Annotated in this window: 45 protein-coding genes and 1 other RNA gene (2 of these 46 only partly in view); 22 read left to right on the top strand and 24 right to left on the bottom strand. The window is 72.6% G+C overall.

Annotated features, from left to right (window positions below; genetic code table 11):
- Positions 1–862, top strand: the 3' portion of a protein-coding gene (locus WMF27_RS38455; protein ID WP_437763930.1) for a serine/threonine protein kinase. 452 nt of this gene lie to the left of the window's left edge; only the last 862 of its 1,314 coding nucleotides appear in the window; its start codon lies beyond the left edge, outside the window; its stop codon occupies positions 860–862.
- A 605-nt stretch (positions 863–1,467) separates the two neighbouring features.
- Here the strand turns inward: WMF27_RS38455 and orn are convergent.
- Positions 1,468–2,031: an oligoribonuclease gene (gene orn, locus WMF27_RS38450; protein ID WP_012240261.1), complete on the bottom strand. Its 564-nt coding sequence runs from the start codon at positions 2,029–2,031 to the stop codon at positions 1,468–1,470.
- 120 nt (positions 2,032–2,151) lie between these two features.
- Here orn and WMF27_RS38445 point away from each other — a divergent pair, with 120 nt between their 5' ends.
- Both WMF27_RS38445 and WMF27_RS38440 read left to right on the top strand, forming a co-directional pair.
- Positions 2,152–3,384: an acetyl-CoA C-acetyltransferase gene (locus WMF27_RS38445; protein ID WP_437763931.1), complete on the top strand. Its 1,233-nt coding sequence runs from the start codon at positions 2,152–2,154 to the stop codon at positions 3,382–3,384.
- Positions 3,381–4,493: a cation diffusion facilitator family transporter gene (locus WMF27_RS38440; RefSeq protein ID WP_437763932.1), complete on the top strand. Its 1,113-nt coding sequence runs from the start codon at positions 3,381–3,383 to the stop codon at positions 4,491–4,493. Before WMF27_RS38445 ends, WMF27_RS38440 begins: the two co-directional genes overlap by 4 nt.
- Positions 4,494–4,525: 32 nt before the next feature.
- Here WMF27_RS38440 and WMF27_RS38435 read toward each other — a convergent pair whose 3' ends face one another.
- The 4 genes from WMF27_RS38435 to WMF27_RS38420 form a co-directional block, all read right to left on the bottom strand.
- Entirely contained in the window at positions 4,526–6,073 is a 1,548-nt protein-coding gene (locus tag WMF27_RS38435) for a hypothetical protein (RefSeq protein WP_437763933.1), read from the bottom strand.
- Positions 6,070–6,453: a hypothetical protein gene (locus WMF27_RS38430; protein ID WP_437763934.1), complete on the bottom strand. Its 384-nt coding sequence runs from the start codon at positions 6,451–6,453 to the stop codon at positions 6,070–6,072. The genes WMF27_RS38435 and WMF27_RS38430 overlap by 4 nt, the downstream gene beginning before the upstream one ends.
- Entirely contained in the window at positions 6,453–8,918 is a 2,466-nt protein-coding gene (locus WMF27_RS38425; RefSeq protein WP_437763935.1) for an Hsp70 family protein, read from the bottom strand. Before WMF27_RS38425 ends, WMF27_RS38430 begins: the two co-directional genes overlap by 1 nt.
- A gap of 191 nt (positions 8,919–9,109) precedes the next feature.
- Positions 9,110–10,267, bottom strand: a complete 1,158-nt coding sequence (locus WMF27_RS38420) for a CAP domain-containing protein (RefSeq protein WP_437763936.1) — start codon at positions 10,265–10,267, stop codon at positions 9,110–9,112.
- A gap of 105 nt (positions 10,268–10,372) precedes the next feature.
- Here WMF27_RS38420 and WMF27_RS38415 point away from each other — a divergent pair, with 105 nt between their 5' ends.
- From WMF27_RS38415 to WMF27_RS38405, 3 genes are all read left to right on the top strand, one after another.
- Entirely contained in the window at positions 10,373–11,845 is a 1,473-nt protein-coding gene (locus tag WMF27_RS38415) for an MlaD family protein (protein ID WP_437763937.1), read from the top strand.
- Positions 11,846–11,955: 110 nt separating this feature from the next.
- Positions 11,956–13,581 carry a multiheme c-type cytochrome gene (locus WMF27_RS38410; RefSeq protein ID WP_437763938.1) on the top strand — a complete coding sequence of 542 codons (1,626 nt, stop codon included), beginning with the start codon at positions 11,956–11,958 and terminating at the stop codon, positions 13,579–13,581.
- A gap of 106 nt (positions 13,582–13,687) precedes the next feature.
- Positions 13,688–14,605, top strand: a complete 918-nt coding sequence (locus WMF27_RS38405; protein WP_437763939.1) for an alpha/beta fold hydrolase — start codon at positions 13,688–13,690, stop codon at positions 14,603–14,605.
- Between the two features lie 188 nt (positions 14,606–14,793).
- Here the strand turns inward: WMF27_RS38405 and WMF27_RS38400 are convergent, their stop codons facing one another.
- From WMF27_RS38400 to WMF27_RS38390, 3 genes are all read right to left on the bottom strand, one after another.
- A complete protein-coding gene (locus tag WMF27_RS38400; RefSeq protein WP_437763940.1) occupies positions 14,794–16,842 on the bottom strand; it encodes a hypothetical protein in 2,049 nt (682 codons plus the stop codon).
- A 143-nt stretch (positions 16,843–16,985) separates the two neighbouring features.
- Positions 16,986–17,591, bottom strand: a complete 606-nt coding sequence (locus tag WMF27_RS38395; protein ID WP_437763941.1) for a hypothetical protein — start codon at positions 17,589–17,591, stop codon at positions 16,986–16,988.
- Positions 17,592–17,700: 109 nt separating this feature from the next.
- A complete protein-coding gene (locus WMF27_RS38390) occupies positions 17,701–19,314 on the bottom strand; it encodes an AMP-binding protein (RefSeq protein WP_437763942.1) in 1,614 nt (537 codons plus the stop codon).
- A 62-nt stretch (positions 19,315–19,376) separates the two neighbouring features.
- Here WMF27_RS38390 and WMF27_RS38385 point away from each other — a divergent pair, with 62 nt between their 5' ends.
- On the top strand, positions 19,377–20,156 hold the full coding sequence (locus WMF27_RS38385) for an ExbD/TolR family protein (protein WP_437763943.1): 780 nt from the start codon (positions 19,377–19,379) through the stop codon (positions 20,154–20,156).
- Between the two features lie 639 nt (positions 20,157–20,795).
- On the top strand, positions 20,796–21,965 hold the full coding sequence (locus WMF27_RS38380; protein WP_437763944.1) for a hypothetical protein: 1,170 nt from the start codon (positions 20,796–20,798) through the stop codon (positions 21,963–21,965).
- A gap of 3 nt (positions 21,966–21,968) precedes the next feature.
- Here the strand turns inward: WMF27_RS38380 and WMF27_RS38375 are convergent, their stop codons facing one another.
- From WMF27_RS38375 to WMF27_RS38330, 10 genes are all read right to left on the bottom strand, one after another.
- A complete protein-coding gene (locus WMF27_RS38375; protein ID WP_437763945.1) occupies positions 21,969–22,508 on the bottom strand; it encodes a DUF2085 domain-containing protein in 540 nt (179 codons plus the stop codon).
- Position 22,509: 1 nt separating this feature from the next.
- Complete coding sequence (locus tag WMF27_RS38370) at positions 22,510–23,613, bottom strand: uracil-DNA glycosylase family protein (RefSeq protein ID WP_437763946.1); 1,104 nt, start codon at positions 23,611–23,613, stop codon at positions 22,510–22,512.
- Between the two features lie 10 nt (positions 23,614–23,623).
- Entirely contained in the window at positions 23,624–24,583 is a 960-nt protein-coding gene (gene trxB, locus WMF27_RS38365; protein WP_437763947.1) for a thioredoxin-disulfide reductase, read from the bottom strand.
- 206 nt (positions 24,584–24,789) lie between these two features.
- On the bottom strand, positions 24,790–26,361 hold the full coding sequence (locus tag WMF27_RS38360; protein WP_437763948.1) for an OmpP1/FadL family transporter: 1,572 nt from the start codon (positions 26,359–26,361) through the stop codon (positions 24,790–24,792).
- 42 nt (positions 26,362–26,403) lie between these two features.
- Entirely contained in the window at positions 26,404–28,167 is a 1,764-nt protein-coding gene (locus WMF27_RS38355; RefSeq protein ID WP_437763949.1) for an MXAN_5187 family protein, read from the bottom strand.
- A gap of 3 nt (positions 28,168–28,170) precedes the next feature.
- Positions 28,171–29,013 carry a hypothetical protein gene (locus tag WMF27_RS38350; protein WP_437763950.1) on the bottom strand — a complete coding sequence of 281 codons (843 nt, stop codon included), beginning with the start codon at positions 29,011–29,013 and terminating at the stop codon, positions 28,171–28,173.
- 266 nt (positions 29,014–29,279) lie between these two features.
- Positions 29,280–29,472, bottom strand: a non-coding RNA gene (ssrS, locus tag WMF27_RS38345) — 6S RNA.
- A gap of 297 nt (positions 29,473–29,769) precedes the next feature.
- Positions 29,770–30,630 carry an inositol monophosphatase family protein gene (locus WMF27_RS38340; protein ID WP_437763951.1) on the bottom strand — a complete coding sequence of 287 codons (861 nt, stop codon included), beginning with the start codon at positions 30,628–30,630 and terminating at the stop codon, positions 29,770–29,772.
- Complete coding sequence (locus WMF27_RS38335) at positions 30,627–32,114, bottom strand: UDP-N-acetylmuramate--L-alanine ligase (protein ID WP_437763952.1); 1,488 nt, start codon at positions 32,112–32,114, stop codon at positions 30,627–30,629. Before WMF27_RS38335 ends, WMF27_RS38340 begins: the two co-directional genes overlap by 4 nt.
- A gap of 263 nt (positions 32,115–32,377) precedes the next feature.
- Positions 32,378–32,998 (bottom strand): helix-hairpin-helix domain-containing protein, encoded by a 621-nt coding sequence (locus WMF27_RS38330; RefSeq protein ID WP_437763953.1) that lies wholly within the window; start codon positions 32,996–32,998, stop codon positions 32,378–32,380.
- 331 nt (positions 32,999–33,329) lie between these two features.
- Between WMF27_RS38330 and WMF27_RS38325 the strand changes: the two genes are divergently transcribed.
- Positions 33,330–34,430, top strand: a complete 1,101-nt coding sequence (locus WMF27_RS38325; protein ID WP_437763954.1) for a DUF362 domain-containing protein — start codon at positions 33,330–33,332, stop codon at positions 34,428–34,430.
- A 51-nt stretch (positions 34,431–34,481) separates the two neighbouring features.
- Complete coding sequence (locus tag WMF27_RS38320; protein WP_437763955.1) at positions 34,482–35,237, top strand: hypothetical protein; 756 nt, start codon at positions 34,482–34,484, stop codon at positions 35,235–35,237.
- Between the two features lie 69 nt (positions 35,238–35,306).
- Here WMF27_RS38320 and WMF27_RS38315 read toward each other — a convergent pair whose 3' ends face one another.
- The 3 genes from WMF27_RS38315 to WMF27_RS38305 all read right to left on the bottom strand — a co-directional run bounded on the left by WMF27_RS38315 (position 35,307) and on the right by WMF27_RS38305 (position 40,518).
- Complete coding sequence (locus WMF27_RS38315) at positions 35,307–36,518, bottom strand: serine/threonine-protein kinase (RefSeq protein WP_437763956.1); 1,212 nt, start codon at positions 36,516–36,518, stop codon at positions 35,307–35,309.
- 290 nt (positions 36,519–36,808) lie between these two features.
- Positions 36,809–38,536 carry an acyl-CoA dehydrogenase family protein gene (locus WMF27_RS38310; RefSeq protein ID WP_437763957.1) on the bottom strand — a complete coding sequence of 576 codons (1,728 nt, stop codon included), beginning with the start codon at positions 38,534–38,536 and terminating at the stop codon, positions 36,809–36,811.
- Positions 38,537–38,601: 65 nt separating this feature from the next.
- Entirely contained in the window at positions 38,602–40,518 is a 1,917-nt protein-coding gene (locus tag WMF27_RS38305; protein WP_437763958.1) for an HDIG domain-containing metalloprotein, read from the bottom strand.
- 509 nt (positions 40,519–41,027) lie between these two features.
- On the opposite strand from WMF27_RS38305, the gene folP reads away from it, so the two are divergent.
- From folP to WMF27_RS38290, 3 genes are read left to right on the top strand one after another with little or no spacing between them, the layout of a single operon-like run.
- Positions 41,028–41,966, top strand: a complete 939-nt coding sequence (gene folP / locus WMF27_RS38300; RefSeq protein WP_437763959.1) for a dihydropteroate synthase — start codon at positions 41,028–41,030, stop codon at positions 41,964–41,966.
- Positions 41,959–43,266 (top strand): diadenylate cyclase CdaA, encoded by a 1,308-nt coding sequence (cdaA, locus tag WMF27_RS38295; protein ID WP_437763960.1) that lies wholly within the window; start codon positions 41,959–41,961, stop codon positions 43,264–43,266. The genes folP and cdaA overlap by 8 nt, the downstream gene beginning before the upstream one ends.
- A complete protein-coding gene (locus tag WMF27_RS38290; RefSeq protein ID WP_437763961.1) occupies positions 43,263–44,201 on the top strand; it encodes a CdaR family protein in 939 nt (312 codons plus the stop codon). The genes cdaA and WMF27_RS38290 overlap by 4 nt, the downstream gene beginning before the upstream one ends.
- A gap of 119 nt (positions 44,202–44,320) precedes the next feature.
- Here WMF27_RS38290 and WMF27_RS38285 read toward each other — a convergent pair whose 3' ends face one another.
- Positions 44,321–44,806 carry a nitrate reductase associated protein gene (locus tag WMF27_RS38285; RefSeq protein ID WP_437763962.1) on the bottom strand — a complete coding sequence of 162 codons (486 nt, stop codon included), beginning with the start codon at positions 44,804–44,806 and terminating at the stop codon, positions 44,321–44,323.
- Positions 44,807–44,906: 100 nt separating this feature from the next.
- Here WMF27_RS38285 and WMF27_RS38280 point away from each other — a divergent pair, with 100 nt between their 5' ends.
- Together WMF27_RS38280 and WMF27_RS38275 are read left to right on the top strand one after the other, a co-directional pair.
- Positions 44,907–45,608, top strand: coding sequence for a hypothetical protein (locus WMF27_RS38280; RefSeq protein ID WP_437763963.1), 702 nt, complete (start codon positions 44,907–44,909; stop codon positions 45,606–45,608).
- A gap of 1,153 nt (positions 45,609–46,761) precedes the next feature.
- Positions 46,762–48,243, top strand: a complete 1,482-nt coding sequence (locus tag WMF27_RS38275; protein ID WP_437943416.1) for a carbohydrate porin — start codon at positions 46,762–46,764, stop codon at positions 48,241–48,243.
- A 96-nt stretch (positions 48,244–48,339) separates the two neighbouring features.
- Here WMF27_RS38275 and WMF27_RS38270 read toward each other — a convergent pair whose 3' ends face one another.
- Positions 48,340–49,125, bottom strand: a complete 786-nt coding sequence (locus tag WMF27_RS38270) for a UPF0158 family protein (protein ID WP_437943415.1) — start codon at positions 49,123–49,125, stop codon at positions 48,340–48,342.
- A 276-nt stretch (positions 49,126–49,401) separates the two neighbouring features.
- The gene (glpK, locus tag WMF27_RS38265) at positions 49,402–50,946 is read right to left on the bottom strand and encodes a glycerol kinase GlpK (RefSeq protein WP_437943414.1); all 1,545 of its coding nucleotides are present in this window, start codon (positions 50,944–50,946) and stop codon (positions 49,402–49,404) included.
- A 236-nt stretch (positions 50,947–51,182) separates the two neighbouring features.
- Between glpK and WMF27_RS38260 the strand changes: the two genes are divergently transcribed.
- The 7 genes from WMF27_RS38260 to WMF27_RS38230 all read left to right on the top strand — a co-directional run.
- Entirely contained in the window at positions 51,183–53,066 is a 1,884-nt protein-coding gene (locus tag WMF27_RS38260; RefSeq protein ID WP_437943413.1) for an adenylate/guanylate cyclase domain-containing protein, read from the top strand.
- A gap of 114 nt (positions 53,067–53,180) precedes the next feature.
- Entirely contained in the window at positions 53,181–54,134 is a 954-nt protein-coding gene (locus WMF27_RS38255) for an acetyl-CoA carboxylase carboxyltransferase subunit alpha (RefSeq protein ID WP_437325460.1), read from the top strand.
- Positions 54,135–54,189: 55 nt separating this feature from the next.
- Positions 54,190–54,591: a hypothetical protein gene (locus tag WMF27_RS38250; RefSeq protein ID WP_437763967.1), complete on the top strand. Its 402-nt coding sequence runs from the start codon at positions 54,190–54,192 to the stop codon at positions 54,589–54,591.
- A complete protein-coding gene (locus WMF27_RS38245) occupies positions 54,588–55,607 on the top strand; it encodes a Gfo/Idh/MocA family protein (protein WP_437763968.1) in 1,020 nt (339 codons plus the stop codon). Before WMF27_RS38250 ends, WMF27_RS38245 begins: the two co-directional genes overlap by 4 nt.
- A gap of 254 nt (positions 55,608–55,861) precedes the next feature.
- Positions 55,862–56,200 (top strand): gamma-butyrobetaine hydroxylase-like domain-containing protein, encoded by a 339-nt coding sequence (locus WMF27_RS38240; RefSeq protein WP_437763969.1) that lies wholly within the window; start codon positions 55,862–55,864, stop codon positions 56,198–56,200.
- On the top strand, positions 56,197–56,964 hold the full coding sequence (yihA, locus tag WMF27_RS38235; protein ID WP_437763970.1) for a ribosome biogenesis GTP-binding protein YihA/YsxC: 768 nt from the start codon (positions 56,197–56,199) through the stop codon (positions 56,962–56,964). The genes WMF27_RS38240 and yihA overlap by 4 nt, the downstream gene beginning before the upstream one ends.
- Positions 56,965–57,171: 207 nt before the next feature.
- A protein-coding gene (locus tag WMF27_RS38230) for an NADH-quinone oxidoreductase subunit L (protein ID WP_437763971.1) crosses the window boundary here: on the top strand, positions 57,172–57,671 show its 5' portion. It continues 2,092 nt past the right edge of the window; 500 of the gene's 2,592 nt are visible here — the first part of the coding sequence; the start codon lies at positions 57,172–57,174; the stop codon falls past the right edge of the window.

Here is a 57,671-nt window from a genome sequence, read left to right as displayed (position 1 = left end):
GTTCGGGGCGCCCGGGGACGCCATGGCGGATGCGGCGCGGTACCGGGCGCCGGAGGTCTTCAACGATCCGCATGCTCGCGCGATGGATGAACGAACCGACGTCTACGGGCTCGGGATGCTGCTGTATTGCCTCCTCGGGGGTCAGCGCCCGTTCGACGGCCGCGACGATCTGGACGTGTGCGCGCTCGACGAGGTGCCGCGGCCGCTCGAGGGGGTGTCGGCCCAGGTGAACGAGGCGCTGGCCCGGGCGCTCGCGAAGGACCCTGACGCGCGGTTCCAGACGGTCCACGAGCTCATGGCCGCCGTGCGGCCGCTGCTCATGGGCGCGGCGCCGCTCGCGGGGGGCGCTCCGCCGCCGAGGGGATCGCGCCCGCGAGCGGCGGCCGCTCCGCCGCTGCAGGAGCCGGCGCCGGATACGGAGCGGAGCGCGCCCGCTCCGGCGTCCCGCAACACGCTGCCCACCGGGACCCTCCCTCCGGAGGCCATGCGGCACCCCGTCGTCGAGATCGCCGCACCGCGCTCGCGCAGCAACGTCCTGCTGGCCGGTGGAGCGCTGCTGCTCGTCGCGCTGACGAGCGCCGCCGTCGCGGTGCCGTTGAGCTCGTACATCGCCCAACGTGGGATACCGCCCCCACCCGCCGGGCCACCGGCTCACGTGAGTGACTTGCATCACAATGAGCCGACAGCCTCACCGGTGCAGTGCGACCCCGGCGCCTCCGAGGCGGTGGGTCCTGCCGTCGAGGCGCCGGCGAGGAAGTCCAGGGCGACGCGCCGCGCCGAGCACGCCCCGCTGGTCGCGACCCCCGCCGTGGAAGCCAAGGGTAGCCCCGGGCAACCGTGGTACGGCGACCAGCTGTTCTAAGGCAATCCCGCGAGCCCGTTAGCAAACGACACCCCGGCGGATTGGGGCCGCCGGGGTGTCTACGCCGCAGACCTCGTGCCGGAGGCCTGGACGCATGGCTAGCCTACTCAATGCATTGCATCGATCGATCAAATTTTCTCACATTGCAGACAAATTTTTGTTCGATTGCCAGCAGAGCCGGGTTTTCGGCCGGATTTGGGGGGGGCGGACGGCAGGCAGGGCGAGAGGCTGGGCGGGTGGGTGAACCGACCGAGGTTGAAGCAGGGCGCCGGGGCGGGTGGGTGAACCGACCGAGGTTGAGGGCGGACGCGGACCGGGGCGCCGACCGAGGTTGAGGTTGAGGATGCCGGCCGACCGAGGTTGAGGATGCCGGCCGACCGAGGTTGAGGGTGAGGCGGGGCGCCGACCGAGGTTGAGGATGCCGGCCGACCGAGGTTGGGGATGCCGGCGCTGCCGGCCGACCGAGGTTGAGGGTGAGGCGGGGCGCCGACCGAGGTTGAGGATGCCGGCCGACCGAGGTTGGGGATGCCGGTGGCTTGGCGGTTCCCTTCCCCGGCCGACTTCCCGCAGTCGTGCCGGGGCGCCCCTCGGCTCACCGCGATCGCTCAGCGGAGCTCGTTCCCCGGGAGCGGCTGGAACACGTTTGCCCGGTACCACCTGAGCTCCTCGATCGACTCGCGGATGTCGTCGAGCGCGCGGTGGATCTCGCGCTTCTTGGGCGCTGCGCGCAGCGGATACCAGCGGCGCACCAGCTCCTTGAGCGTCGAGACATCCACGATGCGGTAGTGCAGGAAGGAGAGGAGCTCCGGCATGTAGCGCTGCAGGAAGGCGCGGTCCTTCCACACGGAGTTGCCGCACAGCACGGCCGTCCCCTTGTCGCAGTGCGCCTCGAGGAACGCGCGCGTCTCGGACTCCGCGTCGCCGACCGAGAGCGTGGACGCGCGGATGCGCTCGAGGAGCCCCGAGCGCTCGTGGAGATCGCGGACGAAGTCGCTCATTCCCGCGAGGACGCTCTCCGGCTGGTGGATGACGAGGCACGGCCCCTCGGCGACCACGGTCAGGTCGGGCTCCGTGACGATGGTCGCGATTTCCACGATCGCACACGAGCTCTCGTCGAGCCCCGTCATCTCGAGATCGACCCACACCATGCGCTGCGACCGGTCCGTCATCGGCGGCGAGCATAGCCGATCCGCGCCGGCTCCGGTCCACAGAGACCCGGCGCGACCCGGCTGCCCCGGGAACGGGCGGTGTGCTAAGCACGGGCCGGACACCGGGCTCGGAGGCCTGTCATGCGAGACGTCTTCATCGTGGATGCCGTTCGCACGCCGCGCGGGCGCGGCAAGGCGGGCAAGGGAGCGCTCTCGGGCGTGCACCCTCAAGAGCTCCTCGCGCAAACGCTCAATCGCCTCGCCGAGAAGACGGGGATCTGCAAGCAGGACGTCGAGGATGTGGTCGTCGGGTGCGTGACCCAGGCGGGCGAGCAGGGCGCGTGCATCGCGCGCACCGCCATCCTCGCGGCCGGCTGGCCGGACGACGTGACCGGCGTGACCGTCAACCGCTTCTGCGGCTCGGGCGCGCAGGCGGTGAACTTCGCGGCGATGGGGGTCATGTCCGGCCAGCAGGAGGTCGCCATCGGCGGCGGCGTCGAGAGCATGTCGCGCGTGCCGATGGGCTCGGACGGCGCGCCCCTCGACGGGAACAACCTCGCCCTCCGCAAGAAGCTCGCGATGGTGCCGCAGGGCATCTCGGCGGACCTCATCGCCACGATCGAGGGCTTCTCGCGCGAGGACGTCGACCGCTTCGCGCTGGAGAGCCAGCGCAAGGCCGAGCGGGCCGCGGGCGAGGGGCGCTTCGCGAAGAGCCTCTTCACGGTCGTCGATCTCGACGGCAAGCCGCTGCTCGACAGGGACGAGCACCCGCGGGCCGGGGCGACGATGGAGGCCCTCGCGAAGCTCGAGCCGGCGTTCGGAAGCCTCGGGTCGACGCCGATGGGCCCCGCCGGCGAGACCGTGGATGCGCTGGCGCTGGCGCGCTATCCGCAGGTGGCGTCGATCCGGCACGTCCACACGGCGGGCAACTCGAGCGGCATCGTGGACGGGGCGGCCGTCGTGCTGCTCGCGTCCGGCGACTACGTGAAGGCGCACGGGCTCGCCCCGCGCGCGAGGATCCGCGCCACGGCGACGGCCGGCGCCGAGCCGGTGATCATGCTGACGGCCCCCGCGCCCGCGTCGGAGCGCGCCCTCAAGAAGGCGGGCATGCAGGCGCGCGACGTCGATCTCTGGGAGATCAACGAGGCGTTCGCGGCGGTGCCGCTGCAGACGGCGCGCAAGCTCGACATCGACCTCGACCGCGTCAACGTGAACGGCGGCGCGATCGCGCTCGGTCACCCGCTCGGCGCGACCGGGGCCTGCCTGATCGGGACGGCGCTCGACGAGCTCGAGCGCGCCGGCAAGGCGACCGCGCTGATCACGCTGTGCATCGGCGGAGGGATGGGCGTGGCGACCATCCTCGAGCGGGTGTGAGCCGCTCCGGCGCGGCGATGGAGGTGCGCGGCGATCACGGGAGCGCCTCTGACGAGCACCGGCACGGGCGCGGCGGCCGGCGCGGCGATGGACACGATCACGGGCATCACCATGCCCCAGGGCACGACCACGATCACGGCCATGGCCACGACCACGGCGACCCGCAGCACCACGACCACGGCCACGATCTCCGGCGCGCGCCGCTCCGCCGGCTGCTCACGGCGTTCGCGCTCACGACGTCGTTCCTGGTCGTCGAGGCGGCGGTCGGGTGGTGGTCGAAGAGCCTCGCCCTGCTGGCCGACGCGGGCCACATGCTCGCGGACGCCGCGGCGCTCGGCATCGCCATCATCGCCCAGCGCATCGCGGCGCAGGCGCGGACGCGCGAGCGGACGTACGGCTTCCGGCGCGCGGAGGTGCTCGCGGCCTTCGCCAACGGCGTCGCGCTGGCGCTGACGGCGATCTGGATCTTCATCGAGGCGGCCCACCGCTGGCGCGCGCCCCAGGCGGTGCACGCCGAGGCGCTGGCGATCACCGCGGCGCTGGGGCTGCTCGTGAACGTGGTCGCGGCGCTGCTGCTCTCGGCCGGCGAGCACGGGCACAACATCAACACGCGGGCCGCGCTGGCGCACGTGCTGTCGGACGCGCTCGGCTCGGTCGGCGCCATCGCCGCGGGCGTGCTCATCCTCGCCTTCGGCTGGACGCGGGCCGATCCGGTGATCAGCGCGGCCATCGGCGCCCTCGTGCTCTGGGGCGGCTGGCGGCTCGTGCGCGACACGTCCCGCGTGCTCATGGAGGGCAGCCCGATCGAGATCGATCTCGCCCACGTCGAGGACACCATCCGGAGCGTGTCCGGCGTCGTCGACATCCACGATCTGCACGTCTGGTCGATCTCCGACGGCTTCAACGTGCTCACCGTGCACGTGGTCCTCGCCAAGGGGCACCACGGCACGAACGTGGCCGCCGCGGTGGCCCGGCGGCTGCGCGAGAAGCACGCGCTCACCCACTGCACGATCCAGCCGGAGCCGCTCCAGGAAGAGCTCCTGGTGACGCTCAGGCGGCCGGGCGTCGGGGCGCCGGGAGGGGACGGGGGCGGGCCCGCGGGCGGCTGAGCGCCGCTCTAGATCCGGCTCTCCGCCCCGCGTCAGACCCCGCACTCGACGTTGCCGCGCTGGAGCGCCGTGAGGCGCGAGTCCTCGAGCGCCTCGGCCTCGGCGAGGAGCCACCGGAACATCGCGTTCGCGATCGCCCGCTCCTTGCGCGTGTTGAACAGCCAGACGGCCGCGTGGCACACGTCGGCGTGCAGCTTGGGGAACGCGAGGCGGCGGAACTCCACGCCGACGAGCACCGCCGCGGCCTCGTACTGCGCGCGCAGCGACGTCCACTCGCGCCACTCGGAGAGCGCCGGCAGCTCGCGCCGCTCGTCGACGCGGCGGCGCAGGGCGTCGCACGCGATCTCCACCTCGGACAGGAGCTCGTCGCGGAGGCGCCGGCGCGTGCGGCCGATGGTCGCGCCGAGGTCGTCCCACGCCGCGCGCGGCACGCGCGCCGCGCGCAGCGTCGCCGCGAGGTCCTCCTCGACCGCGCGCGCCAGCGGGCCGAGCGCCGCCTGCGCCCCCGAGGCGCCGAGCGACGCCGCCCGCTCGCGGAGCTCGGCCTGCGCGCGCTCGTCGTCGAGCGCCGCGTCCCACGCGCCGCCGAGCCGCCTGAGGTCGTCGCCCGAGACCTGGCCCCGGGGCCGGAGCAGCAGCGCGGCGTGGAGCAGCACCGCCCGGCTCCACAGATCGCCCTCGGCGACCCTCGCGGCGCAGGGCTCGGGCGCCTCCGGCTCCGGGCGCGGCGCGCCCGCGCCCGCTTCCAGGGCCCGGCGCACGATCGGGAGCGTGGCGCGGCGGCGGGGCGCGACGAGCCATCGCAGCCAGAGCCCGAGCGCCCCCGGCGCGGGCTCCTCGCCGACCAGCCGCGCCGCGACGGCGCCGAGCAACCACATCGCCCGGCCGCCGCTCACACACGCGTATCCGCTCACGGCCCCCCAGTCGCCGCGGGAGGCCGCCTCGGCTGCGAGCCAGCTCGCGGCGACGCGGCGGGCCGCGTCGGGGCAGGCGCGCTCGTCCAGGCCGGCGACGCTGTCGAAGAGCGCCCGCGCGCCCTCCACGTCGCCGCGGTGCGCCGCGAGCATCGCGCCCGCGGCGATCCCCGCGCCGCGCAGCGGAGCGGCGCTCGCCGAGGACGGCGCGGGCGCCCCGCCGGCGTGCTCGCCGCCGCGCTCGATCCGCTCGCTGACCCAGGCCTCCACCGCGGCGTCCGGCTTCCGCGCGCGGCAGAGCGCCCACGCGGCCGCGAGCGCCGCGCCGCCGCGCCGGTCGACGCGAAAGGCCCCGTCCGACAGCGACGCGACGAAGTACGCGGCGCGCGGCAGCCCGAGCGGGATGAGCGCGTGGCGAGCGAAGGACCAGGGCACCATGAGCAGCGCGAGCGGCGCGAGCGGCACCGCGCACCAGAGCTGGCCCCCGGCGAGCGCGAGCGCGAGGAGGATCGCGATCGGCACGAAGACGAACAGCGCCACGACGTTCCAGAGGCCCACGCCGAGCATCCGGGGGCGCGGCGCAGCCCCGGGCGAGGCCTTCCGTGCGGCCACCTCGATGATCACCCGCACGACGACGGCGAGCACCAGGAGGCCGCCCCAGCTCATCTCGCCCTCCAGCCGAGCGCGGACAGCGCCTCGGGCCACGGCGCGCGCGGATCCTCCCCGGGCGGCTCCGGCGGCGGCAGCTCGCCGAGGTCGTCGTCGAGATCGTCCTTCGGCGGCGGCCTCGGGTCGAGCCGCGCCCAGACCTCGTGCGCCAGGCGGCGCTCCGGGTCCCGCAGCGCCGCCATCGCCTGCCGCACCTTGTCGGCCGTCCGCGCGCCGGGGCCGACCGGCGTCGGGTACGTCGCGGCGCTCGCCAGCTTGAGCTCGAGCATCCCGAGCAGCTTCTGCCCCTCGCGCTCGATCTCCGCGCGGCTCGCGCTCGGGCGCAGGCCGAGCACGTAGAACGGGTTGTCGCGGATGCGGCCGAGCGCGCCGTCCATCACCGCACCCCCGACTCGTGGCCGAGCCTGCGCTTCTGCGCGTCGACCGGCAAGAGGCGCCAGAGCTCCTCGGTGATCGTCCTGAGCGCCGCCGTGTCGCCGCGCTCCGCCGCGCCGCGCCCGTCGCGCACGAGCCGCTGCGCGCGGACCAGATCCGAGGCCTGGTGCGCCTCCGAGGCGGCGTCCTCGAACATCCACACCCACGCCTTCGGGTGGCGCTGGAACGCCGCGCTGCTCAGGTTGCGGACCAGGCGGAGCTGCCGCTGCAGCTCGACCTGGTTCTTCTCGGCGCGCGCCCGCGCCACGCCCTGCGCGGCCTCCTCGAGGAGCGCCTTCTCCGTGCTCGATCCGAGCTGCGAGATCCACGTCGACGCGCTCGCGACGGCGGCCTGCGCCTCGGCGTCGAGCTCCGGCCAGCGCTTGTCGGCCTCGGCCTGCTCGAGCAGGACGTCGAGCTCGAGCAGCGCGCGCCGCGCCTTCTGCCCCGCGTCGGCGTCGCCGCCGCGCGCCGCGGCGGCGTCGCGCTCCACCTCGGCGAGCGCGCACTCGACGTACGTGACCTTGCCGAGCGCGTGCGGCGCGTCCCTGCGCAGGGCGGCCTCGCGCACCGCGGCGAGCCGCTCGCGCATGGCGGCGAGCGAGGCGTCGAGCACCTCCGGCGCCGCCTCGGGGACGAGGAGGTGCGCGACGCGCTCGAACACGAGCCCCTGCGACGGGATCAGCGCGCGCGCCGAGAGGTGCCCGCCCCGATCGAGCTCGAGCGTCAGCTCGATCGCCGAGCCCGCGGGCAGGGTCGCCGTGAGCCCGCTCCCGTCGATCTCGAGCGTCCCGACCACGCGGCAGAGGTGGGCGACGTCGAGCTCGCCCTGCACGACGGGGATCTTCAGCACGCACGCGCTGGAGCCCTTCGGGACGCTCTCCACGCTGTGGTGCACGAACGTCCGCCGGGCCGGCAGCGGCGCGCCCCGCTCGAAGTAGACGCGCACCGAGTTGTCCGCGAGCGCGACCCCGATCGTGCGCGACAGCGGCGGATCGCCGATCGTGAGCCCCTGGACGATCGTGATCGCCTGCGGGTGCACCGGCACCCGCGCGCCGCCGGCCGCGCTCGCCTCGATGTTGAACACGTTCGGCCGGCGCGGCAGCAGGTCGACGGTCACCACGAACGCCCCCTCGGCGTCGAGCGGGGCCTCGGCGCTCGTCCACCCGTCGCCTTCCCGCGTGAGCCGGATCCGCTCGGGCGCGGCCCCCGGCCCCTCCATGACGCGGCCGACCACGTGGGGCGTGAGATCGCTCGACATGGCCGGGTACTGGAGCCACAGCCGGCGACCCTCCTCCTTGGCCCGCGCGCCCGAGGAGGCGGCCCGCGCGTCGAGCCCCGCCGTCGCCGCGTAGATCGCGGCCCCCTGCGCGACGAGCGTCATCGGGTCGAGCCCCTCGCCGAAGGGCGCGCCGAGCGCGCCCCGGACGCGCTCGCGCAGCGCCGGCATCACCGTCGGCCCGCCCACGAGCACGACGCGCGCGAGCTGCGACGCGTCGAGCCCGTGCGCCGCGAGCAGCCGGCGGCAGACCTCGATCGAGCGGTCGATGATCGGCGCGCAGAGCGCGTCGAGCGTGGACCTCTGCAGGACCAGGTCGACGTCGACGGGCGCGCCGTCCACCTCGAACGCCGCGGGCACCGCGAGCGCCGCCTCGTCGGCGCGGGTGAGCTCGATCTTGATCTCCTCGACCGCGAGCTTGAGCTTGCGGAGCGCGGCGGCGTGCCGCGGGTCGGCGCGGCTCACGGTGACGCCCTGGGTGCGCCCGATCTCGGCGAGCGCCCAGTCGACGATCGCCCAGTCGAAATCGCGCCCGCCGAGGAAGTTGTCGCCGTCGTGCCCGACGACGCGCAGCAGCCCGTCGCGCGTCTCGAGCAGGGAGACGTCGAACGTCCCGCCGCCGAGGTCGTAGACGAGCCAGCTGCCCGTGGACTCCTCGACCGTCCAGCCGGCGGCCAGCGCCGAGGCCACCGGCTCCTGGATCAGCTCGACGCGCTCGAACCCCGCGCGCCGCGCCGCCTCCGACGTCGCCGCGCTCTGGGGCAGCTCGAAGAGCGCGGGCACCGAGATCACCGCCGAGGCCGGCAGGACCCCGAGGTGCTCCGCGACGTCGGCGCGCAGGGAGCGCAGCACCTCGGCGGCGAGCTCCTCGGGCTTCTTCGCGACCTTCGCCGCCGCGAACTCGATCGGCTGGGCCGTGCCCATCAGCCGCTTGAACTCCGCGCGGGTGTTCTGCGGATCGCCCTCGAGGAACCGGCGCGCGCGCGCGCCGACCGTGACCGTCCCGCGCGCGTCGATCCGCACCACGCTCGGGGTGAGCGTCGCGCCCTGGGAGTTCCTGACGAGGGTGACCTTCTCGCCGTCGAAGGCGGCCGCGGTCGAGTTCGTGGTGCCGAGGTCGATGCCGACGTAAAGCGGGCGTGCAGCCATCACTCGCAAGGATACACGCGCGGCACGGCGGCCGCCCGGCGAGGCATGGAACACGCACGGCGAAGCCGCTGGCGCGCGGCTGGCGCGCGGCTGGCGCGCGGCTGGCGCCCGCCCGCCCGCCCGCCGCGAGGCGCGTCCGCCCTCGGGGTACGGGAACAGCGTACGTCAGCGCAGCGCCGCGGCGCCCGCGGTCACCCTGCGAACAGCTGCGTCACCCAGACCCGGCCGGTCGGGTCGCGCACGACCGCCACGCCGGTCCTCCCGTAGCGCCGGTCGAGCAGGTTGCCCCGGTGCGACGGGCTCGCCCAGATCGCGCGGTGCGCTCCCTCGGTCGTGCCCGAGCTGGCCACGTTCTCCCCCGCGATCGTCGCCTCGTACCCGGCCGCCCCGAGGCGCGCCGCCGGATCGCCCGAGCCCACGTCGTGGCCCACCATCTTCGCCTTGATCATCTCCTCGGAGTGCGCCCGCGCCAGCGCGGCGAGCGCCGCGTCGCGCGCGAGCGCGGGCAGGCGCTCCGACGCCCGTGCGGCGTTCATCATCCGCAGCATCGCGTCCTCGTCGCCCTGCGCCCCCTTCGCGGCCTCCTCGCCCGGCGCCGCCGCGCGGACGAACCGGCCCGGCGGAGCGCTCCCCGCGAAGATCATCGCCTCCAGCACGGGCCTCGGCCCGGTCGACACCGTGGCCAGCACCTGCACGAGCCAGCTCCCCGGCTGGTCGACCGCGAAGCTCGAGCGGAGCCGCGCGCCCGACAGGGAGCTCAGCACCGTCTTGGGCGCGCCCCGCGGCCCCAGCAGCACCACCTTCGCCGCGGTCGCCGGGACCCGCATCGTCCCTTCGAGGGTCACCCATTGCCCTACCCGCGCGGTCGTCGGCAGCGGCGAGAGATCCGCGAGCGCGTCCACCCCGATCGCGGACACGATCACCGTCCCGTCCGGCTTCTTCGCCTGGGCCACCCCACATCGCCGCACCCCGAGGGTGGTCCACCCCGAGAGCCACCCGTCGATCCGCGCCCCGATCTCCGCCGGCCCGAGCCCTCGGCCGGAGATCGACCATCCCCTCGGCCACGCGTGCGGCGCGCCGGCAGCGCGCAGCGTGAACGAAAGCTCGTCGGGCGGCATGATCTCCCCGCCCTGGAGCTGCCGCTCGACGTTGCGCTGGGCGACGGCGGCGAGCGCCGTGTCCGCGCTGCCGCAGCGGGCCGCGAGCGCGGCGATCTCCGGCGAGACCGCCTTGGGGGGCTGCGGCGAGCGCGTCGTCGCCTCCCACGTGAGCGCCGGCGGCTCCGCTGCCGCCGCGCCCGCGGAGGCGAGCGCCGCGCCGAGCACCCCGCTGGCCCACCATGACCGCATTCGACTCGGCTAGCAGGTTTCCCGCCCCGGCGCTCGTTCACCTGCGTCGCCGCGAAAGCCGCGCGGTCCCGCGGGCGGCTCGTGCTACCGTGGCCGTCGCGCAGGATGGCTGAGGTCTCCAAGGCCGCGAAGGTCGGCGTGATGACGATCGTGCTCGCGGGCGCGGCCTACGGCGGGTACCGCTTCGTCTCGCGCGACATCGGCGGCGGGAACGGCTACCGCGTCTGGGCCACGCTGCCCGACGCGATCGGCGTGTCGCCGCAGTCGCGGGTGATGATCTCGGGCATCCAGGTCGGCGTCGTCGACAAGATCTCGCTCTACAACGGGCAGGCGCGCATCGACATCAAGATGAGCCCCGACGTCCCGCTCTACGAGGACGCGGCCATCGGCAAGCGCGCGACGAGCCTCATCGGCGAGTCGTTCGTCGTGCTCTCGCCCGGCACCGAGGGCAAGCCGCGCATCCCCGACGAGGGGAGGGTCCTCTATTACATCGACGAGCCGACGATCCAGTCGATGCAGGGGCAGGTCGCCGAGATCCTGAAGGACGTCAAGACCGTCACCGAGACGCTGAGGAACACCGTCGGCTCCGAGGGCGGGCAGGAGCGGCTCGCGCAGATCCTCGAGAACCTCGCCGAGGTCACCGAGCAGATGAACGCGACCGTGCGCGAGAACCGCGCGGGCGTCACCGAGACCATCAACAACATCAATCAGATCACGGGCGACTCGGGCCCGCGCCTGCGGGAGATCCTGCGCAACGTCGAGCAGGTGAGCCGCGACATCCGCATGATGACGGCCGCGGCCGAGGTGCCCGGCCGGAACGGGCAGCCCGGGGAGCTCCGGAGCGCCGCAGAGCGCGTGGGCCGCGCGACCGAGAGCCTCGAGTCGGCGCTGAAGCACGTCGACAGCGTCGCCGCGCGCGTCGACCGCGGGGAGGGGACGCTCGGCCGCATCACCCGGGACGAGACGCTGATCAACGAGGTCGAGACGGTCGTCGAGAACGTCGGCGAGCTCGTCGGCGGGCTCAGCCGGTTCCAGACCGTGGTCGGGCTGCGCACCGACTACAACTTCCTCGCGAACACCATCAAGAGCTACGTCGAGCTCAGGCTCCAGCCGACGGAGGACAAGTACTACGTCGTCGAGCTGGTGAACGACCCGCGCGGCAAGACGGACTTCCAGCAGATCGACGTCGACACGACCAACCCGAACGAGCCCGCGCACTACCGCGAGGTCCGCACGATCACGACGAACGCCTTCCGGTTCTCGTTCCAGTTCGCGAAGCGGCTCGGCCCCTTCACGGGCCGGTTCGGCATCAAGGAGTCGACGGGCGGCCTCGGCCTCGATCTCCACCTGCTCGACGATCGGTTCGAGCTCCGCCAGGACCTGTTCGGCTTCGGCGAGGAGCTGTCGCCGCGCTGGCGCGTCGCGCTCGCGTACGAGTTCATCCGGAAGCTGTGGCTGCTCGGCGGGATGGACGACATCCTGAACGGCGATCGCCGGGATTACTTCATCGGCCTGCAGCTCCGGTTCAACGACGCGGACCTGAAGACGGTCCTGCCCTTCGCGCCGTCGAGCTTCTGATCGCGCCCCCGCCCTCTCGGCGCGGCCCCGGCGGTGCGCCCGGGCCCCTGTGCTATAGCGCGAGCATGAAGCGCTCGCTTCTTCGCGGAGTACGTCGCGGATACGCGCTCTTGATCCCCCTCGCCGCGATCTCCGCGGCGGCCTTCGCTTCGGCCTGTCAGGGGTGCAAGCTCCCCGCGACGGCCGCCGTGAGCGCGGACGCGGACGTGGACGCGAACGCGAACAAGCCGACGGTGCGGCTCTACGTGCTCAGCACCGTGGCCGGCGCGCTGGAGCCGTGCGGCTGCACGAAGGATCAGCTGGGAGGCATCGACCACCTCGCCGCCTTGGTCGAGGCCCAGCGCGGCGAGGCCCCGGATCGGCTCGTGGTCGGCGCGGGGCCGCTGCTCTTCACGGACCCCGAGGTGAAGCCGGAGCGCTCCTCGCAGGACGCGTGGAAGGCCGAGGCGATGGCGCTGGCGGCGAAGGAGATCGGGCTGACGGCGTGGGCGCCTGGCGAGAACGATTGGGCGCTCGGCGCGGAGGCGCTCGGCAAGTACCAGGCGCAGTCCGGGGCGGCGCTGCTCGGCAAGAACCTCGAGGGCGCGAAGGGCGTCCAGGGCGTCGTCGTGCGCGACGTCTCCGGCGTGAAGGTGGGCCTCATCGGCGTGAGCGACCCGAAGGGCCGCGCCGGCGCCTACCCCGAGGGCGTCAAGGCCGGCCCGGCGATCGACGCGATGAAGGCGGGCGTCGAGGAGGCGAAGAAGCAGGGCGCGAGCGTCTTCGTGGGGCTCGCGGCGCTGCCCAGGGGCGAGGCGCTGCGGCTCGCGGACAACGTGCCGGAGCTGCACGTGCTGGTGCTCGGCAAGCCGAGCGAGCGCGGCGACGGCAACGACGGCCCGAAGCCGCCGGAGATCATCGGGTCGACGCTGGTCGTGGAGACGCCGAACCACCTCCAGTCGGTGGCGGTCGTGGATCTCTTCGTTCGAGGCGGCGGCGGCGGCCCGCTCGTGTTCGCCGACGCGGGCGGCGTCGCGAAGGCCGGGGAGCTCATCAGCCTGTCGGAGCGCATCCGGGAGCTCGAGATCCGCCTCAACGGCTGGGAGGGCGACGAGCGGGTAGCGGCGAAGGACGTCGAGGCGCGGAAGGCGGATCTCGAGAAGCTCCGGGCCGAGAAGGCGCAGCTCGAGGCGGCGGAGACGAAGGTGACCGGCAGCTTCTTCCGCTACAGCTCGGTCGAGGTGCGCGAGAAGCTCGGGGCCGACAAGGACGTCGCCGGGGAGCTCCTCGCCTATTACAAGCGGGTCAACGACCACAACAAGCAGGCCTTCGCGGATCGCGTCCCCGAGAAGCCGGCGAAGGGCGAGGCCAGCTACATCGGCATCGACGCCTGCACGAACTGCCACGACGAGGAGCGCAAGGTCTTCGACGGCACCGCGCACGCGCGGGCCTACGCCACGCTGCAGCAGGATTTCAAGGAGTTCAACCTGGACTGCGTGAGCTGTCACGTGACCGGGTACGGCAAGCCGGGCGGCTCCACCGTGACGCACAACGCGTCGCTGCAGAACGTGCAGTGCGAGGAGTGCCACGGCCCCGGCTCGCTGCACGCGAAGGATCCCGAGAAGAAGGGGCTCATCGTGCTCTCGCCCCCGCCCCAGAGCTGCGTCACGCAGTGCCACCACCCGCCGCACGTGGAGGGCTTCGATCCCATGGCCAAGATGCAGCTCATCCTCGGCCCCGGGCACGGCAGGGACTGAAGGAGGGGGCGCGGCGGCGGCCCTCTCCCGCTGGTTCTTCTGGTCCTGGGCTGCTTCTGGGCTGCGGCATTCCCGCGCCGTTTCGATCGCGCTACGGAATGCGCCTGTGACGAACGTCCACGCCGTCGTCTCCCGCCTTGGCCCGGTCGAGAGCGCGATCCTTGCGGAGCTCACCGCGGGCGCGCCACCGTTCGCTGTGCACCGCCGCGCCGCGCTGAGCTCGACGCTCCGCTACCTGGAGGGCGGCGGCGGCTCGCCGGTGGTCCTCCTGCACGGCCGCGGGAACGCCGCGACGACGTGGTTCCCGCTGCTCCCGGAGCTCGCGCGGCGCCACCGCGTCGTCGCGGTGGATCTTCCCGGCTTCGGCCACGCGTCGTCTCCGCCCTTCGAGGGCGGGGGTTTCGAGGAAGGCCTCCGCTTCTTCGCCGATCCCGTGGAGGAGCTCCTCCTCGAGCTGGATCTCGGCGGCGCCGCCCTCGTCGGCCACTCCCTCGGCGCGCTGGTCGCGGCGGAGATCGCGCTCCGCAAGCGCGCGCGCCCGCGGAAGCTCGTGCTCATCGGCGCGATGGGGGTCGGTCCCGTCATGACGGCGTGGAGCCGCGCCTATTTCCGCGCCCCGCCGGAGCGCCTGGTGCGGGTGCTCGGCCCCGCGCTCTTCCGCCGCCTCCGTCCGCCGCGGCCCACCCCGCTCGGCGAGCGTCTGGCCGCCTTGCACAGCGAGCTTTACGCCGTGCCGGACGGCCGGGTCGCGCCCGCCGCCGCGTTCAACGCGCTGTTCCCCGCCCTCGGCGCCGTTCCCCATCGCCTCCCGCGGCTCGGCGAGATCGACGCGGAGACGCTGGTGCTGTGGGGCGAGCGCGACGACGTGTTCCCGGCGCCGATCGGCATCGCCGCGGCCGCGGCGATCCCCCGCGCCACGCTGCACATGGTGCCGCTCGGGCACGCGCCCCACCTGGAGGATCCGGCGCTCGTCCTCCCGGCGCTCACCGCATTCCTCTCGGCCGGAGCAGCTCCCTCCCCGTAGCCCTCATGCGATGGCACGACATCGCCGTGCCGTTCAGGAGGGGAGGATCGCGGTCCGGGATGGGAGGATCGTGGTCCGGGATGGGAGGATCGCGGTCCGGGAGGGGAGGATCGTGGTCCGGGATGGGAGGATCGCGGTCCGGGAGGGGAGGATCGCGGTCCGGGAGGGGAGGATCGCCGTCGAGGGCCTCAGTGCACGCCGCCGACGAGCCACGCCTGCGCCGGGACGAGCACCTCTTCGGGCGAGCCTCCGCCCTGCGACGCCGGGCCGGTCGCGCTGCCGTCTCCCATCGGCGTCATGCGGAACCCGTGGTCGCCGAACACGAGCAGCAGCGTCCGCGGCGGCAGGCTGGCCATGAACCGCGCGATCACGTCGGCGACCTCCTCCGCGATGGCCTCGATCCGCTCGGCGAACGGCGGCCCGGCGGCGCGCAGGCGCGCCTCCACGAGGTCGAGCTTCATCAGCTCCCGCGACCCGACCCGCTCGCGCCGCAGCGTCGCCACCGCGCGCCCGCGGGCGATGGCGGGCTCCGCCTCGCTCGGGGGCATCGCCTCGCGGAGCCCGTCCGGCCCTCGGGCGAGCAGCGAGATCTGCGCCGTCGTCGTCGGCGGCAGCGCCGCCCAGAGGAGCGATCGCTCCACCAGGATGGCCCGATCCACCAGGATCTCCTTCAGGTGCGCGGCGACCCGCTCGCCGAGATCGAAGCGCATCGCGTCCACGAGCAGGAGCTTCACCCCGCGGGCCCCGTTGAGCCGGGCGATGCGGGCGGCGATGTCCGGGGCGTCGAACACCATGGGCGGCCGCTTGCCGGTCACGCGCAGCGCCGAGAACGCCTCCCGGTAGCTGTGCTCGAAGCTGGTCCTCCAGCTGTCGACGACGCCGCGCACGGCAGCGTCCGTCTCGCCGGCGAGCGTCGCGCCGAGCAGCGGCGTGTAGTGGGTCGCGAACAGCTGCTCGATGACCCGGACCGGCTTCGGGCCGCGGGCGTTGTCGAGCTCCACGGCGAGCGCGCGCCACTCCGCCGCGCTGAGGACCCGGTCGCGCGGCGTCTTCCGCTCCCGCCGCGCCTGCGGGGGCGCGTCGGCGTCCGCCTGGGCTCCGTCGGCGTTCGGCGCGTTCGGCGCGTTCGGCGCGTTCGGCGCGTTCGGCGCGTTCGGCGCGTTCGGCGCGTTCGGCGCGTTCGGCGCGTTCGGCGCGGCCTCGTGCGCCCCTCGCGGCGGCCTGAGCGTCGTCGCTGCGCCGCGCTCCTCGTGCGGCGCGCCCGGCTCGGCGGCCGGCGCGCCCGGCTCGCCGCTGGCGGGCGCCATCGCGGCCGTCTCGTCCGTGGCCGGCGGCGTGCCCGCGCCCGGCGCCCGCGCCGCGACGGCGCTTCTCCCGGCGACGGCCGCCGGCGCGTCTGCGCGGCGGATCCTCGAGGAGCGGGGGGGCAGCACGCCGCGCAGCCGCCCGTCCGTCCGCCCTTCGGCGGAGGCGGGCGACGCCGGCGCTCCATGCGCTTCGGGGGCCGTCGGCCTGGCCTCGAGCGCCTCGTCCGGGGCTGTCGATCGGGCCTGGAGCGCCTCGTCCACGGCCGTCGGCCCCGCCGGGAGCGCCTCGATCGGGGCTCTCGCTCCGGCGCTCGGCTGCGCCGGCCCGGCGGGGCGCTCCTCCCCGCGCGCCGCGAGGCTCCGCGCCTGCCCGCGCGGGGGCATGGAGACGGCGCCGTACCCGTCGCGCGTGCTCCTCTCGACGAGGTCCGCGAGGGGCACCGGCGCGAGCACCTGCGCGGACCTGTCGTCCGCGTCGAAGACGAGGGCGACGGGCGCCTCGCGCGCCGCGCCGAGCCAGGCGAGGAGCGTCGCGCTGTCGTCCGGGTGGAGCGCGCGCGGCGAGGCCGAGCGCCCGCCCGCGAGGCGCGGAAGGGCGACGGCGAGGCCCGCGGCGCCGAGCGCCCTGGACCGGAAGATCTGGTCGGCGATCACCACCTCGATCGGCGCGCCCGCCTGGACCCGCGGCGGCAGCGCGCCGCGCAGGGCCAGCGCGAGCTCGACGGCCTCCTCGATCGTCGCGCGGAGCTGCCCGTCGGGCGCCGCCGGGGCGCTCGCCCAGAGGAAGCGCTGCGACCTGAGCTCGCGCTCGGAGTCGGCGCCCTGCTCGCTCGGGGCGAAGCGGGCCGTGCCGCACGGGGGCGCAGGGGGGGACGTCGGTCGGCCCTCCTCGGAGGCGGAGTCGAGGCGGGAGACAGGATCGAGGCGCATCGCGCGGGACCCTCGCAGAGCTCGCGGAAATGGGCCAAGTTTCGGCGAGCGAGCGCGCGACCGCCGGGCGCGCGATCGAAGGCAGCGCCGGCCGCGGCCTCGGCGGGCCTCTCGCGAGGCCGCGGCGGGTCTCGGGTGGGGGCCTAGCGGGACTCGCGCGCGGTCTCGGCCATGAGGGCGAGCAGGGAGCAGGCGATGGCGAACCGGGCGTCGATTCGCCCCTGGTTCATCGACAGGTCGAGCGTGAACTCCTTCACGAACCACCGGAACACCTGCTTCACCTTCGCGACCTCCTGCTGGTGGAGCTCGATGTGCCACTTCCCGATGAGGAGCGGGAACATGCGGCGGAGCAGCGCGGCGCCGTCCTCCTGCATCAGCCCGACCGGCTGATCCGCGGGGTCGAGGATGTCCCATGTGTCGCGGACGATCGATTTGAGCCCGCGCGAGCGGAGGGTGCCGACGCGCTCGCCGGTGCGCGCGTCGAGGACGTCGAGGCACCGGTTGAGGGCGATGACCTGCCGCGCGCGGATCGTCAGCAGCGGCTGCGACTCCGACTCGTCCGCGAAGAGGGTGAACTCCTCACGCAGCTTGAGCAGCGGGTGCTTGACGAAGCAGACGAGGGAGCCGTCCGGCGCATAGACGTGGAACTTGCGGCCGAGCAGCGACCAGAAAGGCCGCTTGATCGTGTACGTGGGGTGCGAGAACGGTTGAACCGCGAGGCCGCCGTACGCGGCTTGGGCTTGGACCATGGGGCTGGCAGGCTGCATCGGCGTCGAGTAGGCCGGAGCCGAGCGCGTCGGTCAAGCAGCGACGACCGCGCGTCTCGCGCGTTCAGCGACGACAGCGCGTCTCGCGCGTCTACCGCGTGAGAGGGCCGCGCTCCTCCACGGCAATGCCCGCTGCGATGGTCTTCACCAGCTCTGGTTTGACGACCTTGCCCATCGCGTTGCGCGGCAGCGCCCGCACGACGATCGACTCGCGTGGGACCTTGTAGGGCGCGAGGCGCTCCTTCGCCCAGGCGCGGAGCGGTCCGGTGGCGCACTCCGCCTCTCGCCCGGGCGCGGCGACGACGACCGCGACGACGCGCTCTCCCCACGCCTCGTCAGGGACGCCGATCACCGCGACCTCGGCGATCGCGCCGTGCTCCCGCAGCGCCTCTTCGATCTCGAGGGCGGACAGCTTGTATCCGCCGCTCTTGAGGATATCGACCGAGGTCCGCCCGAGGAGCCGGAAGCGCCCGTCGCTGGAGCGCTCGGCGACGTCGCCGGTGCGGAACCAGCCGTCCTGGAAGGCCGCGGCGGTGGCGTCCTCGCGCCCGAGGTACCCCTTGAAGACGCTGGGCCCGCGGATCCAGAGCTCGCCCCGCGCGACCGCGGCGTCGCGCGGCGCTGGCGGATCGCCCGGCGGTCGTTCCCCCGGCGTCCACGCGTTGCCCGCGTCGTCCGTGATGCGGGCCTCGACGGTCGGCAGCGGGAAGCCGACCCAGCCTGCCCGCCGCGCGCCTGGATCGAGCGGGTTGCTCATGCCGACGCCGATCTCGGTCATCCCGAAGCGCTCGAGCGGGATCGTGCCGGTGAGGTCGCGCCAGCGCTCGGCGAGCGTCACCGGCAGCGCCGCGGAGCCGCTCGTCGCGAGCCGCAGGGCCTTCGCCCCCGCGGCGAAGCCGGGCGCGCCGCCCCGGTCGACGTGCTCGAACAGCCGCTGGTACATGGTCGGCACCGCCATGAACGACGTCACCGAGCGGCGCGCGATCTCGGCGGCGACGCGCTGGGCGTCGAAGCGCGGCAGCATCCGGGTCGCGCTGCCCGCGAGCAGCGACGTCATGAGCGCGATGACGACGCCGTGGAGGTGGTGCAGCGGCAGCGCGTGCAGCAGGAGGTCGTGATCCGAGAAGCCCCAGGCCGCGCGCAGGAGCTCCGTCTGCACGGCCAGGTTGCGGTGCGTGAGCAGCGCCCCCTTCGGCTTGCCGGTCGTGCCGCTCGTGTAGAGCAGGAGCGCCGGATCGTCCGCGGCGATGTCGGAGATCGCCGCGTCTCGCCCGGGCGCGGCGCGCTCCAGGTCCTCCACGCGGAGCACGGCGCGGCCCTGCGCGATCGGGGCGGCCACGGCGGCGAGCTCGCCGTCGGTGATGATCCGCCGCACGCCGGCGTCGCTCGCGAGCCACTCGAGCTCTGCCGGCGGATAGAGCGCCGACAGCGGCAGCGCGATCCCCCCGGCGAGGAGGGCGCCGAGGAAGGCCGAGACCCACGCCGCGCCGGGCGACACGAGGAGCAGGATGCGCTCCCCCGCGAGGGAGCTCGGGCTCTCGGCCTCACCCGCGCCGAGCCGCGCGCCGCCGGCGAGCAGCGCGCCGCGGACGCGGAGGGCTCGCTCCAGGAGCGCCGCGAAGGTGGTCTGCCCCCGCTCGTCCTCGACGGCGGTTCGGGCGGACGAGCCGAGCTGCGCGAGCCGTTCGACGAGCGGGGAAGCCATCGCGCGGACTCTCGCACAGCGGGGGTGCGCGGAGCCAGGCCGGTTGGTTACACTGCCGCGCCATGAGAGCTTCCTGCCTCCTTTTCAGCGCCTCGCCGCGCCTCGCGCTCGCCGCCGGCCTGCTCCTGGCCGCGGCGGCGTGCGAGAGCGCGCCGAAGCCCGCCGAGCCTGGCGCGGCCGCCACGGCGGCCTCGAGCGCCGAGGCGCCCGTCGCGCCGCCGAAGCCGAAGGGCATGCCGGAGCTGCTCGTCGACTCCATGGGCCCCTACATCGGCGGCCAGCGCGTGGATCTGGCGCACAAGGAGGGGCCCGAGAAGCTGACGAAGGTGATCCGTGAGCTGCCGATCGAGGGCAAGCCCGTGACGCTGCTGGCCGACAAGAGGGCGAAGCCGAGCGCCGTCGCCGCCGTCGTGACCGAGCTCGGCGCGGCCGGCGCGCCGAAGGTCGTCATCAAGACCGACGGGCGGGACGACCTCCCGAAGGAGATCACGGTGGTCCCCGAGGGGCGCGTGTCGAAGCCGCCCTCCTGCGCCGTCAGCACGATGGTGCTGAAGGACCTCGCGACGGCGATCTGGCCGTTCGGCGGCGGCATGGGCAAGAAGCAGCGCAAGGGGCTCGCCGGCCCGGATCTGTCGAACACCGGCGAGCAGCTCACGAAGGACATCGCCGCGTGCAGCGCGACGGTGGCCTTCTTCTCGGCGGACGACGAGGTGCCCTGGGAGATGGCGCACAACCTGGCGGGCACGGTCATGGCTTCCGACGCGAAGAAGAAGCTCGACACGCTCGTCCTGCTCCGCGCTGCCCCGGTCGCGGGGCGGCCGGTGCAGCTCGGTGGAGGCTGACGTGCGCGGCGCCGGGGGGCTCCATCACCTGGATCGCCGTGCCTTCGGGGCACACCGGCCGCAGGGGGCAGCGGGTGCGCTCGGTGCGCATTTTTGCGGAGGGGCTGTCGAACGCGGTGGGGCGAGATGGCGTGTGTGCTCGTTCGAGCGCGGGTAGGGTTGGCTGGGGTGACCGCGGCACGATCCGGCACAGGCGATGGTGCTGCAAAGGCACAGAAATGCGCGGGCGAGCGCTCGCCGTTGGGGTCGGCCTGGATCATGAATAGGGCGAGTCGCCGGTCCCCTGCGCCATCGGGGGCGTGACAATCACGGGAGGATGGTTCGGACATGTCGAAGCGACTTCTTGGATCCGCCCGCGCGAACAGGGGCCGGAGTCTCCGTCCCCGGGCCTCCCAGCCGCGGGTGTCGGCGGCGCCTGAGGGGCCGGCCGTCGCGACCAGGGACTCCGCGAGGCCGGTCGCGAGCGGCTCGGACGTCGTCGCCGAGGTAGCTGAGTGTTCCGCCGCTCCTGCGCAGGCGGCCCGCGCCGCGGATGACGTTCCCGCTGTGTCGCCGGCTCTCGAGGCGCCCGCCGCACCGATCGTCGCGGAGGTGGCCGCGGCTGCGCCGGTGGTTGCGGCTGCGCCGGTGGTTGCGGCTGTGCCGGTGGTTGCGGCTGTGCCGGTGGCCGCGGCTGCGCCGGTGGCCGCGGCTGCGCCGGTGGCCGCGGCTGCGCCGGTGGTTGCGGCTGCGCCGGTGGTTGCGGCTGCGCCGGTGGCCGCGGCTGCGCCGGTGGTTGCGGCTGCGCCGGCGTCCGAGGCGCTCGCCGCGCTGCGCGCCGTTCCAGGCGACACGGACGACGCGGGCCCAGACAAGGCGCTGGAGCGCGACGCGTTGATCATGGCTCCACAAGCCGGCGCCCTGAGCCAGCCGGGGGCCCTTGCGTCCCCGCCCGATGAGCTGGCGTCCGACGAGGATGCGCTCGATCTGATCGACCCTTCGTCGCCCACGGCGGCGTTCTTTCGGCGCGAGGAGGAAGAGTCGTTCCCGCCGCTCGCCGAGGTGGCCAGCGGCTCCGACGATCACGCTGACGAGCGCCTCGTCGTGGTTCATCAGCTGTCGCCCGAGACCCTCGCCCGGCGGGCGCGCCTTCGTCGGATCGTCGCGGCCGTCGCGGGGCTCGCCGGGGTGATCTCCGTGGCGGTCGTCGCCAAGGCGGTGTTCTCGAGCAAGCCGTCCTCACCTGCGCCGGTCGCGATGGCCGCGCCGGCTCCGAGGCCAGCGCCCGTCGAGACGAAGCTCCTGGCCGCGGCGGGCGCTCCCTCTCCGGTACGGGCGAAGACGCCTGCGCAAACCGAATCGGCGCTGACGGAGTCCTCTGCAAAAGGCGCCGGCGCCGTTCCCGATCCGGTGAAGGCGGCGGCCGGCGCGGAGAAGGCCGCGGCAGAGAAGGCTGCGGCAGAGAAGGCCGCGGCAGAGAAGGCTGCGGCGGAGAAGGCCGAGGCGGAGAAGGCTGCGGCGGAGAAGGCCGAGGCGGAGAAGGCCGCGGCGGAGAAGGCCGCGGCGCCGGCGGCCGGCGCTGAGGACGCGAGCAAGCTGAAGAAGGAGGCGCTGAGCTTCCTCAACCGCGGCAGGTACAAGGACGCGATCGAGGCATCCCGCGCGGCCATCGCGGCCGATCCGAGCGACGCGCTGCCCTATCTCTACCTGGGCTCGGCGCTCCAGGACACGGGCAAGTGGAAGGACGGACTCGCCGCGTACAGCGATTGCGTTCGCAACGCCACGAAGGGCCCCGTCCACGAGTGCAGGGCCATGGGCGGCCGCAAGTAGCGCCTAGAGCGGGCGGCGAGCGATCTGCGCGAGGAACGCCGCGGCCGCGGCATAACCGAAGGCCACGCCCGTGGCGAGGCGGCTCGCGTGCCAGACGGGGCGCAGCCCGAGGTCCTGGGTCGCCACGTCGACCGCCATCAGCGCGGCGAGGGCGACGAGGATCGGGCGCCACGCCGTCATCGCCAGGCGAGGGCGCGCGATTGCGGCGCCCGCCGCGAGCCCGGCGAAGATGCCAGCGCAGCGACTGCAGAGCGGCATGACGACGCCGTCGAGCGCGAGGGATCGCTCGGGTATCCGGTGGCACATCGGCGCGAAGACACGATCGAGCGCTGCGCCGAGCTCTCCGAGCGGCGCGCGGCTCCGCGCGAGGGGGAGGCACCAGGGCAGGGCGCCGAGGAGGAACAGCGCGCAGCGCACGATCGACAGCAGCGAGGGCTGCTCGGCCGGGCTCGATTCGCCGGGCGCGTGCGGCTCGGCGCCCGCGTGGACGGCGGCGGGCACCTGCGCCGCTGGCTGTCCGCGCCCGGACGCGCGCGCGGCCACCTCAGCCTCTGTCGGGCGCGCTCTTGCCGAGGTGGCGCATCACCTCTTTCAGGTCGCTCCACACCTCTCGCTTCGCGCCCGGCTGGCGCAGCAGGTAGGCCGGGTGGAACGTGGGCATGATCGGGATCGATCCCTTGTAGAGCTTCCACGTGCCGCGGAGCTTCGTGATCCCCTCGCTCGTGCCGATCAGCCCCTGCACCGCGGTGGCGCCGAGCGCCACGATCACCTTCGGCTTGATCAGCGCGAGCTGAGCGGTGAGGTACGGGCTGCAGGCCGCCATCTCGGCCGGCTCTGGCTTCCGGTTCTTCGGCGGCCGGCACTTCACGATGTTGCAGATGTAGACCTCGTCGCGGTGGTACCCCATCGCCGCGATCATCTTGTCGAGCAGCTGCCCCGCCGCGCCGACGAACGGCTGCCCCTGCAGGTCCTCTTCCGCCCCTGGCCCCTCGCCGATGAACACGACCTCGGAGCTCGGGTCGCCGCGCGAGAACACGGTGTGGGTGCGGCCCTCGTGGAGCGGACACTTCTGGCAGGTGCGGACCTCCTCCGCGAGGAGCGAGAGCCGCGCCGCGCGCTCCTCCTTCGTGTCCGGCAGCGTTGCGCTCGCGCGTGCAGCCGTCTCCGCGCGATGCGCCGGTGCGGCGCCCACGGCAGGCCGGGGCGACGGCTCGGGACCTCGCTGCGCCTGCGTCGGCGACCACGCCCCCTGCAGCTCGGAGCCGCCGCGCTGCTCCGGCCGCGGGGAGGCGCCAGCTGCGCCACCGCGCTGCTCCGGATGCGGCAGGGAGGCGCTCGCGGTGGCTCCGCGCTGCTCCGGATGCGGCAGAGGGGCGCCCGCGGCGCCACCGCGCGGCGGCGGCGGCGAGAACGCCGCGCCGCTGCCCCCTCGCGCCACCGGCGGCGAGGGCGCATCCTGCCCGGAGAAGCCGCGCTCCGGCCGCCGAGGCGCCGGGGTAGCGCCGTCCGAAGGAGCCGCGCCCAGCGCCTCGTGGAGCGCTGCAGGGTGGCCCGGCATTCCGTCCGTGCCGGTCGTTGCGTGCCATTCCAGGAACGCCCGGACCGAGGCGGTCAGATCGGCGAGCTCTTCGCGCAGCGCTTCGACCATGGTCGTCCCCTCAGTGGCCGCCCTGCTGCGCGAGCCAGCGCTCCGCGTCGAGGGCCGCCATGCAGCCCGTGCCAGCGGCCGTGACGGCCTGACGGTAGTTCCAGTCCTGCACGTCGCCCGCGGCGAAGACGCCAGGGATGTTGGTGCGCGTCGAGCCCGGCACCGTCTTCAGGTAGCCGTTCGGGTGCGTGTCGAGCTGCCCCACGAAGAGATCGGTCATCGGCGTGTGGCCGATCGCGACGAACATCGCCGCCGCCGGCACGAGGTGGCTGTCGCCCGTCTTCGTGCTCTTCACGCGGACGCCCGTCACCATATCGGCCTTCACGTCGAGCACCTCCTCCACCACGTGGCTGTAGAGGATCTTGATCTTCGGGTTCTCGACCACGCGCTGGACCATCGCCTTCGACGCCCGGAACTCGTCGCGGCGGTGCACCAGCGTGACGCTGCTGCAGAGGCCGGACAGGTAGGTGGCCTCCTCCATCGCCGTGTCGCCGCCGCCGACGACCACGACGTCCTGGCCGCGGAAGAGCGCGCCGTCGCAGACCGCGCAGGCGCTGACGCCCTTGTTCTTGAGCTTGTCCTCGCTCTCGAGGCCGATGTAGTTGGCGCGCGCGCCCGTCGCGATCACGACCGCCTTCGTCAGGTAGAGCGTGTCCTCCACCCACACCTTGAAGGGGTGGCCCGTCAGCTCGACCTTGGTCACGTCCGCCGTCACGATCTCGGTGCCCTGATGAGCCGCCTGATCGCGAAAGCGCTGCATCAGCTCCTGGCCGGTGATCTTCTCGGGGAAGCCGGGGTAGTTCTCGACGTCGGTCGTGAACATGAGCTGGCCCCCCGGGATCAGGCCGCCGGCGCTGAAGCCCTCGATGAGGAGCGGCTTCAGGTTGGCGCGCGCCGCGTAGATGGCGGCGGTGAGCCCGGCGGGGCCGGAGCCGATGATGACCAGGTTGCGGACGTTCGATTCACTCATGGTGGAGGCATCTTATAGGCGCGACCGCCTTCCGCGTCGACCGCCCCGGCGGTCGACGCGCCTCCGCTGCGCCGCGGCTCCGCCTCCTGCGCTCCGCTACGTCGGAGGTACGTCGGAGGTACGTCGGAGGTACGTCGGAGGTACGTCGGAGGCACGTCGGAGGCACGTCGGAGGCACGTCGGAGCCACGCCCGAGCAGCCGCCCGCTCAGAAGCGCATCGTTCCGCTCAGACCGAACTCGTCCAGGCTGCTCTCGAAGCGGCCGCCGTTGACGCTCTGGATGCTGCGGTAGCCGCTCAGCGCAGCGCCGGAGACGGCCTTGAGGCGCCCGTTCCCGCCGTTGTCCAGCGCACCGAAGGACGTGTGCTGAAACGCGGCTGAAATGTCGACCGGGCCGACTCGCGCGGTCACGCCGGCCCCGACGCCGATCCGGTAGCCGAGGTGGAAGTCGAGGTTCAGATCGGCGTCGTCCTGCCCCTTGTTCTCGAAGAAGCCGCCGGCGCGCAGCGCGAGGAGGCTCGGGAGCACGACGAAATCGCCGCCGAGCCGGACTCCCAGGACGTCTCGCCAGCGGTGCGGGACGTCGGCGTTGGGCGGCACCGTGCCCACGCTCGTGCCGCGCACGGCGATGCCCTTGCGGAACCGGACCTCGATCGCGTCGACCGCGCTGTTGTTGGCCCAGGTGAAGTCGAGCTCCACATCGAAGAGGTCGTCCGCCATCGGGTCGCGGACGCGGGGCTCGGCGGCGGAGGCGCGGCGCGCGCTCGCGGCGCTCCGCGCGCCGGCGCGGGGCATGTGGTACCGGAGGCCGAGCTTCGCCTCCATGGGGATCCGCATCGTGAGATCGCCGGCGTTCTGCTCCTCGGTGATGTTGCACGCCGGCGCCTCGCCCTTGCACGGCGCCTCGTCCTTCGCCCCTGCCGGCGTCCAGTAGCGAGACTCGATGGTGAGGTCGGTCTTCGCGCGCACGGCGTCCTGCCACTTGAACCATGCGCCCAGGTCGAGGTGAGCCGCCGCCGCCCAGCGCGCGCCGAGGACGAACCCAGGGATGAAGAGGTCGATCGCCTTCGCGCGCGTGCGCAGATCGCCGTGCGACTTGAAGTCGTCGCCCCCTTCGCCCGAGAGCGCCTCGCTGAAGTTGACGAAATCGATGGCCGCCGTGCCCCAGATGAAGCCGGCGCCGAGCGAGACCCCCTCCACGGGGGTGAAGCCGACCGAGAGCGTCGGCATCAACATCAGGGCGTCGAGCGACGTGAGCAGGTACCGCTGCGGCGACGGCTGCGTCATGTCGCCGAAGCTCGGGTGCGTGTACCGGAGCGACTCGGGCCATGCCCGCTCGCCGACGCCGTGCGGGCCGAGCACCGCGACGCCGAGGGCGAGCGCGTCGCTCAAGCGCAGGGTCGCCGCGAGCTGCGGGTTCGGGAACAGGCCGCCCTCGGCGCACACCTCGGGGTCGGGGCCCCCGTCGCTGCCGGGCGCCGGGATCGCCGTCGTGGCGCTCGGCGGGACGGGGCGGCCGCCGGGGCCGAGCCTCGTGAAGCACTGGGCCAGCTCGATGAAGTGGACGCCGCCGTGGGCGCCGCTCCGCTGCGCGGCGAGCCCCGCCGGGTTGAAGTAGGCGGCGAGCGGATCGTCCGCCCGCGCGACCCACGCCCCGCCGCGGCCGAGCTGGAGCACCCCGATGTCGGGCGAGTCGAGCCCCGACGACGCGCGCGCGGCGCCGGCGGCCACCATCGCAGCGAACGCGGCGCCCGCGGCGCCGGCAGATCCTCGTTTCATGACCCCCCGTCCCCGCCGCGCGGCGATCCCCGCCGCGCGGCCTCACTTCACCGGAGACGCCTTGAGCGCCGCCTTGCCGTCCTTCACGTAGACCGTGAAGCGAACACGCGAGCAGTTGTGGCGCGCCACGAGCGCGTCCTTGTTGCGCTGCAGGGTCCCCTTGAACTTCTCGAAGGTGAGCGCGTTCGTGGGCTCCCCGCACTGCTGCTTGACCGACAGGAACTCCTCGTAGACGGCGTTCCATTCGGTGAGCTCGTCCGGATCTCCCGCGCCGTCCTGCTGCGGCGCCGGCGCTGCCGGCGCGCTCGCCGCCTCGGGGAGCGGGTTCGGCACGGCGGGCGCCCCCGGCGCCCTGGGCGGCGGCGGCGGCGGCGGGCGCCGCGGCGGCGGGCGCCCGGGAGCGCCCGCGGGCTCGACGGCGGAGATCGCCATCCCCGCCTCCGAGACCTCCTCGATCGCCTCGACCGGCTCCACGGAGTCGCGGGCCGGCGGCGGGCCGCTGAGCGGGTGCGAGCCGGGCCGCCGCGTCGGGCCGCGCGGGCTCACCATGGGCTTGGGGTACGAGGGGCGCGAGTCGGGGCGCGGCTCGCCGGGGCCGAGCGGCACCGAGAACGCGCTCATCGCCGGCTGTGCCGGGATCGGGCCGAGCACCTGCTCGAGGTCGGCGGCCTTCCGGGGCGCGCCGCCCTTCGCGGCCACCTTCTCGACGCCGTCGTTGATGTCGGCCGCGATCTTCCGGTAGGCGCCGCGGAAGCGGCTCGGCGCCAGCACGTCGACCTCGCCCTTGGCGAAGCGCGCCGCCTCGCCGCGGAAGACATGGAGCGGCCGCGTGTGCTCCAAGAACGAGAGCACCAGCCCGATCGCGGCCACGGCGAGGACGCCGACCAGGAGCAGCACCGTCGGCACCTCGCTCTTGTCGTCGTTGTTCGCCTTGTCGAGGAAGTTGAGCGGCGAGTCGACCGACGCCGCGAGGCGGCCGACCGCGTAGCCGGCGCCGAGCTCCCACGCCTCGCCGGGCAGCCGCGCGTAGACCACGCCGAGGTGCTGGCCGATGACGCGGACCTCCGAGCGCCCCTTCTCGACGTAGTCCTTGTTGTCGTCGAGCAGCTTCAGATCCTGCGTGATCTGGTCGAGGTTCGCCTTGTCGAACCCCTCGGGCGCGCCGGAGGCGACGCGCGCCCCCTCGGCGTAGAAGCCGACGGCGGCGCCGGTGCGCTTCGTGACGGCGCGGGCGAAGGTGTCGTCGATGATCTTGGCGCCGATCACGGCGCCGACCGGCTCGCCGTTCACGTCCTGCTCGACGGGGCGCGCCACGACGCGGAGGATGCGGCCCTTCCAGACCCACGCGTCATCGCGGATCCAGCCGTGGAGGGCGTCGGCGACCAGCGGGTAGCCGCCGAGCTCCCAGTCCTCGCGGTGCTCGAAGTCCACCGACGCCATCACCCGGCCCGTCGCGTCGACGGCCCACACGTGATCGAACTTGAGCTCCGGGGGCACCTCCGCGGTCGCGGCGCGCAGCGCGGTGCGGGCCTTCTCGCGCAGCTCGGCGCCGGGCTTCGCCTCGGTCGACGACTTGGCGAGCGCGGTCCGCAGGGCCGGGTTCAGCGCGACCCGGATGAGCGCGCTCGAGCGCTTCCGGGCGTCGTCGTTGAGGAACCACTCGACCGCGCTGGAGTCGGCGCTGAGCGCCTCGCTCATCGCGCGGTGGCTCGAGCGGTTGTAGAGCTGCGCGGCGACGAAGAGGACGAAGACCGCGGCGCCGAGCGCGAGCGCGAGCACCCCGTACCAGAAACGCGACAGCAGCATGGCCTACTTTCCAGCCTCCGCGCTCGGTCCGCCGGCCGCACCCACGACGACCGGCTCCCTGATGAACTGCTCGTCCGGCCCGGGCTTCACGATCGCCTCGATGGCCTTCCCGACCGGCTCGCCGTTGAAGTAGCCCTGCAGCGTGTACGTGCCGGCCTCGATCTCCATGGCGAAGTTGCCCTGACGATCCGGGTAGGCGACGGCCACCGCCCTCGGCTCGACGACGATCCACGACCGGACGCTCGGGGCGAGCTGGTCGCGGAGCTCGTATTTGCCGGGGCCTGGCGGTGTCCAGGCGCGGGTCTTGGCCGCGGCGATCTCGACCGGCTGGAGCCCCTTGTTGCCGACGTCGTAGATCTTGTGCGGGAACGGGTCCTGGTTCTCGAACTGGATCTGCTGGCCCTCGGCGACGACGAGCGTCACGGGGGAGGTGCGGCCGCCCGCGATGACGACCGATCGCGGTGTCTTGAGCGGCGCGCCCTTCTCGCCGAGCGCGGCGATGCACAGCTCCTTCGGCGCGTAGCCGAAGAGCGCGCGGACATCGGCGCGGACGGTCGGGGACGGCTCGCGGAAGGTGTACCGGTTCGCCTTCGGGTCCTTGGCCTCGTTCCAGGCCGGGTTCAGGAGCTTGGGCATGCCCGTCGCCCGGCCCTTGATCGTCACCGCCGCCAGGGCGGCCCCGGGCACGGTGAGGATCGCGAGCGTCAAGGCCAGGCGCCGGACGAAGCGCGAGCTGCCGGGGAGGCAGCGCGCGAGGTGGCCTGACGACCCAAACCGCGCTGCGCCGACGAGCGGGCCCTGCTCGCCGTGCTGCGCACCTGCCGATCGAGGGGATCTCGTATCCATCGCGGGCCCGAAGCTACCGGAAGGGGGATGAGAACGGAAACAAAAGCCGGGCCGTGCGCCGCGTGCCCCGCCCGCGCCGCCCTCCGGGCTCCCCGTTCCTTGTCCGGTGTGCTTGGCCTTGTCCGGTGCCGCGAGCGCCGTGGCGCCGCGCCCGGGCGGGGTACCCCCCGCCGTCAGGTGATGCCGCGGTGCGCCGGTCGCCGGGCGCATGTCGAGGGCATCAAAAAAAACTGCGGGCCGCTTGGACGGCCCGCAGGGGAGAGATGTTCCGTACCGCCGAGGACGTGGGCCGAAGGACTTGAACCCCTAGCATAGCTGCTAGGTGGGAGCCTAAGTACCGCTTCAGGCTTCCCGGTGAATGATTCCGGGCCTAGCTCACCACGGTATCGTTGCTGGCTCCCTGGTTCTTGCTTACTCGGGATTCAATCGTCCAGCGCCTCACGAAGTCGGCAGAGGGAACAACCATAGGATAGTTCACTGGGCGGCTCCGTCAACCGCTCTTCCGCACGTTCTCCTGTTTTGCTCCTGTTTTGATGGTCGCGTTCGCCGGTCGCTGGTTGCTGGTCGCCGTTCGCTCGCCGTTCGCTCGCCGTTCGCTCGCCGTTCGCTCGCCGTTCGCTCGCCGTTCGCGGTTCACGTCGCTCGCACGGGTCGTGCATGAATCGCGCAAGGATCTCGCCCGATTCACCCGTGAGTCCTGCGCGCGTCCTGCACGAGAGCCTGATGGCGTACGGGGAGCCCCGAGCTGGCCGGCGCCTAGCTGGTCGGCGAGCCCGGGTGAGAGAACAGCGCGACGATGGGGGCATGGACGAGGCCGTTCGACGCCACGATGTTGCCTGTGTGGTAGTTCGGCGGACCGCCGTCGAGCGCGGTGACGACGCCGCCCGCGCCGCGCACGATCGCGCTTCCGGCGGCGACGTCCCATACATGCAGCCGGCGCTCCCAGTACGCATCGTAGGTTCCGTCCGCGACCATGCAGAGATCGATGGCCGCGCTGCCGCAACGACGCACGGCCTGCGCGTTGCGCTTGACGGTCATGAAGGCGTCGAAATTGTTGTCCGGCGCCCGGTCGCGGATCGGCGGGAAGCCGGTCGCCACCATCGCGCGCTGCATCGACGCCGTGGCGCTGACCGCGCATCGCTCGCCGTTGCGGCGCGCCTCTCCGTCGATCGCCGGCGCGCGAGCGGCGCTGTGCGGCCGGAAGCCCGTCCAGCGGAGCCCGAGCGCGGGCGCGACGACGGCGCCGGCGACGGGCACGTCGTCCTCCATCAGGCCGACGGACACGCACCAGAACGGATGGCCGTGGACGAAGTTCGTCGTGCCGTCGAGCGGATCGACGTACCAGACGAGCCCGCCGCGCGGCTCCGCGCGGCGCGCGGCGCTCTGCTCCTCGCCGACGACGGTGACGCCGGGCGTGAGCGCGTCGAGCCGCGCGACGAGCAGGTCCTCGCTTGCCCGGTCGAACTCGGTCACGAGATCGTGCGGCCCCTTCTCCTCCACGCGCAGGCCGCGCGGCCCTGCCCGGAACCCGGCCTGGACGAGCGCCGCCGCCTCCTCGGCGACGCGCAGCGCGATCCCGGAGAGCTCCAGCAGCTCGGCCGATCCGCGCCCGCTCATCGCGCCCCCGCCGACAGCGCGCCGCGGAGCTTCTCGTAGATGCCGCCGAACGCCCCGTTGGACAGGAGCGCGATCGTGTCGCCCTCCCGCGCGTCGCGCGCGATCGCGGCGACGATCGCGTCCACCGAGGCCGACGCCTCCGCGCGCTTGCCCCCGCGCTCGATGTCGCGCACCAGCCTGTCGAGATCGAGCCGCTCGCCGGCGGCGATGTCGGGGCGCCCGAGCGGCGCCAGCACGACGCGGTCGGCCGCGTCGAACGCGCGCGCGTAGGGCTCCTGGTGCAGGGCGCGGCACGCGGTCGCGCTGCGCGGCTCGAACACCGCCCACAGCGCGCCTCCCGGGTGCCTGGATCGGAGCGCGCGCAGCGTCTCGTCCACCGCGGTCGGGTGGTGCGCGAAGTCGTCGTAGACGCGGACCCCGCGCGCCTCGAAGAGGAGGTCCTGCCGGCGCCGGACGCCCGCGAAGCTGGCGAGCGCCGTGGTCGCGGTCGAGAGCGGCACGCCGAAGCCCTGCGCCGAGGCCGCGATCGCGGCGATGGCGTTGCGCACGTTGTGGTGCCCCGGCATCTGCAGGGCGAAGCGCCCGGCCAGGACGCCGCCGGCGTACAGATCGAACGACTGGCCGCTCTCGCCGGCCTCTGCGGGCGCGGCGAGCCAGTGCGGCGGTCGCCCGTGCGTGTCGTCGCCCTCGAGCGCGAACCACGCGACCTCTGCGCGCGCCGATCGCGACACCAGCTCGACGACCCGCGGATCGTGCGCGGCCGCCACGACGAGCCCGTTCTCCGGGATCCGCTCGACGAACCCGCGGAACGCCGCCTCGTAGGACGCGGCGTCGGGGTAGATGTCGATGTGATCGTGCTCCATCGACGTGACGACGCCCACCTCGGGCTGGTAGTGCCAGAACTTCGGCGTCTTCTCGAAGAAGGCGGTGTCGTACTCGTCGCCTTCGACGACGAACGGCGTCCTGCGGCGCCCAGCGCCCGGCTCGCCGAGGAGCGGCAGGCCGCGGCGGTCGCTCGCCGAGGAGGCGCTCCGGGGCAGGCGGAAGCTCGCCTCGAAGTTCTTCGGCAGGCCGCCGATGAGGAAGCCAGGGTCCCTGCCCGCCTCGTGAAGGATCCACGCGCACATCGAGCTCGTCGTCGTCTTGCCGTGCGTGCCGGCCACGACGAGCGGGGAGCGGCCCGCGAGCAGGTGATCCGCGAGCGCGTGCGCCATCGTGGTCACCCGCATGCCTCCGTCGATCGCGGCGCGGGCCTCGGGGTTCGTCGGGCGGCAGACGTTCCCGATCACGACGAGATCGGGCCGGGGGTCGAGGTGCGCGGGATCGAACCCGGTCAGGAGGCGGATGCCCCACCGCTCGAGGGCCGGCCCCATGGGCGGGTAGAACGAGACGTCGGAGCCCGAGACGTCGTGCCCCGCGGCCTTGAAGAGCCCCGCCAGCGCACCCATGCCGGTGCCCGCGACGGCGACGAAGTGGACGTGCATCGCGGCGCAGTGTGCCCGAGCGCCCCGGGGGGGCAAGGGGGCATCCGCGCGAGAGCTCGCCAGACCGCGCCGGTCCCAGGGAGTCGCCGCGCGCCACGTCCGCGATGCTGAGTCGCGCGCGCGATCTCTTTGCGGAAATATCGAAGAGAACGAGCGCGCCTTGACTCGACGTCTCACGCTCTGCGGGTTTACCGATCCTGGCAGACTCCCTGTCTGGACGGCTCGACCGAGGAGGCGAGCTGGCCTGCGGCTCGCGTCCAGCATCAAGCCGGATCGACGAGCACGAGCGGCCTCAGCCGCTTCAGCGACCGCCGGCCCAACCCCTTGACCCGGAGCAGGTCATCGACCTTCCGGAAGCGCTTGAGCCTGGCTCGCAGCGCCAGGATCGCGGCCGCCTTCGCCGGGCCGATGCCGGGAAGGCGCCGGAGGTCCGCCTCGGTCGCGAGGTTCAGCACGACCTTTCCGTCTGCGGTCACGCCGCCGCCCGCGGGAGCGCCGGCCCCGCCATCGCTGGGCGGCGGCGGCTCCACCGCTGCAGCCCCCGCGTCGGCGCCGGGCTCGGAGCTGCCCTGGGGCGGCGGGCTTCCGGCGGAGCCGAGCGGCGCTGGATCGACGGCGACCATCGCCAGCTCCGCGGTCGGGTCCGGCGGGCGGGCCGCGTCTGTCGGGCGGGCCGGGAGCAGGCTCAGCGCGTGCCCGGAGCCCACGAGCGCCAGCGCGAAGAACCCCGCAACGTAGGCCGCGACCTTGCCGCCCAGCGCGGTCCAGGCCGAGTCCCTCAGCGCTGCCAGCGCCCGCTCTCGCCACGGGCGAATCACCTCGTTGTCCTGCGCTGCATCCGCCGGCCCGGCGGGCGAGCCTGTCCCCTTCGATGTCGCTTGCATCGTGCCGCGTCTCCTTCCGGTCTTCCCGTCTCGTGCCAGGGACGTCGCCCTCCGCGCACCCGCGCGCGGCGTTCGTCTCCTCGGCGTCGCCGCCACCGCCAAGCGAGCGGCGTGCCGGCGCGCGCTTGCCTGGAAACCCGAGCAAATCCCGGGTGGGAGGCGCTCCGGGCCCTGGCGCCGCCATGGCGGAGGCGCGCGGCGCGGTCGACCTCGCCGCCGGGCGGCCGAGCGCCGTGTCTCGAGCGAGAAGCTCGGCTACCATCAGCGCCCCGGGCGCCCCGCGACCGGCGGCATCCACCACCGCCGCGAGGCGCTCTCACCACGAGGTCTTATGCCCCACGATCCCCGTCGCTTCGTTGATCCCGGCCCCGCGGGGCGCTCGCGCCGAGGCTTCCTCGGCGGGCTCGTCGCCGGCGCAGCGGGCGCCGCGCTCCTCGGCCCGCGCGCGGCGTTCGCCGAGGCGCCCCTGAGCCTCGCGGCCGCGCCGCCCCCCGGCTTCACGCCGCTCTCCATTCCGGGGAAGATCGTGAAGGTCACGAAGGCGAACACGATGCAGCCGAACGGCCTCTGGCCCGACGCGTCCGCGGCGAAGGTGATGCTCGAACGGGCGATGGCCGAGCTCACCGGGAAGGCCGATCTCGGGGCCGCCTTCGCGCGGTTCGTCCACAAGGACGACCGCGTGGCGATCAAGACCAACGGGATCGCCGGCCAGAAGGGGGCGACCATGGCCACCAACAAGGAGCTCGTGCTCGAGATCGTGCGCGGGGTGATCGCGGCGGGCGTCCCCGCGGAGAACGTGGAGATCTTCGAGCAGTACCCGTCCTTCCTCGCCGGCACCCGCTGCGCCGACCGCAGCGCCAAGCCGGCGGCCGAGTTCCCGGTCGGGATCCGCGCCGCGGTTCACGAGAACAAGGACGCGGTGATGCCGAGCATCTCGGTCTGCGGCATCCCCACCAAGTTCGTGCGCCCGTTCACCCAGGCGACGGCGGTGATCAACGTCTCGCTTATCAAGGACCACTCGATCTGCGGCTATACCGGCTGCCTCAAGAACATCACCCACGGCGCGACCATCAACCCGCACTCCTTCCACGAGCACACCGCGAGCCCGCAGATCGCGGAGCTCTACGGGCAGGACGTCGTGAAGAGCCGTGTCCGCCTGCACATCACGGACGGCTTCAAGCTCATCTACGACCAGGGTCCGCTCGACAAGAACCCGAAGCGGCGCGTCCTCCACGAGTCGGTCTACGCCACGACCGATCCGGTCGCGATGGACGTGATCGGCTGGGGCGTGGTCGAGGCGTGGCGCAAGGAGAACGGGCTGCCCACGCTGAAAGAGGCGAGCCGTGAGCCTTCGTACATCCGCATCGCCGGCGAGCTCGGTCTGGGCGTCTTCGACAAGAATAAAATCGCGATGCGCGAGGTCCGACTGTAGCGGCGCCGCGGAAACCGCTCGCGGGGCTGCCAGCCGAGGCTCGTGTTGCCCATGCCCCGCTCCAGCTCGCTTGCGCGTTCGTTCCTGCGTGGGGGGATCGCGTCCGCCGCGGCCCCTCTGCTCGTCTCCCTCGCGGTCACCGCTTGCAGCAACAGCCCCCCGCCGAGGGCGCCGGGGTTGCCGCCGACGCCGGACTCGGTGACGCGCGAGAACCCGGGGGGCGATGCGGCAGACCCGGAGCGGGCCGCGCTAGAGCGGCTGCTCAACGAGCCGTGGGGCCGACGCCAGGACCGCTTCAAGACGCTCGACGTGCCCCTGGTCGACTGGCGAAGCTGGCGCGGGTTGCGGATCTGGAGCCACCCGACGCGCGCGACCTTCCGGTACGGCGACGAGCACTACGCCGCCCTGACGGTCCTCTACACGAGCACCTCCGGGCCGAGCGATCCCGACAGCTGCCTCGACGAGTTCTGGGCGAAGCACGCGCCGCTCGCCGATGGCTACGGCGTGCGGCTCGGGGAGGCGCAGATCATCCGCACGACGCAGGAGATCGACGGCGAGGTGCGGCCGCTCGTGTTCAAGGTCCTCCAGGGCAGCGTCGAGTCGGTGCTCGCGAGCGACGAGTATGTCGGAGCGATCGCCGTCTACGAGTCGTGGCCGGGGACCTGCCTCATGGCCGCGATGGCCGTGAAGTCGACCCAGCACCCCGAGCTCGCGCGCCGGGTGCGCGACCGCTGGATCGACGAGGGCGCTCCGAAGCTCAAGTGGACGTCCGGTATCACCGAGGCGCCCACGACCAGCGCGCGGTAGCGGCGCCGCCGCGCCCTGGCGATGGCCGGCGATGCGAGCGCCAGGGCGGCGTCGCGACGCCCCGCGAGATCACGGTCCCCCGGGCGCCGGGCTCTCCGCGGCCTCGTGCGACCACGGCGCGCCCTGAGCCACGCTGTGGAAAACAACGCAGGCGGCCGCGATGAGCAGGCCGACGGCGACCATCCACGGGACCCGGAGCGGCGGCAGGACGCGGCTGTCCAGCACGACCTCGCTCTGCCGGTCGCACGAGGCGGAGGCGGGCTCGACGGCCGCGTCCGTCGCCGTGGGGCTGCCGAGATCGTTCGCCGGCGCCGCCAGCATGGCGGCCATGGTCGTCTGATCATCCATCGCGCAGCGAAGCGGGGCCGCGACCGCGCCTATCGCGCTCCGCTTCACGATGGCGCTCCGCTCGGAGGGCGGCGGGACGGGGATCGCCCGCGACGACTCCGACGACGGCACGGAGGCCGGCACCTGCACGATCGCGGAGAACGCTTCCATCATCTCCTTGCCCGACTGGAACCGCGCCTCCGGCTCGAACTCGAACGCTCGGGCGAAGAACGCGTCGACCCCGGGCGGGAGCTCGGGCGCGAGCGCGGACGCCCTCGGGAACGACGTCTGGCAGATGTGCCTGACCAGCTCATTGATGTTGGCGCCCGCGAACGGACACTGGCCGGTGATCGCGCGGTAGAGGATCACCGCCATCGACCAGAGATCGCTCCTGTAATCGACCTGCCTGGGCGCCATGGTCTGCTCGGGGCTCATGTACCTGGGCGTCCCGAGGACCATGCCCGTCTTCGTGATCCGATCGCGCGAGCAGGACGACTTCGCGACGCCGAAATCGACGACCTTGACCAGATCGTCGCCCGCCGAAGACGTGATGAAGATGTTCCCCGGCTTCAGATCCCTGTGGATCACCCCCGCGGCGTGGATCGCGTCGAGCGCCTTGCCGAGCTGCGTGAACAAGGCCGTCGCCTGCGGGAGCGGGATCCGCTCCTCGCGCTCGAGGCGGCGATTCAGGTCCTCTCCCTCGAGGTACTCCATGACGATGAACGCGCAGCCGCGATCGACGCCGTAATCGTAGGTCTCGATGACGTAGGGGCTCCGGACGCGCGCGGACGCGCGGGCCTCGCGCTCGAAGCGGGCGATGAGCTCGGGCTCCGTCGCCGCGAAGCTCCGGATGAACTTGATGACGACCCGCCGCCTGAGCTTGATATCGAAGCCCAGCCACAGATCACCCATCCCACCGCCTCCGAGTCTGCGCTCGAGACGGTACTTGTCCATCACGGCACGACCTTCAGCAGTCTCCTTCATGGCTCCGCACCTGCCACCCAATGCTCTAGCCTGGGACAAGTGATCACCTGATTCCTGTCGAAGGGTCCACCCCCGATACTACGCCTGATCAAACTATAGAGCAATCCGTCCGGGCGGTGAGCCGAAAACGTCCCGAAACAGAGCGCAGCTCACAATGAATGAGCCTACTGCGCCGAAGCGCGCGTGGCGCGTGTGTGACTCTATGTGACTTGATGTGACTTGAGGTGAATCGATGTCCGTCGAGGTGCGGCAGACTGCGATTACAGGACGTCGAAGGGGTAGGCGCGATCCGCATAAGCTCGCACCGCGATGGCCTTGCGCAGCTCGTCGTCGTTCTTCTGGAAGTCGGCGACGTGCTGCCGCAGCCGCTTCTGCGCCATGCCGGTGAACACGGTCGTGAGATCGATCTCCCGCCGTGCGCCGTCCTCCCCGCGCCGCTCGATGGCCCGGGTCGTGCGCGAGATGCACGCGGCCACGCAGTAGAGATCGATGGCCATCTCCGCGATGCGGCGCTGCGCATACTGCATCTCCGCGATCTCCCTCCCGTGCTTCCGGAGCATGTCCTCGCTGTGGGTGGCGAGCTCGGCGGTGCATTCCTCGAAGATCACCGCCTCCCGGCTGAGCAGCGGGTGCGCCTTCGACATCCGCTCGCGCCCGAGCACCGAGCGCGCCTTGCGGAGCGCGAAATCGCTGAGCAGCCCGAAGCCCTTGATGGGCTCTCGCATCGCCTTCGCGACGTCCGCGAGCGCCTTGCCCGGGCCGCTCATCCCGGAGAGCGCCATGAAACAGCGCAGGATCTCGTTCGTCCCCTCGAAGATCATGTTGATCCGCGCGTCGCGCAGGTGCCGCTCGTAGGGGTACTCCTCCATGTAGCCGATGCCGGCCGCGATCTGGAGCGTCTCGTTGACCACGAACCACAGGGTCTCGCTCCCCATGACCTTGCAGATCGCGCTCTCGATCGAGAAGTCGGGGACCTTGGCGTCGACGAGGCTCGCTGTCAGGTACGTGATGGACTCGAGCGCGTACGTGTGCGCGAGCATCGTCGCGATCTTGTCCTTGATGAGCCCGAAGTCGCCGATGCTCCGGCCGAACGCGCGCCGCTCCTGGACCCGGTCGAGCGCCAGCCGGATCAGCGTGTTGCACGCGCCCACACACCCCGCCGAGAGCCCGAGGCGCCCGTTGTTGAGCACCTCGACGGCGACCTTGAAGCCCTTACCTACCTCGCCCAGCACGTTCTCGCGCGGGACCTTCACGTCGTCGAAGAAGAGCTCCGTCGTCGAGGAGCCGCGGATCCCGAGCTTCTGCTCGTTCGGCCCGTTCTTCACGCCCATGCTCCGCTCCACGATGAAGGCGGTGAGCTTCGGCTTCTTGCCCTCCTCGAGCGCCGAGGTCCGGGCGAACACCGTGAAGACGTCGGCGAAGCCGCCGTTCGTGATCCAGATCTTCGACCCGTTCAGGGTGTAGTACGAGCCGTCGGCCGACATCTCGGCGCGCGTCCTGATCGCCGCGGCGTCGGAGCCGGCGCCCGGCTCCGTCAGGGCGAAGGCCGCCATCCACTCGCCGGTCGCGAGCTTCGGGAGGTAGCGCTGCTTCTGCTCCTCCGTCCCGAAGAGCTGGATCGCCTTGAAGCCGATCGACTGGTGCGCGCCGAGGGTGACGGCGATCGACGCGTCGAGCCCGCCGATCTCCTGCATCACGCGCGCATACGCCATGTTGCTGAGGTTGACGCCGCCGTGCTCGGCCGGGATCTGCAGGCCCATCAGGCCGAGCCTCTTCATCTCGGCCAGGAGGCCCGGATCGATGGTGTGCTCGCGGTCGATCCGGCTGCTGTCGACGCTCGACGCGAAGAACCGCCGCACGCTGTCGAGCATCATCGACGTCGTCTCCCGGTCCTCGGCGGGCATCTCGGGGTACGGGAAGATGATGTCCTCGGCGATGATGCCGTGGAAGAGGGCCTTCATGAAGCTCTGCTCGATCGTGGGAGGCATCGGACCGTCCTTTCCTGGAGCAGGCCGCTCGGCCTCCGCGGGAGCGTGCGGCGCGCCCGGCCTGCTCAGTGCGTCTTCCTCGGCGTCCGCACGGACTCCGCTGGGCTCTCGTCCTTCACGGGCCCTCCGGCCTCGTCCACGACGACGGGCGCGACCGCGCCCCGCGCGCTCGCGGCGGGCGGCGGGGCGGCGCCCCGGGTGCTCGCGGGGGGCGGCGGGGCGGCGCCCCTGGCGCTCGCGGAGGGCGGCGGGGCGGCGCTCCCGTCCCGACCCGGCGCGCTGGACGCGGGGACGGGCGTGGGCGTGCCGGGGCGCGTGGGGTGCGGCGTGACCGTCGGCGGCGCAGGCGTGTGCCCGGCGCGCTCGCTCTCGCGCTGCCACGGGTACTTGATGCGCCCGTGGTACATGTTGACCAGCGTCGACGCCATGCGGCTCGTCATGATGCGCAGGTCCTCGATCGTCAGCCCGGATTGATCGAGCTGGCCAGACGCGAGCTTCGAGAACATCACCCGCTGGATCATCTCCTCGAACTTCTTGTGCTCGGGCGGCCAGATGGTCCGCGACGCCGCCTCGATGGAGTCGACGAGCATCAGGATGGCCGTCTCCTTCGTCTGCGGCTTCATGCCGGGATAGCGGAAGTGCTCCTGCGTCAGGTCCTTCGGGTTCCCTTGCTCGACGCACTTGTGCCAGAAATACTCGACGACCTGCGTGCCGTGGTGGGTGTACGCGAACTCGACCACCGGCTCGGGGATGTTGCCCTCGCGCAGGATCTTCGTGCCCATCACGACGTGCGCCATGATCGCGTCGGCGCTCACCTCCGGATCGAGCTCCTCGTGCGGCGATCGCTCGCCGGGCGGGAGGTTCTCGATGAAGTACTTGGGCTGCACCGTCTTGCCGAGGTCGTGGTAGTAGGCGCCCACGCGCGTCAGCAGCGCGTCGGCGCCGATCGCCGCGGCCGAGGCCTCGGCGAGGTTCGCCATCGCGCGCGCGTGCTCCCAGCTGCCCGGCGCCTCCGCCGCCATCTTCTTGAGCAGCGGCTGCTCCAGGTCGGTGAGGTCGAGCAGCTTGTCGCGGGGCACGTGCCCCATCGCCCGCTCGGCCGGCTCCCTCAGGCTCCGACCGAGCACGCCGACGAGCAGCCCCCCGCCGACGCAGGCGAGCACGTTGGAGCCGAGCCAGCGCTTCAGATCGGCGCCGAGATCGAAGCTCCCCTCGAACAGCACGGTCAGCGCGATGAACCCGATCGCGCCGGCGATGCCCGCCAGGCTGCCCGCGACGAGCAGCTGCCGCGAGCCCTTGCGCTTGAAGAAGAACATCGTCGCGGCGATGCCGCGCACGAGCAGCACCGACAGGAGCACGACGTCGAACCGGAGCAGCGACGACGCGATGAACGCCACCCCGACCTCGACGAGGAACGCGGTCCGCCGATCGAACGCGATCGCCACCCAGAGCGGGAGCGCCGCGACCGGCATCCAGAACTCGGGCAGCGCCGTGAAGAGCAGGAGGACCTTCGCGACGATGAGCGAGCCCGTCATCAGGACGAACATGCCCACCTGCGTGCGGAGCAGCCGCACCCGGTTCTGCCCGAAGCGACGCAGGTAGACCGTCAGCATCAGGCAGACGATCAGGTAGATGGCGTACATGCTCGCGAGGCGCGCGCCGAGCCCGGGCCGCCGCATCCGCCGCACCGTCTCGTACGCCATCGCGGCGTCGTGATCCTCGTTGTGCTCCGAGAGGACCGTGCCGCGCGGCACGATCACGCGCCTGTGCTCGTACGAGAGCGTGAAGCTCCCGTCGTGCGTGTCGCGCACGATCCGCGGACCGTACGGGACGCGCAGCGTCACGGGCGCAGGCATGCCCATCTCGGGGCTGAGCGCAGGGATGAAGAGCTCGCCCACGCCGAGCACGGCGAAGCACGCCGCGAAGAGGGCGCTCAAGACGAAGCCGGCGAGGGGACCTGCCCGGATACGCGTGCGCAGCATGGAACCGCTCGGTCTCGTCCGCTGGTGCAGCCTGAGAAATGGTTGACAGGGCACGCTCGCGCGTGTCCCCGCCTCCACCGGACGACCGCGAGGGCCGCCGATGTCAATGTGTAGGCGGGACCCTAGCAAAGAAGCAAGGCCGAGTCAGCGGCGCGCGGAGCGTGGGGGGGGGCTCCCGGCGCCGCGCGCCCCTGCTTCCCCTTGCTTCCCCTTGCTTCCCCTTGCCTGATTGCCTCCGTTCTCTGCGTTCCCTCCGTTCCCTCCGTGCCGTTTCTTCCCCATGGTTCGCGCTGAGTCCCCGCCCGAGCGTGGGGCGGCCGCCGGGAAGCCGGCGCCCGAAGCGAATGTGGACGCCGGTGCGCCGTCCAACGCCGGCGCCCGTCGGCCCAGCCGGCGGTTGGTAGAGCGCGACGCGCCGGACCCCCCCTCGCGATGTTCCAATTGCTCCTGGAAAACATCGATTCGAGCAGACAATTGCCGTTCGGCGCAAAAGTTGCTACCCACAGGAAATGTCCCCGCTGCGCATGCTGCTCGAACGCCGCAGGAGCGTGGTGATCATGGGGGTCCTGAACCGCACGCCGGACTCGTTCTCCGACGGCGGTCGCTTTGCGGATGAAGGTACGGCTCTCGCGCAGATCGATGCGATGCTCTCCGAGGGGGCAGACATGATCGACATCGGCGCGGAGTCGACGCGGCCGGGCGCGCGGCCCGTGCCGGATGACGAGCAGATCGCGCGCATCGGCGGGAGCGTGCGCGACGCGGTGAAGAGGGGAGCGGTGGTCTCCATCGACACGACCTCTCCCGCCGTCGCGGCGCGCGCGCTCGACGATGGCGCGGCCGTGGTCAACTCGATCTCGCTCGACAGCGCGGCGGAGCTCGGCGCGCTCTGCGCTCGGCGCGGGGCGTCGCTCGTGCTCATGCACAGCCGCGGCCCGATGTCGGCGATGGCCGGCTTCTCCGCGTACCCCGACGACGCCTACGGCGACGTCGTGGCCGACGTGGCCCGCGAGTGGTCGAGCGCCGCCGCGCGGGCGCTCGAGGCAGGCTTGCCAGAGGGCGAGCTCGTCCTCGATCCGGGCCTCGGCTTCGCGAAGAACGCGCGGCAATCGCTCGAGCTGTGCGCCAGGCTGCACGAGCTCTGCGCCCTCGGTTTTCCCGTGCTCGTCGGGCCGAGCCGCAAGTCGTTCCTGGCGCGCGCCGCGACCTCGGAGGCCGCGGCGCGAGGCGGCGGCGGGGAAGCGCCGCTCGCGCCGCCCCCGGACCGCCTCGGCGGCACCGTCGCCGCCGCGATCGCGTGCGCCGCGCGCGGCGCCGCGGCCGTCCGTGTCCACGACGTCCGCCCCGTGCGCCAGGCCCTCGACGTGATGCGCGCGATCGAGCGCGCGGGCGCCGGCGACCGTCGGCGCCCGGACGGCCCCGTCGCCCAGGGGGCGCGCGGCGATGGTTGAAGGGTTCCTCCGCCTCTTCGCGGTGAGGCCGGCGACGCAGGTCATCCGGGACTTCTTCGACATCTTCATCGTCGCCTACGTCGTCTATCGCGCGCTCCTCGTGCTGCGCGGCACCCGCGCGATGCAGATGGGCCTCGGGCTCGGCATCGTCTTCCTCATCTATCTCGGGGCGAAGATCTTCGGCCTGACCACGCTCCTCAACCTCCTCTCCTGGCTCCTCTCCTCGATCATCCTCATCGTGGTCGTCGTCTTCCAGAACGACATCCGCCGCGCCCTCATCCGCGTGGGCGGCAGCAACTGGTTCACGAGCGGACGCGAGCAGCAGTCGCGCGTCATCGACGAGGTCGTGGCCGCCGCGACCGAGCTCGCCCGCCACCGCATGGGCGCGATCATCGCCTTCGAGCAGGACGCCAACGTGCTGGAGTTCGTCAAGAGCGAGGGGATCCACATCGACTCGGTCGTCACCCGAGAGCTGCTCGTCTCGCTGTTCGTCCCCGAGTCGGTGAACAAGCTGCACGACGGCGCGGTGCTGATCCGCGATCTCAAGATCGCGCGCGCCGGCGTCTTCTTCCCGATGCCGGAGACCAAGATCCTCGACGCCAGCCTCGGCTCCCGCCACCGCGCCGCGCTCGGGATCACCGAGGAGACGGACGCCGTCGTCGTCGTCGTCAGCGAGGAGCGCGGCACGATCAGCTTCTGCTTCAGCGGCAACATCGTCTCGAACCTCGACGGCCAGTCGCTGCGGCACGCGCTGCTCGGGCTCTTCGGCCGCTCGTCGCGCAGGCGGCGCTTCGCCAAGAAGGTCGCCCAGGTCGGCCGCGCGAGCCTCCCCACGCCGGCGGCGCGCGGCCCCGCCGCGGGCGCGACGCAAGGCGCCGGGCAGGCCCACGAGCCCGGCAAGCCCGCCGCCGCGAAGCCCGCGCCGATCGAGGCCAAGCCTGCAGCGCCGGTCTCGAAGACGTCCTCGATGATCAAGGCGGCCGTGGACCCCGACGCGCGGCCGATGGCGCGGATGTCGACGTCCACGCCGATGCGCTCGGGCGCCGAGGCGCGCACCGCGACGGGATCCAGCGCCGACCTGCGCGCCGCGCCCGGGGCCGGCGCCGGGGGGACGGCCGCGCCGCAGGACGCGGATCGCCCGTCCGAGCGCGGCCGGGCGGCGGTGGTCGACGTCCCCGCGGCGGCCGCGACCGACTCCCCCGTCCCGTCGCAGCGCACCTTCGTCCCGACCGGGCAGGTCGCGGCGACCGCCGCATCCAAGGGGAGCGCGGAGGGAATGCCCCCGCGAGATGAGCCATGACGCTTGCCGGCATCCGCGAGGCGCTCCGCTCGGCGCTGCTCGACAACCTCGGCCTCAAGCTGCTCTCGATCACCTTCGCGCTGTGCCTCTACGCCTTCATCCACGGCGCGGAGAACGCGCAGCGCACGCTGATGCTCAGCGTCGTCTCGATCCTCCCGCCCGAGTCGAGCAACCGGCAGCTCATGACCCAGATCCCGAACGAGGTGGCCGTCACGGTGCGCGGCTCCCGGACGCAGCTCGACGACCTGCGCGCCGAGAGCCTCGGGACGCTGCGGCTCGATCTCCGTAACGGCACGGTGACGCACATCGATCTCGACGCCTCGATGTTCCACGTGCCGGCCGGGCTGATGGTCGAGCAGATGTACCCGTCGACGATCGAGCTCGGCTGGGACGACGTCGTCGTCCGGGCCATCCCGGTGCACGTCCCCCGCACCGGGGACGTCGCGCAGGGGTTCCTCGTGAAGGGGATGATCTCGGTCGAGCCGCCGATGGTCAGCGCCCGCGGCCCGCGCTCGGTCGTCGACGTGATGCAGCTCGCGCGCACGGCGCCGTTCGACGTCAGCGGGCTCACGGAGGGCACCTACCAGCGGCAGCTGGCGCTCGATCGGCCGCCGAAGCTCGTGACGTACAGCGCCGAGAGCGTCATGGCGACGCTCGAGATCGGGCGCGAGCTCGCCACGCGCACGTTCGAGCGCAAGGTCGAGGTGATCGGCATCCCGCGCGCGACGGTCGCGCCGGCCGTGGTGCAGGTGAGGATCACGGGGACGCCGGAGGACGTGGGCGCCGTCAACGCCGACGCGATCGTGGCGCGCGTGGAGCCCAAGGCGGCGAGCCTCGATCTGAGCCAGCCGGGCAGCGACTTCCTCGACGTGCTCGTCGACGTTCCGCGCGTCACCGCGGAGGTCAACCCGTCGAAGGTCATGGTGAAGTGGTGAGCGCGGCGCGCTGACGCTCCGCCGCCGCGGACGTCAGCGCGAGGGGACCACGAGCTCGCCCCGCGCGAGCCGCGCGGACGGCGCCCTCGTCGCGCCCGGGATCCTCGCCGCGGCCTGGCTCACGGCGAGCGCGCTGCGCCGGCGTCCCGGGACAGCCCGAGCTCGCCGAGCAGCGCGCGCAGCTTCTCGGGCCCGCGCTTCGGATCGGCGAGCTTGACGATGGCGTAGCGCTCCTCCTCGGTCAGCTCCGCCAGGCGCCCGAGCGCGCCCTCGTCGAGCGCGCCGTCCGGGCCGAGCCGGTCGCGCAGCCGCGCGCTGACGCTGTCCGGATCCCAGGCCGCGCGGCGCACCGGCGCGCCGGCGAGGGGGGCGAGGGCGACCCCGGCGCGCTCCGCGAAGCCGCGGAGCACCTCGGCGTAGACGGCGACGTCCTCGTCCGTGTCGGCCGGCAGGTGACACAGGGCGAGCCGCTCCGCGCGCGACAGCGCCTGCCACCCTGCGAGGGAGATCTTGATCCCGGCGAGGTCCAGCTTCCGCCGCACCGAGAGCGGCACACAGTCGAGCAAGGCGTGGACCTCGCCCTCGAGCGCGAACTGCCTGTACATGGTGGCGCCATTCTATACCCGCTGCCCGCGCCCCGGGCGCTCCGCGAGCGCGGCGCTGCCAGGAATGGGATGCGCGCGGCGGTTGCGCTAGCCTGCCGATGTGCGCCGCTCCGGGGTCCTCACGACGCTGCTCGCGTTGCTCACGCTCGCGTCGCTGACCTCGAGCGCCCACGGCCAGGTCGCGCCGTCGGCGGCGGCGCCGGTGCCGCTCGATCGCGTCGTCGTGCGCTGGCACGCGCCGGAGACGGGCGGCGTGCGCCGGCCTCGGTTCATCTTCGAGCGGGAGCTCGCCTTCGAGGCCCGCATCGAGGCGCTCGCCGATCCCGACGCGGAGCCCGGGCTGTACCGGGACAGGCATGTCCGCGCCGCGCTCGACAGGCACATCGCGGAGACGCTGCTCGCCAGCCTGCCGATCTCGCCGGCGCCGACCTCGACCGAGGTGGCGCAGCGGGCCGAGGCCGCCCGGATCGCGCTGGAGCAGCGCGCTCGCGGCCGCGCGCGCCTCCTCGCCGCGGCGGCCGCCGAGGGGATGAGCTCCGACGAGCTCGACGCGCTGCTGCGCCGCCAGGCGCGCGCGAGCTTGTACCTGGATCGCATGGTCGCGCCGATGCTCGAGCCCACCGATTTCGAGCTCAAGATCGTCCTGCGCTCCGGCGCCACGCCGTTCAAGGATCAGCGCTACGAGGAGGTCGCCCCGGCGCTGAAGCGCTGGGTTGTCGGGCAGCGGCTCGCCCAGGCGCTCGACGCGTACTACCAGAACGCGCGGGCCCGGGTCTCCTTGAGCATCATGCCCGCTCGCTGAGCCGCGCCGAGCGACCGGCGAGCTGCGCGCCACGCCGAGCCGCGCGACCGAGCGGCAGGAGAGCAGAAGTCCATCTAGCGGGTCGATTCCACCTCTCGATAGCGGAGGACAGCACCAGAGATGGTGAAGAGGGCTCACGAGCCGTTGTGCCTGCGGAGGATGGCGGCCTCTCTTTCAACAACTCAGGCGCTCGGCGCGGCGAGCCGGTGGCATCGCGGCGCGCGCCGCGACCGCGCCCGGAGGCCCGCCAGGCACCAGCCGGCCTCGCCGAAGCAGATGGGATGTCTCGGGGCGACAGCGCAACGCCCTTCCTGGACAAGAACATGTCCACCCGCGCTGCACTGCAATCGAGACTGACCCGCTCTGGATCTGCGTCGCTCGTTGCGCCGTTGCGGCGCGACGCGTTATCCTGTCGACCGAGGGCGATCTGCCTGCGCGGCCTGCGCTCCGCGGCATGGTCCTGCGCGCGTGCGCAGGATCCGCTCGCTAGCGCGGCGCGTTCGGTGCGCCGGCGAGCGTCAATTGACGCTCAGCGGGGCCGACGGCTCGCCCTGGGTTCAACCCAGGAGAGAGACGCGCACCGCGGCGACGCCCCGGCCGGGTGTCGACATGAAAAGCCAGGTTCGAGGTCCCGAAACACGCGGCACACCGTCGCGCGCGGCGGCGCCATCGCGCTGCGAAAGCGCAGCTGGCCGGGGCTCGCCAATGCAGCCTTCCTGTCCGTGTCACGCGCGCGGCGCGCACCCGGTAACGCACCAGGGTGCACCCGTGAATTCTTCTGGCAACACTTCAGCCAGCGCGAGAGCCAGCGCGAGCCTGTTTTTTGCGCATCGCGTCATTCCAGGCCCCCGTTCCAGGCCCGAGGAAGAGCGCGGGCCCTGCTTAATCGAGTGATTTCGATTACTTAATAATAACGCACCGCAGAAGATGACAAACTGCTGAAGGGTGTTCGGAGACCTTTGACATGAACAGAACGTTCCTGTTAACTGTGCCCCCCGCGGGCCCCGCATGTGTGGCAGCGGGTGGCTCTTTCCTACAGAGTCAACTTGGATTCTCTTGACAGGCCACTTCCTCTGCCGCGCTTGGCCATCTGGCCGAATCACCTCCCATCACCCCAAGCACACTCCCAGAGAATGGATAGGAGCGTCGTTCGATGACATCACTTATGAGAGACAGGTCGTCGGTCCCCAGCAAGCGAATCGCGGGTCGGCGCGCCGCTGTCCGAGCCCTCGGGCTACTTTCCGTCTCCGCCCTTTGCCTCACGGCGGCGCCGCGGTCGGCTCACGCGGTGGGGAGCGAGAATTTTGAGTGGCACTGGTACTCACGCCTCGGCATGGCGTGGTCCCCGACCCTCGGGCAGAACATCCAGGGCGCGTCCCTGAACCTGCTCAAGTATGGCATCGGCGGCCGCTACGAAGAGGGCGACTACTCCGAGCCGTCGTTCGTCGCGCACGTGGTGAAGGGCGCGACGCCGGATGACTTCTACGTGAAGTCCGAGATGACCTTCGCCATCTGGAACCAGTACGGCGGGCCGTTCATGCAGCCCGCGTCGAACGGTGGCCAGTCGATCACGGTGCAGTTCAACCAGGCGTACATCGAGGCCGGCAACTTCCTCGTCCCGGGCCTCAGCGTCTGGGGCGGCGCGAAGTTCTTCCGCGAGCAGTACGCGCCCATCGGCGACTACTTCTACCTCGACGACCTCAGCGGCCAGGGCGGCGGTATCAAGTACGGCGGCCTGCAGCTCGCGATCCTCGGGTATCGGGATTTCGAGGTCGAGGGGACCCCCGGGCACACACCCCCCTTCTACAACTTCGCCACCGGGACCGATCGCTTCCGCACCATCTTCGCCGGCAACTACAAGGCGGAGTTCGGCGGCGAGGCCAAGCACCACGTCAAGGTCCACGGCGAGTTCCATGTCCTGCCGGCCGCCAAGCGGGGCGAGGGCATCGCGGTGCCCGATCCCCTCGGGAAGGCGGACTTCGGCGGCGTCATCGGCGCGAAGCTGCACCTCGGCCTCGGCCAGGGCAACTTCAGCGACACGGCGGTGCGCTTCGGCACCGGCATCGCCAACGGCGCCGCCGGCGGCTCGAAGACGTACGAGACCTGGGGCGCTCCGAACGACGAGGGCACCTACGCGGGCTCCTTCGGCATCGAGGCGGTCGAGCACCTCGGCTTCCGGCTCGGCGACGCCGCCGCCCTGGAAGGTCTCGCCACCTTCCACTACACGAAGGCGGCGTACGAGGCCGTGGGCGCCGCGCCCCCCACGGCCCTCGAGAAGCAGATGGACTTCTCGGTCCAGGCGAACGCCACGATCTTCGCGCACAAGAACTTCCACCCCGTCGTCGAGGCCTCGTTCCAGGGCCGTAAGGACGGCGACGGCGAGATGGGCACCGCGGTCAAGGTCTCGGTCGTCCCGACCCTCGTGCCGACGGGCGAGCTGAGCGCCGGTGCGCGTCCGCACTTCAAGCTCATCTACTCGCTCGCCATCTACAACGAGGCGGCGAAGAATCAGGCGATGTCCGGCTACCTGCAGCGGACGGGCGCCGGGCAGCCGCTCCCCGGCGGGGCGCCCGGGGAGACCACTGGGTCGACGATCGGCCAGTACATCGGTGCCCGCACCGACTGGTACTTCTAGACCGCTCGGCGCTCGAAGCCGCCGCTCCCTTCCGTTCCCTCACCCACCCTCAGGCCAGCGCCCCGGCGCCGCGATCGCGGCGCCGGCGGCGCGCCTTCACGCCGTGTCGCTGCGCGACTCGCTCGCGATCTCCTGCGAAGCAGGCCCGGCGTCGTCGTCCACCGGCCCCTGGGCCTCGTGGTAGTGGTGCGCGAACGAGCGCGCCGCGCGGCGCGCCTTCAGGAACTCCGCGAACGCCGTCAGCGTGTCGAGATCCCGCGGACCGAGCGCCTCGGCGATGTCGCGGAGGTTCTTGCGCAGGCTCTCCACGCTCTTGCCGCGGCGGGGCTCTCGCGTCTCCTCGCGCTCGCGCGTCGGCGGCTCCACCGCAGGGGCCGCCGGGACGACCGGCTCCGGACGAGACGGCACCTCCGGCACCCACAGCGGGCGAGGGACCGGGTTCAGCGCGTGGGCGCTCAACCACGCCTCCATGAAGATCCGCAGCCGCTCGCTCCGGAACGCGAACCAGCGCTCCCGCTCCGGACCGTAGGACATCAACACATCCTTGAAGCGACGGAACGCGCCCTTGCCATCGATCGCCTGGCTGAGCTTCGCCTGGAGATCCATGTCTTCCACCATCGGGATGTAGCGCTCCATCCACCGGTACTGCTCGCGCGAGCTCACGGGATCGATCCGGAGGTAGTTCGCGTCCGCCGCGATGCGCGCGTGCATCTGCGGATCCGCCACGCCGTCGACCACCCGCAGCACGTCGCCCGTGCCGAGGTGCAGGTACGAGTGCACCTCTGGGGCGTTGTTCTCGAAGGCGTCCTCCAGCGCCTCCCAGTCGATCGGGATGTCGCGAACGGCCGTCCCGCCGGCTGAAGCATTCTCGGTAGTCGGCATGTCCTCCTCGTCTCCATCGAAAGCAGCGAGGCGGCGGTGGGCTGGCCGCGCGCCTCGGTTCAAGTGCACCAAGTTTGAACGGAAATGCGCCGTCGTCATAGCACTCTACGCTGGTTGGGGGCTTCTGGGCCTAACTCTCGCAACCTAGGGTTGATTCCTTGATCCGGAAGCCCGTTCGGCCGCCGAGCCGCGGCGCGATGACGGCTCGGGAGAGAGCTTCGGAAGACCTGGTTCAAGCGGAAAACAGCGTGGAAATTCAGGGGAATCGGCGAGTGCTCAGCTGCGCTTCGAGCGCGCGCGGGCGACGGCGTCGGCCCAGCGGTGGAGGTGGGCGGATCGAGCCGCTTCGCTCATCTCGACCTGGAAGCTCTGCCCCACACGGGACATGCGGGCCGCGTCCTCCTTCGTGAGGAAGAGGCCGGCGCCGACCCCGGCGAGCATTGCCGCGCCTCGCGCCGTCGTCTCCAGGTCGGCGGGGCGCTCGATAGCGACGTTCGCCACGTCCGCCTGGAACTGCATGAGCAGGTCGTTCGCGGCGGCGCCGCCGTCCACGCGCATCCGGCGCAGCGGGTGGCCCAGGTCGTCGGCCATGGCCCGCACGAGATCCGTCACGGAGAGCGCGATTCCCTCGAGCGTCGCGCGGGCGAGGTGCGCCGCGGTCGTGCCGCGCGTCACCCCGGAGATGATCCCGCGAGCGTCCGGATCCCAGTAGGGTGCGCCGAGGCCCGAGAGCGCCGGGACGAACGTGACGCCCTCGCTCGAGGGCACGCTGCGGGCGAGCGCCTCGATCTCCGCCGCGCTCTTGATGAGGCCCAGGCCGTCGCGGAGCCACTGCACCGCCGCACCGGCGATAAAGGCGCTTCCCTCGAGCGCAAAGACCACCTCGGAGCCGATCTTCCACCCGACGGAGGTGAGCAGGCCGAAGCGGCTCCTGAGCGGGCGATCGCCGATGTTGGCCAGCACGAACGCGCCGGTGCCGTAGGTGCACTTCGCGTCGCCCGTCGCGAAGCAGGCCTGGCCGAAGAGGGCCGCCTGCTGGTCGCCCGCGATGCCGGCGATCGGGATGCCGTCGGGCAGGTGTGGGAAGCCGCGAGTCGCCGCGATGCGGCCCGCCGAGCCGACGATCTGCGGCAAGAGCGGGCGCGGGATCCGGAGCATCGCGAGCATCGCGTCGTCCCAGCTCAGCGACGCGAGGCTCATGAGCAGGGTGCGCGACGCGTTGGTGACGTCGGTCGCGTGCACCGGCGAGCCGCCGGACGCGTCGCCCGAGAGCCGCCACACGAGGAAGCTGTCGATGGTGCCGAAGCAGAGCTCGCCGCGCTCGGCGCGCGCGCGCGCGCCGGGCACGTTGTCCAGGAGCCACGCGAGCTTCGTGCCGCTGAAGTACGGATCGAGCACGAGGCCGGTGGTCTCCTCGACCGCCTGCTCGTGGCCCGCGGCGCGGAGCTCAGCGCAGCGCACCGCCGTGCGGCGGTCCTGCCACACGATCGCGCGGTGGATCGGGCGCCCGGTCGCGCGCTCCCAGACGAGCGTCGTCTCGCGCTGGTTCGTGATGCCGATGGCCTTGATCGCGCTGCCGGCCACGCCCGCCGCCCTGAGCGTCTCGCCCACGGCCTCCTGAACGCTCTGCCAGATCTCCTCCGGGTCGTGCTCGACGAGACCCGGCTCCGGGAAGTGCTGGCGAAATTCGCGCGTCGCGCGGCCCAGCGTCGCGCCCGACGTGTCCATGAGGAGAGACGTCGTTCCGGTGGTGCCCTGATCGATCGCGAGGAGGTACGCGGAATCCATGCGGCCGACTAACGCGGCGGCATGTGGGCGCATAGCCGTTCCAGGCGGCGCCGCCATGAGATGCAGGGCCCGGTAAGCTAATCATCCGGTCAGGTATCCATGCGACAGCCGACGACAGCCGCCCCGGGCGGCCGAGCTCGGCGCAGGCGTTTCCAGCGGAGCGAAGGCGCATTTTGCGCGGCCCGGCACGGCCGCTTCCCGCGGCCGGCGCTGGACTTCGGCCGGAAAGATTGTCGGTCCGTGCCCGGCTGGGTAATCTGCCAGAACCGATGGCCCGCCTCATCCTGCAGACCGCCGAGGGCCAGCAGGCGATCGATCTGCGGCCCGTGAACTCGCTGGGGCGCCACCCGAACAACTCCATCCAGCTGCTCGACAAGATCGTCTCCAAGGAGCACTGCATCATCGAGCAGCGGGGCGATCACTTCGTCCTGCGCGATCTGGGGAGCCTGAACGGCACGTTCATCAACAGCGAGCGTGTCCGGGGCGAAGCGCCGCTGAAGCACGGGGACGAGATCGCCCTGGGGTCCACGCGTGGCCGCTTCGACGATCCGGCCGCCCCGGTCGCGCCGCCCCTCGTCCCGGGCTGGCCGCCCGTGGCCAACCACCAGGGCGCGGCGCCGGCGCAGCCGCCGGGCCACGGGTATCCGCCGCAGCAGCCGCAGTACCAGCGCCAGCCGGCGCAGCCGCCGCTCCCGGGAACGCCGGTGGCGCCGCCGGTGACGCGGCAGCCGTACGTGCCGCCGCCGCCGCTGGGCGCCGGGCCGGGCGGGACCGCGCCGCTGCCGGGGCGCTCGGGGGCGCACGGAGGCTCGTTCGTCGCGCAGGGCACCCGCATCGACGTGAACGATCAGGCCCGGCAGATCGGGACGCAGATCGCCGCGGTCGACAAGGGGTTCCTGGCGTTCGATCGGATCGCCAACGACATGAACCAGCTGCGCGCCGACTACGAGCGGCTGCGCCTGTCGCACGAGCTGTCCCGCGAGATCGCCGCCGAGCGCGACACGACGAAGCTGCTCGAGAAGATCCTCACGAGCGTGTTCAAGTTCATCCGCGCCGACCGCGGGGTGATCTTCCTGCGCAACGAGAACGGCGAGCTCACCCCGCAGGCCATGCAGCGGCGCGACGGGACGACGGCCCCGATCAGCGTGTCGTCGACGATCCTGAACCACGTCGTCCACGAGCGGGCCGCGGTGCTGACCCACGACGCGGCGATGGACTTCGCGGCGTCGAAGGGCAAGAGCATGATCTTGAACCGGATCAGCTCGGCGATCGTCGCCCCGCTGCAGCACAACAGCGAGGTGCTCGGCGTGCTCTGGCTCGACTCGGAGACGCTCGCGCAGTTCCAGCCCAAGGACCTCGAGCTGGTGACGGCCATCGCCTACCAGGCGGCGATGTTCATCGAGATCAACATCCTCGGGAAGAAGATCGAGAACGAGATCGTCACGCGCGAGCAGCTGCGCCGGCTGCTCTCGCCGAACATCGCCGAGCGCGTGCTGAGCGGCCAGCTCGCCGTGAAGCAGGGCGGCCAGCACGTCGAGGAGTGCACCGTCTTCAACAGCGACATCCGCGGCTTCACGCGCATGGCCGAGAGCAAGCGGCCCGAGGAGCTCGTCGAGATGCTGAACCTGTACTTCGAGCGGATGGTCGACACCATCTTCCAGTTCGAAGGCACGCTCGACAAGTTCATGGGCGACGGGATCATGGCGCTCTGGGGCGCGCCGGTCGCCCACCGGGACGATGCGGTCCGCAGCGTGGAGTGCGCCCTGAAGATGGGCGAGGTGCTCGGCGAGTTCAACCGCGAGCGGCTCGAGAAGGGCGAGCTTCCGCTCGCGGTCGGCATCGGCATCCACACCGGCCCGCTCGTCGCCGGGTACATCGGGAGCTCGAAGGCGCTCAGCTACACGGTGATCGGCGACGTGGCGAATACGTCGGCGCGGCTCTGCTCCATCGCGCTGGCCGGACAGATCGTCATCAGCGAGAGCACGTACGCGCAGCTCGGGGGAAGGTTCGAGACCGAGGAGCTCCAGCCCGCCAAGGTGAAGGGCAAGGACAAGCCGGTCACGATCTACAACGTCATCCGGAGCCGGCCGATGTCGCAGGTCCCGGCGAACGCCTTCATCCACGCCGAGCCGACCAACGCGCTCCCTGAATGACCGCGGCGCCTCGGCCGATCGGCCGGGGCGTGCGCGCGCGTCATCCCGTGGACGATGCAGCGCGGCAGCACAGCGCCGTAGCCGCCCGCCCGCTCTAGCGTTAGGGTCCGGGCCGTGGCTGCTTCGATCCTACCCTTTGAGAAACCTGTCGCAGAGCTCATCGAGAAGGTGCGGGAGCTGCGCGCGCTCGCCGCGGCGGACCCGCGGTTCGAGCCGGAGCTCGCCCAGCTCGAGGACAACACGGGCCGGCTGGCGCGCGAGATCTTCGCGGGCCTCACGCCGATGCAGAAGGTGCTGCTCTCGCGCCACGCGAACCGGCCGTACACGCTCGATTACATCAAGCGGCTGTTCACCGACTGGGTCGAGCTGAAGGGCGATCGGCGCTTCGCAGACGACTGCTCCATCGTGGGCGGGCTCGCGACGTACCACGGGCGGAGCGTGGTGGTGGTGGGCCACCAGAAGGGGCGCGGCGCCAAGGAGAACGTGAAGCGCAACTTCGGGATGCCGCACCCGGAGGGCTACCGGAAGGCCATCCGGCTCTACGAGATGGCCGACAGGTTCGGGCTGCCGATCCTGACGTTCATCGACACGATGGGCGCCTACCCGGGCATCGGCGCCGAGGAGCGCGGCCAGAGCGAGGCGATCGGCGCCGCGCTCGCCGCGATGGCGCGGGTCGGGGTGCCGATCGTGGCGACCGTCATCGGCGAGGGGGGCTCGGGCGGCGCGCTGGCGCTCGGCGTCGCCAACCGGGTGCTGGTGCTCGAGTTCAGCTGCTACTCGGTCATCTCGCCGGAAGGCTGCGCGGCCATCCTCTGGAAGGACGGCTCCCGCGCCGACGAGGCCGCGGCCCGGCTCAAGATCACCGCGCCGGATCTGCTCCAGCTTGGCGTCGTGGACACGATCGTCGAGGAGCCGACCGGCGGCGCGCACCAGGATCACGACGACGCCGCGGTGCGGCTCGACAAGGCGCTCTGGGCGACGCTCACGTCGATGGACGGGCTCGGGCCGGAGGAGCTCGTCGACGATCGGTACCGCAGGTTCCGCGGGCTCGGGTCGTTCGTGGGTTAGGCGGCGCGCCGCCCCGGCTGGCTCTCCTCGAGCGCCGGGGCTATACGGCTCGCGGATGGACTACGGCAAGGCGGTGCGGATGCTGCTGCTCGTGGGCACCAGCGCCGCCGCCGGCGGCGCGGTCCTCTGGACGCAATCGAGGTTCAACGCCTCGGACCGCAGGGCGGCGCTCGGCGTCGTGCAGCAGTACCGCCCCGAGGGCGGCCGGAGCGTGCCGGAGGCGATCGGCGCGCGGCACGCGGGAAAGGCGCCCGCCTGGAGCGCCACCACCGAGTCGGCCTGCTTCCAGCACGTCCGCGTGCGCGCGACGATCGAGGGCGAGGCGCATGCGCGGTACGACTTCCTCGTCGACATCAACGGGCCCTCGATCCACCCGGGCAACGCCGAGGGCGAGGCGATCCTCGGCGAGCTGACGCTCCGGCCGGCCGAGCCCGCCGCGGCGCCGGGGGCGCCGTGAGCGCCGCGGGCGTCCGCGTTGCGCTGGTGGGCTGCGGGCGGTGGGGGGAGAAGCTCCTCCGCGCGCTGTCGGAGAACGCGCGGGCGCGCGTGATCGCGGTGGCGGACGTCGACCGCGGCCGCCTCTCGCGGGCGCGCGCGCTCGCCCCGCGGGCGCGGCTCGTGCGCACGATCGACGAGGCGCTGGCCGCGCGCGTGGACGCGGTGATCATCGCGACCCCCGCGGCGAGCCACGCCGAGCTCGCGCTGCGGGCCCTCGAGGCCGGCGCCGACGTCTTCGTGGAGAAGCCGCTGGCCCTCTCCGCCGCGCAGGCCGATCGCTGCGCTTCCCGCGCCGCAGCGCTCGGCCGGATCGGCATGGTCGGCCACCTGCTCCGCTACCACCCCTCCGTGGTGCACCTCGTCGCGCTCGCGCGCGAGCGGCGCCTCGGCGATCTCGTGAGCTTCAACGCGGCGCGCCTGTCGATGAGCGCCGGCGCCGCCGGCGCCGCCGGCGGGGCCCGGTCGGCGCTCTGGACGCTCGGGCCGCACGATCTCTCGCTGCTCTCGGCGCTCGACGCGAGCCCGCTCGCCGAGGCGCGGGCCCACCTCGCGCCGTGCGGCGAGCTCGTCACGCTCGAGGCGCGCCTCGAGAGCGGCCTCGCGGCGCGGATCGAGCTCTGCTCGTCGAGCCCGACCAAGGAGCGGCGGCTGCGGCTCGTCGGCAGCGCGGGCGTCGCGGTCTTCGACGACGTGCGCGCGCCCGACCGCATCGTGTTCCTGGACGCGCGCGGCGCCGCGGCGGGCGCGCCGGCCGGCGAGCGCGCCGCGCACCTCGAGCTCGCGCCGGCCGGGCGCGAGCTCGAGGTGCCGTGGCGCGAGCCGCTCTCCGTGGAGATCGAGCACTTCCTCCGCTGCGTCGAGGACCGCGCGCCGCCGCTGACGCCGCTCGACGAGGGCGCCGCGGTCGTGCGGATCCTCGAGCGCGTCGAGGCGACGCTCGCCCCCGTCGATGCGCGGGTGGTCGCCGCAGGGTGACGTGCGTAACGAGCGTAACGAGCGTAACGAGCGTAACGAGCGTAACGAGCGCAGCCGCGCTCCGCTCCCGCTCCGGCTAGCCCGAGGCGCCCGGGAGGGCGCGGAGAGCGCCGGCGCGGTCGAGCCCTGAGGGCGCCCTGGAAACCTCGGAGACGCCGCGGGATCCGAGAAAAGCGGAGCGGCGCTCGGCGGACGCGCCGCGGCGCTTTGCAGCGCCGGATCGGCGTGGTACTGCCGTCGGCTGGAAGGGCACGATGCCGCAGGATCCGAAGCTGACTCCCACTCAGGTCAAGGCGCCGCACGGCGCGCGGGTGATGGAGATCCACTGGGCCGACGGCCACCGCAGCCTCCTTCCGCACGAGATCCTGCGCGGGTACTGCCCGTGCGCGAACTGCCAGGGGCACGGCGGCACGATCAACTTCGTGCCCGGCGGCGACCTGAACGTCCGCGAGATCGAGCAGGTCGGCAACTACGCGCTCCAGTTCACGTGGGGCGATCGGCACGACTCGGGCATCTACACCTTCCGGTACCTGCGCTCGCTCTGCCAGTGCGACGAGTGCAAGCCGCAGTTCCAGCCGCCCCGCTCGAAGTGACCACCTCCCGCCGCGCCCCCAAGCCTCAAGCTGCTCCGCCGGCGCGCGCCGAGCGGCAGCTCGATCCGTTCCAGATCGTCGACTCGTCCTTCGTCGCCGGCGCGGGCTCGCTCGCGTCGCTCCCTCCGCCCGTCAGCGCGGAGGTGGCGTTTGCCGGGCGCTCGAACGTCGGCAAGTCGAGCCTCATCAACACGCTCGTCGAGCGCAAAGGGCTCGTCCGGACGAGCTCGAACCCAGGCTCGACGCGGCAGATCAACCTCTACGAGGCGCGGGCCCGCGACGGCGCGGTGTTCCAGCTCGTGGATCTGCCGGGGTACGGCTTCACCCGGCGCTCGAAGTCCGAGCAAGCGGCGTGGGCGTCGCTGATCGAGGGGTACCTGCGCGGGCGCGTCACGCTCGCCGCGGTGCTGCTCCTGGTCGACGCGCGGCGTGGCCTCGAGGAGGACGATCTCGAGCTCATCCGCTTCATCGAGGCGTCGCGCGACGTCGCGCGGCGGCCGGTGGAGCTGCTGCTCGTCGCGACGAAGATCGACAAGGTGCAGCGCTCGTCGGTCCGGCGCGCGCTGGACCAGCTGTCCGCGGCGGCCCCGCGGATGGCGAGCGGCGCTCTCCGCCGCGCGATCGGCTTCTCGTCGATCACCGGCGAGGGCAGGCGGGATCTGTGGCTCGCGATCCGGCGCGTGACGCAGCTCGGCGGCGCGGCGCCGTCATCGAGCGGCGGCACCGCGCGCGAGGACGATGACCAGCGGACGACCGACGGCTGACCTCGCAGAGGTGCGAGATGCGCGCAGAAACAGCGCGTCTCGCCGCGGAACAGGGCCGATGGAAGTATTGACCCGCCCTGTGACCCTCCATTAACGTGCGGCTCCTCCGGTTCCGCGGGGGGGTCACCAGAGCCGACTGACACGTCGCGGGGTGGTTGCAGAGCAAGACGCGCGTGCCGGCCCATGTTCTCACCGGCTGCCCCAACGATGTCCGACTACTCCGGCCAGGTCACGCACGTCCACACGGCGCTGACGCCACTCTGGTGGATTCCGCTCCTGCCGATGCTCGGCGCGGTGATCAACGCGCTGTTCGGCCGCGCGTTGCAGCGGAGCGCGTTCGGTCGCGACGTGTCGAGGCGGCTCCACATCGGGAGCTTCGGCGTCACGCTCGTCGCCGTGGGCGCCATGCTGGGCGCCTTCGCTCTCGGGCTCGCGAGCTTCGTCCAGCTCGTCGGGCTCGCTCCGGGGGAACGCGCGCTCTACAGCTTCGCCTGGCAGATGGTCCGCATCGGATCGCTCGACGTGAACTTCGCGTTCGTGATGGATCCGCTGAGCTGCCTCATGACGCTGATCATCACCGGCGTCGGCACGCTCATCCATGTTTACGCCGCCTCGTACATGGAGGCCGAGCCGGCGTACTGGCGATTCTTTACCTACCTGAACCTCTTCGTCTTCGCGATGTTGCTCCTCGTCCTCGGGGACAACTT

Source organism: Sorangium sp. So ce281 (assembly GCF_051527395.1).
In the GTDB taxonomy this organism is placed as follows: Bacteria; Myxococcota_A; Polyangia; order Polyangiales; family Polyangiaceae; genus Sorangium; species Sorangium cellulosum_B.
The sequence above is the reverse complement of the archived record's forward strand: the minus strand, read 5'-3'. Positions and strand labels throughout refer to the sequence as shown.

Bases quoted from the DNA above. Each gene is read 5' to 3' on its own strand.
- folP (WP_437763959.1), top strand. From the start codon at position 41,028: ATGTCCCCGCTGCGCATGCTGCTCGAACGCCGCAGGAGCGTGGTGATC.
- orn (WP_012240261.1), bottom strand. From the start codon at position 2,031: ATGACGGACCGGTCGCAGCGCATGGTGTGGGTCGATCTCGAGATGACG.
- WMF27_RS38275 (WP_437943416.1), top strand. From the start codon at position 46,762: ATGACATCACTTATGAGAGACAGGTCGTCGGTCCCCAGCAAGCGAATC.
- WMF27_RS38285 (WP_437763962.1), bottom strand. From the start codon at position 44,806: ATGTACAGGCAGTTCGCGCTCGAGGGCGAGGTCCACGCCTTGCTCGAC.
- WMF27_RS38320 (WP_437763955.1), top strand. From the start codon at position 34,482: ATGCCCCGCTCCAGCTCGCTTGCGCGTTCGTTCCTGCGTGGGGGGATC.
- WMF27_RS38395 (WP_437763941.1), bottom strand. From the start codon at position 17,591: ATGGTCCAAGCCCAAGCCGCGTACGGCGGCCTCGCGGTTCAACCGTTC.
- WMF27_RS38335 (WP_437763952.1), bottom strand. From the start codon at position 32,114: ATGCACGTCCACTTCGTCGCCGTCGCGGGCACCGGCATGGGTGCGCTG.
- WMF27_RS38400 (WP_437763940.1), bottom strand. From the start codon at position 16,842: ATGCGCCTCGATCCTGTCTCCCGCCTCGACTCCGCCTCCGAGGAGGGC.
- WMF27_RS38430 (WP_437763934.1), bottom strand. From the start codon at position 6,453: ATGGACGGCGCGCTCGGCCGCATCCGCGACAACCCGTTCTACGTGCTC.
- WMF27_RS38290 (WP_437763961.1), top strand. From the start codon at position 43,263: ATGACGCTTGCCGGCATCCGCGAGGCGCTCCGCTCGGCGCTGCTCGAC.
- WMF27_RS38305 (WP_437763958.1), bottom strand. From the start codon at position 40,518: ATGCTGCGCACGCGTATCCGGGCAGGTCCCCTCGCCGGCTTCGTCTTG.
- WMF27_RS38250 (WP_437763967.1), top strand. From the start codon at position 54,190: ATGGACTACGGCAAGGCGGTGCGGATGCTGCTGCTCGTGGGCACCAGC.
- WMF27_RS38370 (WP_437763946.1), bottom strand. From the start codon at position 23,613: ATGGTCGAAGCGCTGCGCGAAGAGCTCGCCGATCTGACCGCCTCGGTC.
- WMF27_RS38260 (WP_437943413.1), top strand. From the start codon at position 51,183: ATGGCCCGCCTCATCCTGCAGACCGCCGAGGGCCAGCAGGCGATCGAT.
- WMF27_RS38355 (WP_437763949.1), bottom strand. From the start codon at position 28,167: ATGCTGCTGTCGCGTTTCTGGTACGGGGTGCTCGCGCTCGCGCTCGGC.
- WMF27_RS38360 (WP_437763948.1), bottom strand. From the start codon at position 26,361: ATGAAACGAGGATCTGCCGGCGCCGCGGGCGCCGCGTTCGCTGCGATG.
- WMF27_RS38425 (WP_437763935.1), bottom strand. From the start codon at position 8,918: ATGGCTGCACGCCCGCTTTACGTCGGCATCGACCTCGGCACCACGAAC.
- WMF27_RS38240 (WP_437763969.1), top strand. From the start codon at position 55,862: ATGCCGCAGGATCCGAAGCTGACTCCCACTCAGGTCAAGGCGCCGCAC.
- WMF27_RS38420 (WP_437763936.1), bottom strand. From the start codon at position 10,267: ATGCGGTCATGGTGGGCCAGCGGGGTGCTCGGCGCGGCGCTCGCCTCC.
- WMF27_RS38340 (WP_437763951.1), bottom strand. From the start codon at position 30,630: ATGAGCGGGCGCGGATCGGCCGAGCTGCTGGAGCTCTCCGGGATCGCG.
- WMF27_RS38435 (WP_437763933.1), bottom strand. From the start codon at position 6,073: ATGAGCTGGGGCGGCCTCCTGGTGCTCGCCGTCGTCGTGCGGGTGATC.
- WMF27_RS38310 (WP_437763957.1), bottom strand. From the start codon at position 38,536: ATGCCTCCCACGATCGAGCAGAGCTTCATGAAGGCCCTCTTCCACGGC.
- glpK (WP_437943414.1), bottom strand. From the start codon at position 50,946: ATGCGCCCACATGCCGCCGCGTTAGTCGGCCGCATGGATTCCGCGTAC.
- WMF27_RS38270 (WP_437943415.1), bottom strand. From the start codon at position 49,125: ATGCCGACTACCGAGAATGCTTCAGCCGGCGGGACGGCCGTTCGCGAC.
- WMF27_RS38330 (WP_437763953.1), bottom strand. From the start codon at position 32,998: ATGCAAGCGACATCGAAGGGGACAGGCTCGCCCGCCGGGCCGGCGGAT.
- cdaA (WP_437763960.1), top strand. From the start codon at position 41,959: ATGGTTGAAGGGTTCCTCCGCCTCTTCGCGGTGAGGCCGGCGACGCAG.
- WMF27_RS38325 (WP_437763954.1), top strand. From the start codon at position 33,330: ATGCCCCACGATCCCCGTCGCTTCGTTGATCCCGGCCCCGCGGGGCGC.
- WMF27_RS38415 (WP_437763937.1), top strand. From the start codon at position 10,373: ATGGCTGAGGTCTCCAAGGCCGCGAAGGTCGGCGTGATGACGATCGTG.
- WMF27_RS38385 (WP_437763943.1), top strand. From the start codon at position 19,377: ATGAGAGCTTCCTGCCTCCTTTTCAGCGCCTCGCCGCGCCTCGCGCTC.
- WMF27_RS38350 (WP_437763950.1), bottom strand. From the start codon at position 29,013: ATGGATACGAGATCCCCTCGATCGGCAGGTGCGCAGCACGGCGAGCAG.
- trxB (WP_437763947.1), bottom strand. From the start codon at position 24,583: ATGAGTGAATCGAACGTCCGCAACCTGGTCATCATCGGCTCCGGCCCC.
- WMF27_RS38445 (WP_437763931.1), top strand. From the start codon at position 2,152: ATGCGAGACGTCTTCATCGTGGATGCCGTTCGCACGCCGCGCGGGCGC.
- WMF27_RS38390 (WP_437763942.1), bottom strand. From the start codon at position 19,314: ATGGCTTCCCCGCTCGTCGAACGGCTCGCGCAGCTCGGCTCGTCCGCC.
- WMF27_RS38315 (WP_437763956.1), bottom strand. From the start codon at position 36,518: ATGGACAAGTACCGTCTCGAGCGCAGACTCGGAGGCGGTGGGATGGGT.